This window comes from Pirellulales bacterium (genome assembly GCA_035546535.1).
Taxonomy (GTDB): Bacteria; Planctomycetota; Planctomycetia; order Pirellulales; family JACPPG01; genus JACPPG01.
Genome location: DASZWQ010000069.1, coordinates 57672 through 115342, shown reverse-complemented (window position 1 = coordinate 115342; position 57671 = coordinate 57672). Strand labels below are relative to the sequence as shown.

Sequence of the window (57671 nt, the reverse complement as noted above, 5' to 3'; positions counted from 1 at the left end):
GGCAGTGCTATACGCATCTAGGTGGTCGGTCGTGGCGCGAGTCCACAAAACAAGAGAATCCAGCGCTCGCGACGGCGTTTGCAGAAGACTGGTATCTCACTCTCAAGGGCAAAGATCGTGTCGGCGAGTTGAAGGGCGGGAAGACCTTCGAGTTCGTTGCCAAACAGTTTCTAACGGAATACCGAGCTCTTACTGTCGGAGAACGAAGCCCGAAGTGGGTTGAACATATTGAGCAAACACTCGCTAGACATCTAATCCCCTATTTTGGGAATGTCGTCGTATCGGCAATTACGCCCGGACTTGTGCAAGAGTACCGCATACACCGAGCCCAAAACGGCTATCGGGGCAAGCCACCAGCTCGTAATACCATCGCCATCGAGATGATTGCGCTACGTCAGACGCTTAAGACAGCAGTGCGGCACCAATGGCTAGAATATGTTCCTGATTTCTCGCATCCATTCAAGTCATCGCATAAAGTGTCGCATCGGGCGTGGTTCTCACCCAAGGAATATCGACAACTCTACGAGGCAACACGAGAGCGTGCTGCGCACCCCAAAAAGGAAATGTGGCGGTGGGAGTGCGAACAACTACATGACCTCGTGCTCTTAATGGCCAATACCGGCTTACGACCTGACGAAGTCAAGCGACTGGAGCATCGCGACGTACAAGTCGTTCAGGATGCCGATACCCAAGAGACGATTTTGGAGATCGAGGTTCGTGGAAAGACGGGGATCGGCTATTGCAAAAGCACGGCCGGAGCTGTTAGGCCTTATCTTCGGGTCAGGAAACGAAATGCACCACAATCCTCGGATCGTGTTTTTCCAAAGACACACCGTCAGCTTTTCAATAATATACTGAACGAACTTGGTCTCAAATATGATCGCGACGGTCGGCTACGGACGCTCTATAGCTTGCGTCACACCTACATCTGCCTGCGTCTGATGGAGCGCGCCGATATCTACCAGATTGCAAAAAACTGTCGCACGAGCGTCGAAATGATCCAAAAGCACTACGCCGCGCACATTAAGAACACGCTCGATGCAGGTGCAATCAACGTCCGGCGCCCGAGGCCGGAAAGACAAGTGCCCTCAACATCCCGGACGAATGCTCCAACCTTGGAACTCGACGACGTGACGGGTTAGTCAGATTTCCTTGTCAAAGGCTCGCCCGCCGCGCTATACCTTCCCTTCCGTGCGGGCGTGGCGGAACTGGTAGACGCGCAGCGCTTAGGACGCTGTTCCCCGAGGAGTGTCGGTTCAAGTCCGGCCGCCCGCACCAAGTTCGCTGCATCACTTCCTGACTCCGCAGCTCGAACTCCGATTGCGACACGAGTCTGCGGCGAGATACACTACCGCTGACCAGGGCCGTCAGGCAGAGATTGTGCGAATAGTCGTTTGATGCTAGGTCTTGGCTCGCCGTTTTGACAATGACCTATAGGAACGATCGTCATGGCAATGGAGTGGACCAATTCTTCTGTTCAAAGACTCTCAGCGAATGCTGATCCGATAGCTACGATCCAGAATTCCGCACGCCAACTGGTGCTCGACGCCATCGAGCAAGGATGGGTAGGTCCGCCATTTGATCCCTTTGATCTTGCACACATCTTAAATGTCCGTGTCGTGCCGTCGCAGGAGGTTCTCAACGCATCGTTGACGCCGGAGGGCCGTACGGGTTATCGCATCGATTACAACCCAAACCAGTCGCGACGACGCATACGTTTTTCCATTGCCCATGAGATTGCCCATACCCTTTTTCCTGATTGTCGGGATTTGGTCCGCAATCGAGTTTCTCGCGCTGAAATGCGAGAGGATGAATGGCAGCTCGAAATGCTTTGCAACATAGCAGCTGCCGAAATCCTAATGCCGGCCGAGAAACTACCGATCGATTCGTTGAGCCGAGTTTCTATCGATGATGTGGTACACCTTCAAGAGAAGTTCGACGTGTCTGTCGAAGCACTCTTGCTTCGCATTGTGAGGCTTGAACGTAAGCATTGTGCAGTATTCGTCGCTTCGCCGCATGAAGATCGCTATCACTTGGACTATGCGGTCGAGAGTCACGGGGCTGAGTTTAAACTCAAAAGCGGTCTTCTAATTCCAGAGACCACTCGGCTAGCCAACTGCGCAGCCCTAGGCTATACGGCCAAGGGCGACGAATCCTGGGTCAAGGAGCAGACTTTTCACGTCGAATCCGTCGCTATTCCGTCTTATCCCGGCCATCAGCATCCTCGCGTTGCCGGAATCTTGTATCGCAAAGGCGACCGTGGCGAAGCCGTTTCCAGTATGAGCTACGTCGTCGGCGATGCAACAAAGCCGCATGGCACAGGACAGAGGGTCGTTGCCCAAGTGGTTAATGATGGTGCCGCTCGCTGGGGCGGCGCAGGATTCGCAAGTGCGATTCGCCGGCAATGGCCAACCGTCCAATCAGACTTTCTCGATTGGGTGCAATCTGACCCGAAACGATTACGGCTTGGCAACACGCATAACGCACGAGTCGACGATTCAACCGTCGTTTTCAGTATCGTTGCTCAACACGGGTATGGTGCCTCGCGGCTTCCACGAATCCGCTATCAGCATCTAAAGAGCGGACTTGTCGAGCTACGCGATTTCGCTCTCTCGCTCAGTGCTTCTGTCCACATTCCTCGCATTGGCTGCGGCGAGGCGGGCGGCAATTGGCTGATTGTCGAGGACCTGATCCGCGAATGCCTCTCCGACTACGACGTTCACGTTACGGTGTACGATCTGCATCAACAGTCCAAGTCGCGCGCACCGGAACAGCAATCGCTTTTTATGAACTTCTGAGCGGTCAGGCCTCATGCCACAACTCTTCGTACTCCTCTCGGGATCGGTTGCCGCCGGCAAGAGCACCCTTGCCAAACACCTCGTCCAGGATTTTCAAGCGACACTCTTTAAAACTTGGGAGCTTCTCACGGCCATTCAGCCTGATGTGGGCCGCGATCGTGTGTCACTTCAAGCGCTTGGCGAAAAGCTCGACCGGGACACAGACGGTCGGTGGGTGTCGGAAGCCTTGGGCAAGAAAGCCACTGAACTCCCCAAAGATGCCCTTATCGTCGTGGATTCTGTCCGAATTCTGCCGCAAATCGACTGGATTCGTCGTGGCTTTGGCCCATCGGTCATACACGTACATCTTGAAGCGTCCGACAAGGATCTCCGCAAGCGATATGCCGGTCGAAAGCGGAAGGACATCAAGGAGCTTGCGAGTTACGACGAAGTGCTAGAGAACGAGACCGAAAAGGCCGTCCCACAGCTTCGCGACAAGGCTGATATTGTCATCAATTCGACGTGGTCAGATGAACGTGACGTGCTGATACGAGCCGCTAGCCGATTAGGTCTCTATGGTCGTGGCTGCCACAAAGTTGTCGACGTGCTTGTCGGTGGCCAATACGGCAGCGAAGGCAAGGGCCAGGTAGCGGCCTATCTTTCGAAAGAATATGACGTACTGATCCGCGTGGGTGGCCCGAATGCTGGACACAAGGTCTATAAATCAGAGGGCCCTGACACGTTCCACACCCTGCCATCCGGCAGTCGCGTGCGATCAGCCGAGCTCATCCTCGGGCCTGGCGCCGTCGTGGACATCGATACTCTCTTGCGAGAGATAAATAGCCTCCAGATCGAGCCCGACCGCCTCACAATCGATCCACAAGTACTCATCATCACCGCTGACGACAAGGAAAAAGAGAAGCGCCTGATTGAAGAAATCGGATCAACGGGACAAGGTGTCGGTGCCGCTACATCTCGCCGCATCCTTCAGCGCGACGACTCGGTGCAGCTCGCCAAACACATCAAACAATTAGAGCCGTATGTCCGGCCTTCGTGGATTCGCCTTGAACAACGAATGCGCGATCCGCGGACGCGGATTTTGTTGGAGGGGACTCAAGGCACTGCGTTGAGCCTTTACCACGGGCCGTATCCTCACGTTACGTCACGGGACACAACTGTCTCAGGCTGCCTAGCGGAGGCGGGCATCTCACCCGGACACGTGCGGCGCACGATCATGGTTACAAGAACCTTTCCGATAAGGGTTGAGAGCCCTAAAGGCAAGGGAAAAACTTCAGGACCGATGAAGCAAGAACTGACATTCAAGGAAATCGCCGAGCGATCCGGCATTGCTGAAACTATCGTCCGCAGCACGGAGAAAACCTCGACTACCAACAAAACTCGACGGATCGCCGAGTTCGATTGGGAACTCTTCAAAAAGGCGGCATTCTTGAATTCTCCCACGGATATTGCCTTGACGTTCGTCGACTATATCAACGTAGCGAATCAAGAGGCACGCCGATTCGACCAACTCACTCCGGACACTCTGAAATTCATTGAGGAGATCGAAACAGTTGCCGGAGCGCCGGTTTCCCTTATTTCAACTCGATTTCATTATCGCAGCATAATTGACCGGCGAAGCTGGTAAGTCTTAAAAGGAGTCGCCTTGGCTTTTTCTCTCACCCAGTTTGCATCTACCAGGCCATACCTATACCATCTGACCAGCGCGCGCAATGCCGACCAGGTCGTTCAAGCCCGCACCATCCACACCGCGAGGCATTTGTTTGAGTCGGCCAAGGCCCCTGCATGGATCGATCAAAAACGGACTGCCACTCTATCGCTGAGTGTCGACGGAGCATTGATCGACATTCGCGATCAACAGCCACTTTATGAAGGCAAAACCTCTTTGCAGGATGGGTGGACATTCGCCAGGCTCATACGTGAACTGAATTCGAGAATCTTCTTCTGGCCGGGCTGGGATCACGGTGTCATCGCCTACGGGATGCGCCATTTCGAGCGGTATCAGTCAGAGAAGCCAGCCATCCTGAGAGTCAGGACAGAGGACCTCTTCGCCATCAATCACAAGATTGTGCCTGAGTTCTGCAAGTACAACTCCGGCTCGCCCAGGACTACTCAGGGCAAGGGAAGCCCGCGAGGACGAGCGACTTTCCTCAAGCCTGAGCATGCCTCCTTCCCGCCCAGTGCTGTTATCGAAGTGACGTATTCCGAATCCGTTCAGCTCCCGCAAACCGTTGAACGGTCGAGCCGACCGGACGGTCGGTGGAACAAAGTATGATCAAACTCTCGCATTTTGAGTGCGGCGGTGAACTCAGCCGACCTGTCGATCACCTGTCGCGATCCTTTCATGACGAAGCGATCTGACGCGCAAAGAATCGGCTCCCGAGGTCAACGCCTCGTTGCGCACCTCGTAGAAGATGCAGGGGGCTGGATCGCACGCACAATGGATGAAGACTATGGCATTGACCTTGAACTCGAACTGGATACTCCGGAGGTCATCGGCCAGATTGTTAAAGTGCAAATCAAGGCAGCACAACAGGTCAAGCTAGTAAAGCGCGGAGTACAGCTCAAGGTGCCACGTGCCTTGGCGTCATATGCGGATACTTGCCGTGTGCCTGTTCTACTCGTCCAGGCAGACTTGGCTCGCAAAGAAGCGTGGTATCTGTGGGTGCAGCACTGGCTGCTGGAAAAGCGCCGCACCGGATTCGGCATCCACAGTTTGCCCCAAACCTCCACGGAATACGTTCCAGTTACCCAAACACTGGCATATGGCCTGTACGGCGAACTTCAAGATGTCGCACGTTGGTCAACGGAAACGCAACTCGTATTAACGCTTAATGACGCAATTCGGACGGCTGCAGCGGTCTATAAGCTCGAAATCCTTAATTCGCTGCTCGACCTCTTGGGAAAGTTGGACGTCATTTCCGACACTTTCCCGATCGACCTCGTTATTGATCAAGCCATCACCCTTGGCATGCGACTGTGGGCTACCGCCGAAGGGAATCAGGCCGCCAATGCAATGTTCGCGGTCTGCAGGAAGCTCGGCACTCGCTTTACTGTGGACCAGGTGCGGCGAATGGTCGCTCGCGAGGAAGAAGAATCATATTCACGCACGGGTGTCACCGGACTCGGCATTCTCTACGACGAGCATTCAGCGCATCTCAAAGAGCTTGAATTGCCCAAGCTATTTGATGGCTTACGCATCCCGCTTATTGCTTACTATTGCCGATTGAGAGAAGCTTATCCCGGGAAACGAATCCCGCAAATGCTCGGCACGCCTAACCTGTTCACTCTCGACGGCTGGGCGTTGCATCCCGATTCGCTCGATCGTCTGTTCGATAAGTGGGCCAATCGCGGCGACTCTGCGATTCTTGATTACCTTGTTCCCGTCGCTGATCTCCCGGCGGAATAGCCGAAGACAGTTCCTGTCGCTCACGCCACTTTGTCTGTTTTATTCCACGTCCTTCAGCAGATTTGGATACTTCTTAAGCCGGAACTCTTCGATCGCCTCTTTAGAAAGCTTCCACGGATCGCCACCGATACGTCGAATCAAATCGCCCCAGACGCGACCGAATGCAGCAATCGCATCATCCTCACTGAATCGAACATTTGTCGGCAGCAGTGGTGCAATGTCCTCTGTCAGGCTGTGGTTTAGCTTCTCCAGCATTCGCTGTTCGGCGTTTGCCCGAGAAATCGGCCGGCCTTCGAGCGCAAGGTAGTGATCGAACGATTCGATGATTTTCGTTGGATCAAGCCCAAGCTGTAAAAGGCCTTCGTTGAGGTCGAAAAGGTCTCGATTCTTGTGCCTTTGCAGCAATGCCCGCAGCTTCGTCCCGAATAATTCCTCGGGTTCGAAGGATATGATGTCAACCTTGGCCTGGTGCCAGCCGCTGTTGAGCTCAAACGGGTAAGACTTCAGTGGATACAGGTTCTCATGTTCCCGCGTATTGATCTCAACCATCAGCTTCAGTTCCATCCCGCCGTCTACTTCGGGAGTGAATTTGAAGGTCATGTGGTTGGAATGAGGCGCCTGCCTATAGTTGTATTTCCCTATCCAGGACAAAGCCTCATGAATTGCCTTGGCAGTCTCGCCGATTGGCTCAGCTGTGGTCTGCACGAGGTCGATGTCTTCCGAGTATCGAAGCGGCTGCTTGAACAGGAGCTTGTGGATTGCAGTCCCGCCTCGGAATGCTATTTTTCCAGCGAGCCGCTCACTGCCGAACAAGTCACAGAGCGCACGGCAGATGATAAGGTCCTGCTCCACTTGCGCTAGGTCCGGCCACGGCGCATGGGCGCTCCATTCTTGCAGGAAGGCCATCGGGATCATGTATCAATCTCCACCTGAGTGTTGATGACCAGCATCCACTTCACGTCCTTCTCTTTGCGTATTGGCAGTGCGGCTGCAATAGGCTTCACAGCCGGATCGAGCGGCTTCAGAGACTTGGCTTGCTCCGCAAATCGAACTAGCGACTTTGCTTGTCGGAGATGGCCAAACCGCTCCAGCAGGTAGCCAAGGCGCCGTACCGCTGCATTTTCAAAGGCGCACGCCGCCTCCTGAAGAATCTTCGGATTGGCACTTCTTCCGAGGTCGTGTACCACCTGCGCCGCACCGTTTATGCCCGCAGCCTTATGGAAGTAGCGGCAGACATCCAGCAAGGTCAGCTCGATGCCTGCGATCTTTGCGAAACCGGCATCGGTCTTTAACTGACCTAGCCAGTCCGGGCGGTTCACATTCTTGAAGGCCTCCGGTTCCTGAAAGAGGAACTGCACCCGCTGCCGGCCAATACGGATTTGAGGCAGTTGCTTGGGAACAATGACCTGAAACACCATCGCCGCTTGGTGCGCCGATCCATGAAAGGCCGCAGCCCGAAGGAGCGAGACTCGATAGTCCAGCTCCAGATACTTCATCAGCGGCTCTATCCACCGCGACGGATCGGGGGCGCCTAGGTATTGATCCTCCGGGCGAAGGATCAGGTAAAACCCACGCTTCGGGCAGACCAGCCTGCCTTTATGCCGGAGCCGTGCCGCAGCCATTTTGAAGGCATCTGGCGTCAGATGAAGTTCGCCGAGAGCCTCCTCTTTGGAGAAATAGGGGCGACCTCGAACGAGCTGCTTTTCTAGATACTCAGAAAGGTTCCTCATGCCCCATCTATACGTCAAAAGTAACGAAAAGCAATACTTTTCTGATATGATTGGGGCATGAGTCAAGCAGTAACTCGCTCATTTTCATTTACTTAAGACGCTTGCCAGAAAAATCGCTGCATCCGTACTCAACGGCCATGGGCACGAAAAACAGGTATAGAGCGGGGCAATCAAGGGTGAAGGTGTCATTTTGGCAGCCGGCACCCGGAAACCGGCAGCAAAAGTCCCCAAAATTGCCAGATTTGGCCGAAAACACGGCTGGCACGTGACATGCGTATACTCAGGGGAAGCGCCGCCCACCTTCACTCACCGCGCAAGGAAGTCGCCATGTCCAGAGCGCCTGCCGCAAAGCGAAGAAGCAAGCCGGCTTTCATCGACACCGAGCCTGATTCATTCTGGCAGAAGATCGGAATTCACCCTCCTGCGGCCGATCAGTTCAATCGAAGCCACGAAGGTCTCGCGGCAGCTCAAAACGCCCTGACCTCATTAGGACGGGGCAATCTACGTACGCTTTGCGAATCGAGTCTGCTGCCGTACGACGCTGCCGCCGACGAGTTGCGTCTGGCACAGACACTGATCGCAGCGGCCGATATCCCAACAGTCCTACACCTTCGCGAATTCCTTAAACGCAAGACTGAATGGGTTGAGCAGGCATACCAGGAAGTGTTCAGCGAGCGACAACGCCGCGGTCATGCCGCCAGCATCGAACAGCTTTCGAGATCATCGCGCGAAACTCTTAAGCCGCTCACTAAGCTGTTCTTGGTCTATCGCAAGCGGCCGCAAGCGCTGTTGGATGTCTATGTTTATGAAGCATGGCATAAGCGATCGACTTCATTCGAGTACTCCCTTGCAGCGTCTGACGCGAAGGGGATTGCGAAGCTCGTCACTCGCAATCTCTCTCAGCTGATTCGCCGCCTTGAGCTAGTTACTCGCCGAGGCATCACGTCTTTGGTCCATCATACCTTGCCCAGCGGACTGACCGTTTGGATGCTGCTTCGTGAGTATGGCTCAAAAGTCCGACGAGACTACGATTCACAATATCAAGTGGTGAACGACTGCGGTCTGATTGTCTTCGGCCACGACCCCGCCGAGCAGCGTTTGCAATTCCGCTGCGGCAACAAGCAACTCGCGGTCGCCCTGGAGCAGTTCTTCTCTGCGGACTTGTCCATCGATCTCGAATTACTGCACCAGCAAGTCTTTACGGAATACGACCCCGCCAAAGTCCGAGAATCTATTCTGGGTGGCTACACGCGGGAACACGGTATTGAGATTGTTGCCGCCAAACTTTCTCGTACGGCACTACCTGGACGCGGAAGCATCGCGCTCGAAGCAGGGTTTATGCAGCGTTCCATACGCGAGGACCTTGCGCTGCTGAACTCTCTGGATTACTCGCTTCTCGACATTCGCGGTCCAGTAGATGTCGAATCGCTTTCATTGTCCTTCAACGGTAAGACCGCAGTCGTACGTGCCCTGGCGGATAAGGGCGGTGCCGTCCGTTTGGTGTTCGACAATGCGGGCTGGGCTACCGACGACGTCCGGCAATTTGAAACCGCCTTCCATAAAACGTTCGGCCTGCCGATCAATCGGCAAATTGATCCGTCCATCGTTCCGCTCGGAAACGTAAGCCTGATCGCTTACTTGTTGAGCGTCGCCAGCATCGAGGATATCGAGGGCTATCATCAACAGGTATTCGACCTGCTGTGCGATAAGGGATACCTCGGTCGCATCGAGCATGCCGTAAGGGGTTGTCAAAACAATCTTTGCCGCGAGCGAGGCAAGCCTGTTGCCGACGAGGAAAGGGAAACCTGCAAGACGTGCGATCACACACTAGACGATTGGACCGTCACCGGAATCCAAAGGGTTGAGCAGGAAATACTCGACCTCGTCAAGACTGTCACAGGACGCGCCACGGGGCGAGTCCTAAACAAAGAGCCGAGCCAAATAGAGTCGACTCGGTATCACGCTCTCTCCATCCGGGAGGGCGACGGCGAAGAAGAGTCGATCAGCGTGCTATTTGCCGATCGGCCAACCGCTCAAGCGAGGCATGTATTCGAACGCGCATCTCGGCCAATCGTCATAGTTCAGACGCATACCGACAAGCGGGTCTATGTCGACTTCGACAATGTGGGGCACATCTCGCTGGCGTACCTGATCGCAGCGCAGGATAACGCAGATGAACAGGCCGAATGCGACCGGCGAATCCGTGACATGGCTCAGAGCCTATTGTTGACCCACAAGGAGCGAATTGAAAAAGCTGCGCGTCATTCCTACGCCATCCTAACCGAGCATCGCGACGGCTTGGACGGCGCCCGCTACGAAACAGAAATCTTCAATTTGCTTCGAGTCGTCTTTCCATATTCTTTCCGCCTTGGGCGTATCGGAAAGGAGGAACCGGACGGGTTCGCTACAATCCCGGACTATCGCAATATCGAAAGAATCGAGGATGCGAAAGGATGGCATTTCACGTACGACGCCAAGTATTCCAACGCGGTGTCCGGCTACGATTTCGGCGCGCAAGAACGACGCCAGATGCTTCAGTACATAACCAGATTTGCTCGAAGCAAGCAGGCTGTCAGCGGAAGAAACGGCTCCTACAAAGCCCACCTCATCATCTCCAATAACCTCGACGACGCGAAGATGGCCAAGGCGGTCAAGTTCCTTCGCGGCCAGGAAGGCCTGAAGGGCAAGGCGGCATCGACTCGAATTATTTTCATTACGGAAGAGTTCGTCTTGCGGCTGTTCGAATGGATGCAGGCGAACGCGATTGAGGCCGCGCAGCGTCGGCCGCATATTTACGAGGCCATCATCAATCTATTTGAGCGTGACTGCCCGCAAGGCTATTGCAAGATCGACGCCGGTGAGGCCGAGTCATTGCTGCAATCTGTGCGATCTGTTGAAGTGATAGAGACGCGGGTACGCCGGACACAGCTCACCTCCACGCTCGACGACGACGGCCTTTTGATCTGAGATCTGATCTTGTGCGCAGGAACCCACCACACCTGGGCCATACGGGCCGCCTCGATAAGCGACGATCGGATGATGACCCACCGCAGATCGGCGGGTGACATACTGTCGTCGATTATTCTTTTGAGCCGGCCACACGCTTTCTACGAGCGGACGCCGCCCGTCGTCGTGACTGGCCAACAAGCTGTTGCCATGCGTTGAGGTGCTTTTTAAGAAAGGAGCCAATTCGAATTACCCGAAAAGAGGATCCTTTTGTATCTCTCGACACGCGCGCCACCAGTGAGCCAGTCGCGGCCTTCTTCCTTGCCGTCTTCCTAGTCGGCAGCGGCTTCACTACACTCTGCTTCGCGCGAACCTCTTCGGGTACCTCAGCAACCGAGTACGTACCCTCAATACCGGCCTGCAGCAGTTTCAAATAGTTCTGATAAAACCTCGCCGCCCCTTTTTTGTCTCCCTGATGCATTGCTGTGTCGCCTAGGCGAAACAACGCGTCCGCTTTAAGTGTTGCCGTCCACTTGGCACTCTCCCAACAAGGATCATCTGCCGCTTGTTTTTTGGATTTTAGAATCCAGACAAACAATCGCTGCGCTTCATCGTACTGACCGAGGGCATCGAGCGTCCCGGCCAGGTTCCAGAGTGTAAGCGGGCAGTCATCCTTAAATTCAAGCGACGCTAGAAGCAACTTCAGTGCGTCGGCATAATTGTGTTCCTCGTAGAAGGTCACGGCCAATTGCGTCAAAATCCAATGGCTCTCAGGGCTCACTGTCCGGGCATCTTCGAGAAGCGTGCGCGCGGCCTTCCACTTCCCCTGGTCCATTAGGAGTTCCACTTTCCGATTCAGTTCGTCCTTTGCCATATCTTCTTCTCGCTTAAATGCGGCGACGACCGCGCTCTTCTCGCTCTCTCTTGCGACGTTGATCTGCTTCTCGGCGCGCTTGACCCTTTTCATGTTGGCCACGCGTGGACCGACGGGCGTTAGTGCGATGCTCTTTCATCCACTCTTAGCAATTCTACCTGAGGATCGAGGATCGCGACTGCCGGGACAGTTGACCGACATTTTATCAGAATCGTCGGCAAAGATGCACTCGGCAATCAACACCTCGCCTTCGGCGACCGCGTGCTCTCGGGCTGCGCTTTCGCTACGGTCGGCCGACGCTTGGCCCCTTCCGCCCGCATGGTGCGTCGGTCTTCGGCCTCTGATGGACACCTTGCGGTGACAGAGGAAGTGCTTCTCGCATGAACCGGATTTAGGGGGACACCCCCAGGCCGTCAAGGATCGGGGCCACGCGACCTCTCGCGGCTCCTCCCAATCTTCTCTCCGCTTCGCTGCGTTGCAGATCGGTGCCCTCCGCTCCGGTCGTCCTTGACTGCCTTCCCCCCGTGCTTTTGGTCCTTCGTCCCGGTTGCCCAAAAGCATGTGCTTTTTTGGCACCGGACTTTTTTCATTCTCAGACGGAGGAATTTCAGCATGGCTACCGCCACCGACAAGACCGCACGCCCTGACATCTATACCAGCGTCACCAACCGCATCGTTGAGCAACTTGAGGCGGGCACAAGGCCCTGGCTCAAGCCTTGGAATGCAACGCACGCTGCCGGGCGAATCTCGCGTCCACTTCGTCACAACGCCCAACCCTATTCAGGAATCAACGTCATTGTGTTGTGGATGCAAGCCGAGCTATCCGGCTACCTCTCGCCGTTTTGGCTCACTTTCAAGCAGGCACAGGAACTCGGCGGGCACGTGAAGAAAGGAGAACACGGCAGCCAGGTTGTTTACGCCTCGACTTTCAAGAAGAAGGACAAGGACGACGCCGGCGTGGAGATCGAGCAGGAGGTGCCGTTCCTCAAGCAGTATGTCTGCTTTAACGCTGACCAGTGCGAGGGACTGCCACAGCACTTCTACCAGCTCGCCGAGCTGCCCAAGGAGAAGATCGAACGCATCGAAGCCGTCGAGCAATTTGTCGCAGCCACGAACGCAGAGGTTCGCTACGGCGGGAACCAGGCGTATTACTCGGTTCGCGATGACCGAATCCAATTGCCGCCCTTCGAGACGTTCCGCGATGCGGAGAGCCATGCCGCAACGGTGATTCACGAGCTGACTCATTGGACGCGGCATCCGTCGCGGCTGAACCGAGACGACTTCGGCCGCAAACGCCGGGGCGATGAAGGCTACGCGATGGAAGAGTTAGTAGCCGAGCTTGGCTCCGCTTTTCTTTGTGCCGATCTGTGCCTCACACCGGAGGTGCGGGCAGACCATGCGAGCTACATCGAGCACTGGCTCAAGGTGCTGAAAGACGACAAGCGGGCGATCTTTACCGCCGCTTCGCACGCGAGCAAGGCAGCGGACTACCTGCACGGATTGCAGCCGCATTCCATTGCCTGAACCAGCACTCGCTTATTGATTTTTTCTTTCCCCAAACCAAAGGAATCTGTGATGTGTTTGAACGCTTCCGACAATGTCCCCTTCTCGCTGGTTTGCTCCGAATGCGATGCAGGAATGCATCTCGATTCAAAAGAAGAAGCATTGGCGGACGGCTGGACGGAGATCGAATTCGCCCCTGACCTTCCGATGGCCAACTTCATTGGGCTCTGCCCCGTCTGTCGTCGCGAGGAAGAAGAGCGAACGGAGTCACGCTGCCCATAGCGTGTCCACTGCGACTGACGCACCGTTGCCATACAAAACGCACGCGGTTGCTACACGACTCAACAAGCACCGTTTGGCAAGAAAGTATTCTCCGTACCTTTTGAAAGAACGAACACCTGCATCGGCTGACACTGGGCAATGGCTGGACGCGAGCCACAACTTGCACCCGACGATGAAAGCCGCCCTGGCGTATTCAGCTTGGGAGAGTGGCGGCGGATCGTCCTTGAGTTGATGCTCTCGCCACGAATGGCTCAAGTGACCGGACTCGTCGTGCAGGGCATGAGCGACTCGGAGATCGTTTCGATTCTGAGCAAGGAGAAGAAGATCAGCCCATACACTGTTCGCGATCATCTTGAAGAGATTAGGCGACGACTCGGCGTGGCCACACGAGGACAAATTCCCTGCCGAGTGTTCGAGACGTTTCGCCGCCTCTATTTTCCGACCCCTCAAAAATGAGGACCTCAACAATGAGGATGCCGCTGCGTTTGGCCATGGACTATCCTCGCATCTCTGCATGGAAGCTTCGCCAGCCGCGGGCATGGAAGCTCGCCCGGACAATCGGAATCCACGCAGTAAACGCGATTCCGGAAGTCCGGTCAGCAAGAGGCCGCCGTGGACGATGGGGGATGTTTACCGCCGCTGTTCAGCCAGGACGAATGGGATGCAATCGTTCATGCGCTGCGGCTGTCACCACGTCAGGCCGAGATTGTCGGACTGGTCCTGCAATGCCGTACCGACAAGGAGATCGCTGCCGCACTAAACATCGAGCACTGCACGGTGCGGACGCACATGGAGGAATGCAAGTCCAGGCTTGCAGCGAAGGGACGCATCAGCATCGTCTGCCAAACCTTCTGGGTATTTCGGCATATATGCGACCCCGAACGATTTCCTTGGGACCACAACGACTCAAAGTGAATCTCCACGAGTGCTAATGAGCCAAACCGAGTTGCCTTAACGCTCAAGTTCGGCAACCCGCAGCCGAACCTTCACTCATCAGCTCCGGCTGAATTACTCGTTGGAAGCCGGGCTCATTCCTTCATCTCGCACCTGGAGACAGCTATGATTTCGCGCGCCGTGCCGGTTCTGATTCTCATTTTGTCCTTGCCTGCAATCGTCTATGCCGGACCAATCCAAATGAGTTCTTCGGTAACTCTTATCAGTCCGCCGGCCGACGTTTCCGAAGGAAAACTGGAGAGCGACACAGTCATCTGGGCATTTCCGGAAAAACAAAACACTGTTTTGACGCAGGCTTTGACCATCGACATTTCCACCCCTGGCACCTCGCCATTTAACGGCGTTCAGAATCTCTCTGCCGGGAGCGTTTCTGCGGGCACGCGTGTCAGCAGCTACTTCGTCCATTTCGACGCTGTCGGTGCACCGACGAATCCCGTCACAGCGTCGGGTTCGATCACCTTTGATCAAAGCATTTTGGGATTGATCGTGTTGTCACAATCCCTAGAGGACTCCAATGCGATCCTCGGATTTTCCGGAACGACCTACGACAATTCCGTCACCGGGCAGCAGGTCGAAGGATTAGAGATCGTAGGCGGAGGGGTAGGAAAGGACTCCAACGACCAAATCACGCTTAGCGCCGACCGCCACACGGTGACGTTCGGCTTTCGTGATACTGGCGCCCCCGACGATTTTCGCGTTGTGACAGCAGTGCCCGAACCGGAGTCGGTTATGCTCGCGGTCACTGGTTTAATTGGGGCAGCAGCTCTATGGGCGGGTCGGAGGCGGCTTGGTCCGACGGTCGTCGCGTTACTCCTTGCCGCCGCTATTAACGCACCATTCGCCCGTGCAGCCACGACCTACGTCATAACCGATTTAGGCTTTCTTCCCGGGGGCACCTACAGTGCTGCAACTGGAATTAGCAGCAGCGGGGAAGTCGTTGGTTATGCCGGAACGTCATCAGGCACCCAGCACGCATTTCTCTACAGTAATGGCGCAATGCAGGACCTCGGCACGCTCGGAGGAACACAAAGTTATTCCGCCGGGATCAATGCCAATGGCCAGATCGTGGGCTATGCGAGTACCGCGGCTGGTTCCACGCACGCTTTTCTCTACAGCGGCGGCACGTTGCAAGACCTTGGCACGCTGCCGAACGACTCTTTTGGTACCTTCAGTAGTGCCAGGGCAATCAATGACGCCGGCCAAATTGTAGGGTCGTCCGGCTATTCCGGTCCGGGCTTCGCCTTTTCATCGGCAGTCGTCTACAGCGGAGGGTCAATAAAGGACCTGGGCTTGTTGCCAGAAGATAACCAGGGCGGCGCACTGGCCATCAACTCCATTGGCCAGATCGTGGGCAGTTCCGAGGGCTCTGTGTCTTCCGGCGGCGGACGTGCATTCCTTTACAGCAATGGAACCCTGCATGACCTTGGTACGCTCGGAGGATCGTTGAGCGTCGCAGATGGTATTAACAGCCACGGACAGATCGTCGGTTATTCCTACATAGCAGACATCGGCCCGGAGCATGCATTTCTCATTTCCAATGGCGCGATGATCGATCTTGGCTCATTAGGAGGAGCCAGCAGTGCAAGCGCAGCCTTCGCGATCAATGAGAGCGGCCAAGTGGTAGGCGGTTCAGATCTCGCTGGAGGCGGTGGCCATGCCTTCGTCTATAACGATGGTACAATGTTTGACCTGAACTCGTTGGTGCCACAAAAGTCAGGTTGGGTTCTTGAGCAAGCAACTGGAATCAACGACTCGGGCCAGATTGTTGGCGAGGGCATTCTCAATGGCAGGACAACGGCGTTCTTGCTGACGCCTGTGAACGTGCCAGAACCATCGACTGGCTTGGCAGCCGTCACTGCATTACTTCTCGCCGTATCAACGAGAGCGTTGAAATTGTCAAAACGCAGGCGATTCGATGCCATCTGGAAAACGAGCGCAAGATGCGACGGCGTATTACGCCAACCGATACGAGGTGGTCGTTGACTATCCATTCGTGACAAAACGCCTGACGTGGATCATTGACCACGATCCATCCGATCCCGCTGGACAGCGGTGCCGCTTTTGCGGCCGAGCGAAATCTGAGGATGTAATATTCAAAAAGAAGAAGGCGCACGCCATTCCAGAATGCCTTGGCAACAAGACTATCCGCACGAAAAACGAGTGCATCGACTGCAACTCGCGTTTCGGCGAAGGAATTGAGAATCATCTAGGCAATCGGCTGGACTTTCTGAGATCGGTCACCCAGGTGAAGGGTAAAGACGGAGCGCCAAGCTATAAGACTCCCAGTGGCACAATGGGCATCGAGCACCCGAAGGGAAAGCAGCACTTCGTCCTCACCAACAAAGAACTTTTCGAAAAGGCAGCAGCCGCAGGCGGTGCATCCTTTTCCTTTGAGTTGCCAACGGACGCTTTGTCGGCAAAGCACATTCCGCTTGAAGCGTTCAAGGCCCTCGTCAAGATTGCGTGTTCGATTTGTCCTCGTACCCAGTTGTCGGAATGTCGTCCGGCCATTCAATGGATCATGACTGGGGAAAGCCCTTACCCCCCCGCCGCACTGGTACTGAAGTCCTTTCGGAGCGGTCCTAGCGACGCGTTCAAAAGTAGAGTCGTTCTATTGCGAAGGAAGCAGCCCAACATTGAGCCATATCTTTGGTGCATGCTCCAAGTCCTGAACCACGGCTTTCAGTTCTTTGTGCCGTTTTGTCCCGCCGACACGCAAATCCTTAAGGGAAGAGTTACCATTCCGGCGATGCCCTATTGTCCCATGAGCACCCCGATCGATCCCCCGCACGACAAGTTCGAATGGCGGCAAGAGGATTGGTCAAGTAGCAAGACTGGGCAGATATCGTATAAGGCTGGCTTTCACGTTCAGAAAGCTTGGGTTGTGAAAGGAGCGAACGAATCCGGCTGAGAGTACCGCATACCCTTAACGTACCCTGAATCCGTTTCGCCTAATCAATCTGTTCGACTTACGACAAATTCGTCCAACCCTTTGATCCGCCGAAAGTCTTTGCTACGATACGGTTTTGACAACTAACCGCAGACTGCCCGAGTCCTTCGCAATGCAGAGGTCGAGGGTTCGACTCCCTTCCGCTCCACTCTTGCAGCCCGTTGACATGAGTTGTCAGCGGGCTGTTTTTGTTGACAGGCTCGACACTTACGACAATGCACTGGCGCGACCGTGAAATCACATAAAGCACGCTGCCCCCGTTCGCAGGCAGCCATCGACGTGCCTCGTTTAGAAGGATGCGATTAACAGCGATCGCGTTTCCGGTAAGCCGAGAATCGTGCTGCGGAAAGCAGCGCGACCGCGACAAAAACAATGCTCGGCGGCTCGGGGATGGTCGCGAACCAGGCTTCGCTCAGGCCCGCCGGGCTGACGCCGGTTCCTGCGATTGTGTGACCATCGGCGGAGATGGCCGCCCCCACGGTCAACTGCCATCCGGCGACCTGGCTCACGCCGTGCGCCAACAGCAGACTTTTTACATCCTGCATGCCGGTGTCAGGTGTCCACAAAATCGCCGTGTGACCCGAATCGCCAATGATCGTTCGACCGTCGGCCGAGACGCCGCGGGCGTAGCTACTCGAGTCGCCCGCGTGCAAATATCCCAGCGGAATCATCCCGCCCGCGGCTGTCCAGCGGAATGCCTCGGTACCGGCAGTGGAAGTGCCATCTCCAACGATGACCGAACCATCGGCGGAAACTCCCAAGGCAGTGCTATTCAAAACCGTGTTTTGAAAATCGCCGAGTCCTACCATGCCGCCGGCTTGAGTCCAACGGAAAGCTTGGGTTCCGGCGGCCGAACTTGTTCCTCCGACGATGACCGAACCATCGGCGGAGATGGCGAGGGCCTCGCTATTGAACGTGCCACCGGGCAAGGCGCCCAGCCCCACCATGCCCGTGGCCGCTGTCCAGCGGAACGCTTCGGTGCCTTGCGATGAAGTACCGATACCGACGATCGTCGTGCCGTCTGCCGAAATGCCCTCGGCGGCGTTCGGCATGCTGCCGCCCGGAAGATTGCCGAGGTTCGAGATTCCTCCGCCCGCGGTCCAGCGAAAGGCATCCGGCGGGAATGAACCGTCTTCTCCGACCACAATGGATCCGTCGGCGGACACGGCGTTGGCGCCCGCGCCAAACGGAGCGCCCGGCAAATGGCCAAGGCCGACCATTCCGCCGGCCTTAGTCCAGAAGAATCCCTGACCAGGAATTCCGCCGCCAGCAATTCTGCCAACGACGACAGAGCCGTCCGCCGACAGGGCCGTGGCATTACTGTTGTAGTTCGTTGCGCCGTTCAAGCTGCCGAGCGCCTGGAAGGTGTACGTGGCGGGTCGGCCGATAGCCGGTCTTAGGACTGCCACACAGAGTAATGCACCCGGAATGAGTCTACGAAGCTTCCACATGGCGACTGACGACTACGAGGCACCTGTCACGGCGCACCATGCGCCGAAACGACTGCAAAGTTGGCTACTGAATCACCGGATGCGATTGCTTCGACCACGGATCAGGGGAGGCAATCCGGCGTTACAGAAGAGATTCGTCAGTAGCTTTTGCCGAAGAATGCGCGAGCCAAATGCCACTAGAGAGGCAATAACAAAGTAATCGGCGACACGAGGCGGGACAAGCATTTAGCCAAGCGTCGTCAGCCGAGCGTACGTTCGCGGCTGCCAAGTTACCTGCCGGATCGTTCCCGAGTCCCTCGCTCGTCTTCTCATCACGCCCCTGCCTTCGAGTTCGTGCTGGAGCCTGCAGTTCGAATGCTTGACCCCTAAAGTTGCAACTGCTGCCAGATCCATACGGCGCTCGCCTCGGCGGCGCCGGCCGGCGTAGTATGCCCGCGGGGCTCGGGCAGGACGTGCAGTTCGACCTGCGACGGCTTGTGCTGCGCGCAGGCGGCGGTCGTCAAGTTGCGGGCCAGGGCGATGGCACGATCCGTACCGACGCGTGCATCCTGATCACCGATGACGATCCAGATGCGCCGGCCAGCCAACCGCGGCGCCAAGGCTATGAGCGACTGGGCCTGTAGCGCTTCCGGTTTCTCAGGAGCGTGAAATTCGACCAAAGTCTCGAATTCAATAAGCGGTGCAATGAGCGCAGCGCATTGCACGCGCGGATCGGCGGCCATCAGATGGGCAGCGGCGAACGCCCCTCGCGACGTGCCCACCAGCGCAATCTTCTGCGGGTCCGCGATACGTTCATTGATGAGATGATCAAGGACCAACTTCGCGCGGTTGACGAAGCGGCCGATAAAATCTTCTCCCTTGTCAAATCGCTGTCGCCAGCCGTCCATGCCCTCCGGCTCGCCCGCGTGGCGCTCCTGCCCATGGCACGGTAAATCAAGCGAGGCGCAGACAAAACCTTGCTGGGCCAGTTGATTTCCACACTGGCGGAAATACGGATCGCCCAGCGTGCCTTCGATGGAATTGGCGAGCACAAGCAGGAGGGGGGCGGGACGGGCGACCTCGAGGCTCCAGGTTCCGAAGCGTACGCCATCCTTGGTTTGATTTATTTGGACCGTGGTCATGCATTTTCCTCAGTCGGCGGTGACTGGCGTTAGGGCGGCATCACTCCGCAGGTCAGTTCCGGCAAGCCGCACAAGAGATAAGAGCATCGCACAAACGACCAGCAGTAACCCGACGAACAGGAAAATCGACGTCAAGCCCACGTCTCGATCGCGCAGCGCCCCGCCGGCGTAAACGCCGACGCCGCCGACCAGGCTCGAGACCAGGTTAAGAATGCCGTAACCGGTGGCACGATAGCGTTCGTCGGAAACCAGGCACAGGATGGGCATCATGTTGGCGTCCGCGAACGTGCGCGTGAACCCATAAATGGTCAATCCGAGAATAGCGCCGTACAGCCAGGTGGAACTGGCCGCCAGCAAGATCCCGGGCGCTGCCAGGCAAAGGCCCAGCGCTGGCACGAGAATGGGTCCGCGGCGATTCGTGCGGCTCCAGCGATCTGCCCAAGCGCCGCCGAAAAGCACGCCCACGAGTGCGGCTGCCTGCAAGTAACCGGTGGCCGAGATACCGGCCGCGCCCTGGCTCAAATGAAATTCTTCGTTCAAATAAGTCGGCATCCAGGCACCGATCACCCACCCCGCGACGCCCAACAGTCCCCAGTAAACAGCCAACACCCAGAATGAGCCACGACTGAGCAGACTCTGCAACGCTTCGCCGAAAGCGATCGATGACGCGCCGTGTTCCGAGGTAGCAGTATCGGGCGGCGACACTCTGCGGAAAGCGAACGCCAACAAAACTGCATAGAACATCCCGAACGCGCCAAAGTAAGTGAAGGGAGTGCTCCAACCATAACGCTCGGCGAGTATCCCGCCGAGACCACCTAAAGCCGATCCGACGAAGATGCCCGTCATATGGATTCCGGTCGCCAGGGAACGAGTGGCGCTACCGTGCGCGTCGGCAATCAATGCGAGCGCCGCAGGAATGTAGCAAGCCTCGCTCACGCCCATCAGGGCTCGGGCCGCCAACAACTGCTCGAAGGTCTCGGCACGTCCGGTCAGCCAGGTGACGGCTGACCAGACGAACAGACTGAGCACGATCACCCGACTTCGTCCAACTCGGTCGGCCAGATAGCCCGCCAGCGGGCTGAGGGCGCCGTACACCCACAAGAACGCGCTGGTGAGCAGCCCGAATTGCGCGTCCGTCATGGGTACCGCCTCGATCAATGACACACGCATGGTGGTGATCATCATGCGGTCGAGATAGTTCAGGCAGGCCACGATCCAAAGTAGCGCGACGATCAACCAGACGTTGGAAGTCAAGGAGCTTCTGTTCATGGTGACCTAAGCGCGCCGGCGGCTATCGAACCGGCGGAGCCAAGCTGCATGTGTTGTCAGGCATCATACGGGCTGGGGTAGTTCGACGCGGCTAGGAATTCGATCGAGTGGTTTTGCCAGCAACGCAGTCGGCAAATCCGTATTCAGCAATGAGATCCTGCACCGCATCCCGTTTCTGGCTGAGCGACAGATCGGTGCGCACGAGCATGCGGTGAGCTTCCTGCTCGAAGGCTCGCATGCGCGTGGCACCTTCGTTCAAAGAAAGTAGACACGATTGCGGGATGCGAATCACTCCTTCTTCATTAGCGTGAATCACGTCGCCCGGGCGAATCATCAGGCCGCCGATTTCGACGGGCCGGTTCACCGCCGTGAACCGCAAGGCACAATGATGAATGGCCCTGCCACGACAATAGGCGGCAAAAGGCACCTGCAATAGCCCCTGCACGTCGCGCACATAACCGTCCGAGACCAAAGCGCCACAGCCGACGGAGTGCAGCGTCTTGGCCATGCCATCGCCAAGGACACACTCATGCTCGGGCCGCGATCCCACCGCCTTCACGACCCACACGATGGGCAGCGAGCACTTGGACATTTCCTCCATCTGCTCCCAATACCGATCGACATCCGCCACATTGCCGGGAGTACTACTGTCTAATTCGCAGGTGAAGGCGATCCCAACGCTGGGAGGCAGCGAGGGCGTGACGCATTTAATCGCGGCGCTCACGTAGAGTTCGGCGGCGGGCGTGTCGTCGATGTACCCGATGGTGTTTGCCAGCAATGCCGTATCGAAACTTGCTAACTGCTCAAGAACGTGTCGCTCGATCATGGTCATCTCTGTTCCTGTTAGGCAATACTTTGGCGCGCTTTCTGCGCTACGCCTTCAATCCGAGTTCCTTACGTTGTTGGCGCGCCGCGGCTCGGTACCGCCCATAGGCAGCTTCATCGCGCTGACACGACACACCCTTGAAGACCATCGCGAACGAGCGGCGCTGGCGCGTCAGGGACAGATTCGCATCCGCGCGGTGGATCGTCATGCCGCTGTGAACCACCGCGTCTCCGGCACGCACAGGGGCGGCAACCTCTTGCACAAAATCTGCGGCCGCATAGTCGTTGATTCCTTGCGAAAATCCCAAGATCGCCGACGTGCAATGCGCGCGATAGCCGCGCCGATGCGATCCCGCGACAAAGCGCAGACATCCGTTCTCGGCGTCGACGTCATCGAGCGCCAGCCAAATCGTCAGCACACTAGGCGGCGTCAGACAGAAGTAATAATTGTCCTGATGCGGCGGCGTAACGTGGTTCGTGCGAGGGGGCTTGTTGAACCATTCCGGCGGCTCCGCGTTCGCTGGTTCACCCAGTAACGTTTCCGCCAATGCGACCCAGCGAGGGTGGAAGCGATAATCGGCAAAGTACGGATCGCCACTCATGCGCTGCAATTGCTTGAGAGTTTCGGGCTGCTCACGGCATTCGTAGAAAGCATCGCCGTCGGAAAGGCCAGGGACGACTTCGCGAATGTAGCGATCCAAGTTGTGACGTAATTCAGCAAAGTCTTCTGCCGCCAGAAAACCAGGTATCACGACGAATCCGTTGCGATCGAAATCCGCCTTGAAATGCTCATCGACACCGGCAGTTGCCATGAAAACGCTCCCCCAACATCCATCAGAGCATTGTCTTAATGATCATCGCAATACACCGTGCTTTGGCGATCGCGTATGTGCACCCACAGTCGCACTCTCGGGCTACGATTCCGGGCGCCAATCCATCCAGTACACGGCTCCCTCGACCTTGGTGATCTGTTTCGGCTCGCCGCCAGCCGCGCTGATGATAAATAACTGCGGACGCGTCGGCTCGAAGGAGACAAAGGCCAAGCGCCGTCCATCTGGGCTCCAGCGCACGCGCCCGCAGGGGGAGTTTCGATGCGTAATCTGCCGCTGCTCGGTACCGTCGAGATTCATCATGCACACCTGCGGCACGCCATCGCGCCTGGCGATATACGCCACCCGTTTTCCATCGGGCGAAAGGTGCGGGCCGTCGGTCGACCCGTGCAAATCTTTTGGCGATAGATGGAACTCGACATAGTCGTTGCCCTGCGTCAAGCGGCGAACTTTGGTGCTGGCGATATCGACAGAATAGAGATCTCCGTCCTTTCGCAGAAACAAGAGCGACTCCCCGTCGCGCGTGAATTGCGGGACGTAGGAATCGGGATGATCGGGCGTCAGCAGCCGGGCCTCGGCGAACGGTCGCTCGCTGATCGAGAGTCGATACTCACGCGCTGGCCCCGAGAAAGCAATCCGGGCCCCGGTGGCATCCGGTGAGGCCATATAGATGTAACCCAGATCGGGTGCCACCCACGCAGCGCTTTGCCCATCGGCCTGACACGCGACAATGCGCGGCGTGGGACTGCCCCCTTGCACGGAATAAACCAGCCGCTCACCGTTGGCCGACAGCGCGCAGCCAAAGGCCGTGCTCCACTCCGGCCCCAGGCCGCGCGAAGCCGACAGATTCACAACCTCGGTGCCGTCCGCTCGGCAGCGATAGACCTGCGATTGGCCGCTCGCGTTGGATTGAAAGTACAGCCAATCACCTTGGGGGCTGTAGCGCGGGTACGTCGTCACTCCGCCGACGTCTGCCAAGGGCTGCAATCCAGAGCCGTCTTCCCGGATCGAATAGATCGCGCCGGTCGCCGGCGCGGTTGCCTTGCCGTTGTACAGATCGCTGCCGTACTCTCCCTCGAATCTCAACTCGGCAAACGCCAGAGAACCCAACGAATCCGCGGCGTTCGCCGGTGCGGAGGGAATTATCAGGCCTATCAGCCAGACGATGGATAGTATTCGTCGTTGCATTTCATTGTCCCCATGGGGGATGTGCGATTATGTTAACGCTTCTTAGGCTTCTCTGAGATCAACTCAAAATCCTGCGTGACTTTCGAAGCGTCGGGCGGAACGAAAGTCGAAAGCTCCGATTGATGATTGTATCGGGGTGGAATCTTATCCTTGGCAACCTCCCAGTCTTGGAGACCGGTGCGATCGATTGAGGAAATCGTCACTCGATAGTTGACACCCCGCTTGGGTCCCTTTTCACGGGCGATCGAGTACTCGCCATTTTCAATCGCGGCGCCGGTCGAGGTGCCCCTTGACGGATCGTCCGGCTCCAGAGTCAGCACACCCACCTTCAACGGTTGACCATCCAGCGTAACGCGGCCCGACATCGGCACGGTATCGACGCGGCTACAGCCGGACAGTATCGCCAGTACTGTGCAGCCGAGCCAGGGACTTATTGATGGCCGCTTGCGCCCACGATCGGAAACAAGAGACGCGGCCTGCGACCGGAGGTAAGCAAACGTTTGACATCGCTGGCCTGCCATTTCAGACCCCTTTTCATCCGACCATGCCATGCCGAGCTGTGGCGCGCTCACGTTTCCGCCACCGACCGACAGCGATCAACGCCACAATCGTCGTTGCCAAAGAACTCGGTTCGGGCACCGCAAAGGACGCGCCACTGCCATTCGCCGCCAGGTAATCATCTTTGAACAATGCGAAATCTTCGATACCGACCGTACCATCGCCGCTGAGGTCTCCGCCACTGGGCCCGACACCAGATTGCTGCCAGTGACTCATCAAAATCGAATAGTCGGCCGCGTTGACCATACCATCATGATTGAAGTCGCCAGGCAGCGTCGTTGGCTCCCATTGCACCCAGTAGACACCGCCGCCGGGAACGTTCGTCAGTTGCAAAGGAGTACCGCCGGTCGAGGGCATATCAAATAATTGCGGATAACCGTTAATGAACGTGACAAATGCCAGCTCCTTGCCGTCGGGACTCCACACGACGCGCCCGCTGTCGGTGCTGCCGAAGGTCAGTTGCCGCTGATTCGTACCGTCGAGATTCATCGTGAATACTTGCGCCACGCCGTTCACCAGGCCGATATAGGCAATGTGCTGGCCGTCGGGAGAAATCGAGGGACCATCGGATGAACCATGCTGGTCCGTCGCATTCCAATGCAACTCCACATAGCCGTTGTTCTGAGTCAATTGATGGACCTGCAGCGTCGCGAGGTCTTCGGAGTAGATGTTTCCGTCGATGCGCAGAAACACGACGGTTTTGCCGTCAGGAGTGAATTGCGGCACGTACGATTGCGGCAGATCCGGTGTGAGAATAGACGGCTGACCGTTGGGCACGCTGGCCGTGAGCAATTCATAGTTCTCGGCTGGTCCTGAAAACACAACCTGGTTGCCCGATTGGTTAAGGCTGGCCATATACGTGAAACCCAACTGCGGCGCGACGAGCTGCGCGTCGCTCCCGTCGGCGTTCGCGTAAACGGCCTTGGCCTCGATCCCGTCGAAGATGGTGTAGACCATCTTGCTGGAATCGCCCGAGAGTGAGTAGCCATAGGATCGGAAGTATTGCGCGCCGAATGCGGCGGGATCGCCGACTTGCGTGACCTGGCTCCCATCAGGCAGGCTGCGATACACCTCGTATTGACCAGAAAAGTCGGATTGGAAATAGAGCCACTGACCATCGGCGCTGAAATGCGGATAGGTCGTATCGCCCCCCAGATTCAAAAGCATTGAATCGCCGTAGCCGGTGTCGCTGATCGTGCGAATCGTGGATTCACGTTCTGTATTCGGATCACCATTCCAAACCTGTGTGGAATAGACCAACTCGTCACCCGAGGCAGGGACGATCAACAAACAAAGTGTATTGAGCGCGAATTGCACCAGGCAGCCCCTTGCCCACCACAAGAGGCCCCTGGTGCACTCCGTTGAAAACGGATTCGTCCGCGAGCGCAGAGTCACTGCTCGAATCGGACGATCTCGCTGTAGGCCAAACAAGGCAATCGTCATGTTCTCTCGGCACGGTTCCGTCGCATGCGCCGAACGACCAGGCCGAGACCGGCCACGAACAATAGCGCCAACGAACTTGGTTCAGGGACGGCGCTGCCCGTAACGACGACATTGTCAAAGACCGTGTTCCCGTTCGGCGAAGTCTGACTGACAAGTCCAACGGCAGCGCCTGCGTTGAACGCCGCTGCCGAAAAACTATTGTAAAACTGGTTGCCCGGAGTCGTGCTTGTCGTATTGCTAGTTAGGTCGTGTATCGAGAGGTCGAAGGTGCCAGCCGTGAAATTGAATGTCTCGGTGACCTGCAGCACATCGTTTGCCGAATAGCTGGCTCCGGCCGACACCAAGGTATGGCCATTGTAAACCGACGTGGCGCCATTTTGGAAAATCGCGTAGCTGACCGTTTGAATCGTGCTCGAGTCGCCAGGAGTTGTGCAAACGCCCAACTGCACGATTGACTCGTCGGAGGAATTCGCCGTGCTGGGCTGCAACAAAACCGAATAGGTGGCACCGTCCACATAGCCGAGGCCGGACGCGTCGTGGACGCCGTACGAGTTGCCGGTCATGTAGAGTGATTGTGTCCCCGCGATCACGTTCGTAGTCGACACTTGCAGATTTGGGTCGAAGCGGCTGTCCCAACCGCCTTCGCCATTGAAGCTATTGGTTATGCCGCTGGCGATAAATGTGCCCCCGGTGTACGTCGGCGGCTCGAAATCGATATCCAGAACCCCTGCCTGGATCACGCTTCCGACAAAAACAAAACAGATCCCCAGGGTGGCGGCCATACATGTCGCCGCGTTGTGGTATGGGTTGACGAACGATCGCATTGGCTGCATCTCCAAAAGAAGTATTGTGTTGATTTGGCCCGCAGAATCGACCACGCTTTCGAGATCATTAGCCGTACCTCCGAAGGTTAGAGATCTTGTCCTTTGACCAAGTTGCCCTCCCCGATAGAGAACAAACCCGACCCTCTCATCTCTGAACGACATTTCCGCACTGCTTCGTCGATTCCCTCGCATCACGTCCTAGGGAACGGTGGAAGGCTCGCTGCCCGCGATGCTGGCGAAGGCTTGCCAGGTTGCCAGGTCGATCGAGTTCGACACGAACTGCGCCGATCCGTCCGCTCGCAACACCTGAACGCCACCGGGATGTTTGCTGCGCGCCGCGCAGTCGATCGTGCTTTGACATGAACCGTTTCCCGTGCATGGCGCGTCGGTCGTCGAAACACAATACGAATTACCGCCACCCAACACATCAAGAGCCGCCGAGTTCGGGCCGCGATGGTGTTCGTACTGCATCCCCCACGGATACCACCACATGCCACGAATATCGCCTTGCTGCCCGGCGATCGTCTCTGACACCATCGCAGTGTTCGATAGTCCGTCAATGCATTCGGCGAACCGGCGCGACAAGTTGACGTTGAACAGCGCCCGCTGCGTAGCAGGGTTCAGAAACGACAGATTGTTGCAGCTGTCGATTTTCCAGTTAGGGTTGCCAGGCTCGACCATGACGCCGTCAGGACTAAAGCAAGCCACGTAGTTCGAGCGGGTCGCCCAAACCGTGGTTCCGACAAACGTGTCTGGAGAATCCGACGGACAAAGATAGACGCTGATCCACGTCTGCATTGCTGTTTGGTTCGACGCAAGATAATTCGGAGAGGAATACCCGCAACTAAAATTCCATGACAGTCCTTGTTGCTCGATGTACGGGAAAAGCCGCTCCATCCAGGTGTTGTAAGGCCCGGCGCCGCTTGCTTGCCAATAAGACGGTATCGAGGGGGGCTGCGAGAGGCCGATTGGCAGCGCTTGCAAGGCGTCGACGTACTCGTGTATGGCCAGGCCGATCTGCTTGAGATTATTGCTACACTGCGACCGACGGGCCGCCTCGCGTGCCGCCTGTACCGCTGGGAGCAATAACGAGATGAGGATCCCGATAATGGCGATAACCACCAATAATTCGACGAGCGTGAAGCCGCGGTTCTCACTGCGGAGCGGCATGTGGTGAGATCGGTTCATGATCTTTCCTTGCAGCCAACTGTGCTTCGTTGGGCTCCGTCGTTTCTGCTAACACCGATCAGCGCACTCTCGACGGCGCCAAAGAAGTCACGGAATCCGTCGACTGTCATTCTTTCAACGTGCTATAACTGGTCTTCGACACCCCCTGGGAAACGTGCGATAGCTGTGGTACTACCGCGCCACTTCTCTGGTTCCGAATAGCCGCTCTCTCTGCTCTGCTCTGAAATCCCAGCCAGTCCCCTCGGCGAAGCCGTCACTGCCTCGCCGAGGGGCACTGACCGGTGGTGCTGGCTCGATCAACTCGCCTTCTTCGATATGTGCTCGCGTTTCTCTTTGCGCCGGTAACGCAGCAACCCAACCGTCGATAGACCCCCGGCCAACAGAATCAGACTGCTGGGCTCGGGCACCGGCGCCGATTGGGCTCCGCTTGCCATGCCGCTGCCGGGGCTCCGGCTTTGCAACCAATTCGACGAAATAAGGGCAATGTCCTGACTGTTGACGATCCCATCAAAGTTGACGTCGCCCGGAAGCGAATTCGAGGCCAGCCAGTTCGACGAAATGAGGGCAATGTCCTGCGAATTGACAATGCCATCCCCGTTGGCGTCGCCGGCGAGCATCGTTTGGTAGACGACCGTGCCGTTCAAGGCCGCCGTGCTTGTTCCCGTGAGATGGAATTGCAGCGACAGGTCCTGAGGTCCGCCGGCCGTGAATGCCGAGCCTAGAATCAGGTCCTGATGCGGCGCCAATGTTGACGAGCTCGTCAGATTCAGCTCGGAAAGCGCGTTGGCCGATGGCGCCACCGACTGCCAGCCCGGTGTGTTGCGGCTGGCGTAGCCAGTAAAGTTGGCAGGGTTCAGCGCGCCCCCTGCCGACTGGATGACGTAGGCATCGACATTGAAGGACGGCGATGTCTCTTGATTCAAGAGAATCAAGTGCGTGGCCTGGACGGCGTTTGTCGAAGACACGACGGTGATGGCCTGAACTTGCAAACCGCCCGCGTACACCACAGGCGCTGGGTTGACTGAAGTTTCCGTGTTGGTGCCGGTCGGCGAGGAGTAGCCCCAGTGGACGTCCTCGGTGCCGTTTGCCTTGAACGGGTCACCCAGCGTCACGCTACCGCTAGCCGGAACGGCCGTGTAAGACGTCAGGTTCAGCTCGCTCAGAGCGTTGGCCGTTGTAGGAGCGATCGTTTGCCATCCGGTCAAGCCGCGATGGGTCAGACTGTTCCAGCCCGTCGTGCTGAGCTGGCCCGATGCCGAAGTAATCTGGTAACCGTCCAGATTAACGGGCGCACCGGCGGGATTGGTGATCGAGGCCGCGCCGGAATAAGGATCGACCGTAAGCGTTAGATTCTGGGCCCGCACTTCGCCGAGCGAAGTGATCAGCGTCACACAAGCGACGCTGCAGGCCGCTATCGTTCTGTTGGTTAGCCGTAACATCAGTATCTCCTGAACGTAATCGCGTGGCGAACCGAGCAGGCGGAGATCATCGTTTAGCTCTTCGTCTTCATCGGTCGCTTCATTGGTGTTAGTCTCGCGTTCACGAAGCGGTCGCAATGTCGGGCCACTGTGCACTCATGCGCATGAGGCTCGACCAACTCTTTCACTTCTTGCGACGACCAAGCGCGAAAAGCGCCGGTAGTGCCGCTACGATTAACACCAATGTGCCCGGCTCAGGCACCGCCGTCAGGGCGTTTGCGCCCGCGCCGTTGGCGGCGATATAGTCTTGCTTGAACAAACTGAAGTCGGTGATATTCACGGTGCCGTCACCGTTAAGATCTCCATTGGCGCCCGACACGCCAGTCTGCAGCCAGTGACTCGTCAAAATCGAGTAATCGGTCAGGTTGACCTTGCCATCCTGATTGAAGTCTCCCGGCAGAATGTTGATGCCCTTGACCGAGTCGTAGTACACAGAACCGCCTGGGGTATCATTGCCGTTGGAAAACTGCGTGCCGCCAACGCTTCCAACTTTCAGCGAGTTCAGCCCGCTGACAGTCTGCCCACCCACGGTGACGCTAAAAGTTGTAGAGCCGATCGTGTAGGTAAGATCCCACTCTTGCCAGACGTTCGTCTGATATTGGAGCCCTGTCTCGATCGCGACTTGGCTCCCTCCGTTGCCATCGCCGATCACCGCCTTGACGCCGCCAGAACCATCGCTGTAGACAAACGCCGGCGATGTGAGGTAGTCAGTGCCGCTGCCGGTTGTCGTTCCCAGCATCATGAACTCCGCTCGGGCCAGGGTGTCCGTCGCGGCGGGTATATAAACCATCACGCGTTCTTCCACCGTCTGGCCCGTTGTCGTTATTGGGGCAGAGACCTTGCCGATCACGCTGCCACCTTCGTTGCTGGTATCGCGATAGAGACGCAAATAATTCGCGCCGGCGAAGCCGCCGGGATCAGGAGCGGTCGTCGAATTCGTTACCTGAGAGCTCTCGATAGTCGAATCGAGGTTCGTGATCCACGATCCAATGATGGCAGCGGGACCAGGTTTGTACGAACCGGTTGTGTCGGGCGCTGGCACGGTACTGACGGACGACACTCCCGAATAGTTGTCGTAAAAGACATACTGACCCGTCGTCAGATTCTGAATGGACTGAGCTTGGGCGGTGGCGTATATCGCCAGTAGGGCAACAAAAACAAACGAACCAACGGCTCTGTGCAAAATCACGATGTTCACCTCTTGCGATTGAATAGAAGTGACTTGACGGCCGAGCACCTCGCTCACCGAATATGCCGAATCACCGCATAAGTCAGCTTTTGGCCAGATACGAACAGGCTTGGAGCAATTCGACCGCTCGGTCATGGCGTTCTATTTCGCGCAAAAAAGGACCTCGCGACACTTGCCCAAGACAGACGCGCACCACGCTCCTCTACATGGCGCGGATGCATTCGCGCCATACCTGTTCGGCGGCGCCTGACTGGCACCGACGAAGCCGTTCCGCGTTATGTAGCCTTGAACAAGGCCACAGACCCTACTCTTCTGCGGGATGCATTCGGACGAGATATCTGCCTGTATGGGCCGAAGCACGCACTTGTCTTCGTCCAGACTTGGACTTGGCAGTTCTTCCCGCGTCGAACCAATCCCAAAAGCTACAATAATGCTATAGAGCTTCATTGTCAACGATTTGCTTGCAAAAAAGCGATAATTGCGAAAAGCAACGGAATTTCCCGGAGATTGGACATTAAGCGGCCAACCTAGCCCCGACTGTGAATTAGGCCGTTTACCCGGATGAATGACCGCGAAATGTCAGTAGAAATTGTTTTCTCTCGAGAGTTGCACGTATATATTTATCTTGTACGATACTACTCTATAGGTGTTGTTCACTAGCGTTCAGCTCTTGGCCGTTTTTTAACGGATCGCCAAACTGTTAAACGCTAGGAGCGATTCGAGACCAACCAAGGAAGGCGGCGCCATGGAAAAGTGGCTCAACACTCTTGATCTTCAGAGTGCAGAGCCTTTGGGCCGGGCCAAGCACGAACGGCTCAAAGACCATCTGATCAACGAAATGCGCGCCGGCGGTCTGATGCCAGGCCAGCTTCTCCCTTCAGAACGCCAAATGGTCGAGGCGCTTGGCGTCGCGCACATGACAATTCGTCAAGCGATGGCGTGTTTGGAGCGCGAGGGTCTCATTCGTCGAGTGCAAGGAAAAGGGACGTTCGTCGATTCTGACGTGCGAAGAAAGCTGCTGCGCGGCCAGGATATCTTCGCGCTAATCTCACCCGAGATGCGCACGGGTTTTTATCCATCGCTGATTCAAGGCTTTGAAAGCGCGGCGAGCGATGTCCGACATCAAACGATGATCTGCATCACTGGCGACGATGTAACTCGACAAAGCGACATCGTGTTGCAACTTCTGGATAAAGAAGTCGGTGGCGTCGCCATCGTGCCCACGGTCGGCCAGCCGACCCCCGCCTATCAGATACGGCAGTTGCAGAGTCGCGGAATTCCTGTTGTGTTTTGCCATCGTCGCGCCGAAGGCGTACCTGGCCCCTTGGTGTCGCTTTCCATTCCCGATATCGGACGAATGGGCGGACAGGCGCTCGTGGAACACGGCCATCGACGTGTCGCCTTTGTGTGTACGTCGAGTGCAGGGACGACGGGCCAGAAATTCAAAAACGGGCTATGTGAAGCTCTGGCTGCCGTTGGCAGTGGCATCCCTGATGAACTGATCTGTGAACCACCGCAATTAGCCGTTCAAGAAGGAATTCAGGGTACGTGGTTGCAACGTCGCGAACAGGACGTCTGGCCATCTTTGCAACGTTGGTTCTCTCGCCCCAATCCACCGACGGCCATATTTGCCTCGTTCGACCCGTGGGCTGAAATGTTGTACATGCTGCTGCCTAGGCTGGGCCTGCGCGTGCCGGAAGATGTGTCGATCATCGGATTCGGTGGAGCACTTCGTGAGGGAGCGCTCACGCAACGAATCACGTCAGTCGTCGTGGATGAGGTGGAAACGGGACGCCAAGCGGTCGCCTTCTTGAATGAGATGCGCCGCGGTGATCGCGCGATCGACGATAACACCGAGCGCGTCATGGAACTTAGTTTGAGCAACGGCGAAACGCTTGGTCCGGCCAAAGGCACCTCAGGCATTCGCAACGGAAATCATTAAGTCGGCAGTCAGTTTGATACGTCGCCACTTTAGAACGGCGATTCGGGATCGACGTTTTTCGCGAACCAATCCGTCTTGGGCAGTGGCCCTCGCCTTTCTTGTCCTGAGCGCCCTAGCGTCCACGCAGCTATGACGGTCAATCGAGGATTACGACAAGGACTTATGAAAGAGAACCCCGTCTCTGAAGTCGCGGATCGGGCGACGAATGGCCCCAGTGAACTACAAGCACGCGCACTGGAGGTGCTCCAGAATTCGCTCGCCAATCCCTCTCCCTACGTTCGCTTGCACGCGGCGGAGTCGCTCATCCTTTTTGGCTTCACCGACACGGTGCTGCCGATCTACGAACGAGCGCTTGAGCGGGACGGTGACATTCCTGGGCAGCGGATTTGCATCTGGCGCGTACTGGCCAGAGCGAAACCAACCGCTGCCGGACGAGCCCAGCACGTCGATCGGCTCTGTGCGATATGCCTTAGCCCTCACAGCCCCGATGCGGCAAGTGCAGCTGAGTCTCTCGCCAAACTGAAGTATCGCGTCGACGCTGCACATCGCTCGCAATACGAGGGCGCTATGGAACGTCTGCCTACCGCCGCGAGGCCGCACGGGCGTTGGCTGCTCGCGATGTCCGGCGACCGGCAGGATCTCGAGCGGTTGGCCGATCTCCTCGATAATCCTGATCCGAATATCCGCGGCGTTGCCGCCTATGCCCTGCGCCACCTGCGCGAAGACCTTCCGCCGAGAATCATAAAGAGAATTGCCGCTGCGGCGATTGCTGAAGCCAGCCCATCAAGCCGAAAGTACCTCGTCAGCGCCGCGTTTGTCACCGGTTCCGCGCGTGAGAATGTTTCGGCCTTCAAATCGGCCCTTCTGGATTATCTGCGCAGTGGCAGAAACGACGAGAAATACGAGTCGGCGACGGCCCTGGGAATTAATGGCACCGCCGCTGACTTGGACACGCTTGTCCAACTCTTGCACGACGCGGATGCCGACGTTCAGGTTGCGGCCTCGACGGCGGTCTTGCATATTTTGATCAGGACCGGGCAGTCCGCATTACCGGTTGCACGTCATGCCGTCGCCTGAGTTCGATGGCTCCCTCGCTCCGATTTGCAGAGGCAACGTCATTGATGAGAACGAGCAAGATCAAAGCCAAGTTGGCGCGCAATGAGCCGGCGTTGTGTACGCAATTGCACCTGACGGATCCTTCGGTGTTCGAGCTGGCGAGCCTGATGGGTTTCGACGGCCTGTGGATGGACCTGGAGCATCATGGCTACAGCGTGGAAACGGCTGGACAGCTAATGCGAGCGGCGCGTGTCGGTACATCTGACATCGTGGCACGGCCGGCCAAGGGGGAGTTTATGCGGATGGGGCGGCTTCTAGAGATGGGCGCCCAGGCGATCATGTATCCACGCTGTGACGACGCCCGAGAAGCCGCTGAAGTCGTACGCTGGTCGAAGTTCGCGCCGCTTGGCACGCGCGGCTTCGACGGCGGCAGTGCGGATGCTCTGTACACCGCCGCGGCGATGCGGGAATACCTGGAACACGCCAATCGTGAATCGTTTATCCTGATCCAATTAGAGGACCAGCGCGCCATCGAACACGCCGAGGAAATCTTGGCCACGCCCGGCGTCGATGCCTTGTTGCTCGGTCCGGCCGATTTTTCGATCCTGGGCGGCTTTCCGCTCGAGTTCGATCATCCGCAAATCAGCAAGGCGCTGGAAAAGATCGCCGCCGCCGCGCGCAACACCGGCAAGCACTGGGCCCGCACCGTCGGCACCCCCGAGCAGGCCGGACAGGCTCTCGAAATGGGGGCGCGGCTCTTGTTTCACAATGCTGACATCGTGACGATCAAACGAGGCTTGGAGAATATCCAGGCCCAATTCGCTCCGCTGGGTTTCCGCTTCGAGAATCGCCTGAAACCGGGCTCGTCGTAAACGCCCCTATCCAAGTCACGAGGCCTGGCTTGAACACGCCGCGATTGCTCATCATTGGTCTCGGATCGATTGGCGAACGACATTTACGTTGCGCGCAGCGCCTCGGGCGATTCGCAGTCACCTGCTTCGATATCAACACCACGCTGCGCGATGCGGTCGCCGTACGGTACGGCATCGCAGAGACATACGACAGTCTCGAGCAGGCGATCGCCGCGGCGCCTGCGGCGGCCGTCATTTGCGTTCCCGCGCACCTGCACGTCGCCATCGCCACGCAACTCGCAGACCGCGGAATTCATCTGCTGATCGAAAAGCCGCTAAGTACCAGCCAGGCCGGTATTGGCCAGTTGCAATCACTCGTCCAGCAGCGCCGCATTGTGGCAGGCGTTGGATATGTGATTCGCGCGAATCCCACTCTTACCGCCATGCGCGAGGTCATTCTTGAAGGAAGATTCGGCCGGCCGGTGGAGCTCGTCGCCATGGCCGGTCAGGATTTCCCCTTTTATCGGCCTGCCTACCGTGACACCTACTATCGCGATCGGGCGACCGGCGGGGGCGCGATTCAAGATGCTCTCACGCACCTGGTCAATGCGGGCGAATGGCTTGTGGGGCCGATCGATCGAGTGGCGGCCGATGCACGGCACGCGGTCGTCCCCGGCGTCGACGTCGAGGATACGGTACACGTGCTTGCGCGCCACGGCGAAATCACGGCTTGCTATAGTCTGAATCAGTACCAGGCGCCCAACGAGTTTACGATCACCGTGGTCTGCCAGCGCGGCACGCTGCGCTTCGAGTTGCACGAGAACCGCTGGCGGTGGATGGTCGAGCCCGGCAACACCTGGCACGACGAGGCCGGCGCGCCGATCGAACGCGACGACTTATTTGCCACACAACTGCATACCTTCTGCGACGCGATCGAGCGGCGCAGTCCGCTCCTTTGCACCTTGGACGAGGGAGCGCAGACGTTGCGAGTTAACCTGGCCATCCTCAAATCCCTGGAAACCGCCGGTTGGGTATCCACCGCGGCGAGTTGATCGCGAGGCCCGATGACTGCTGAGCCAAGTATTCAATCGCTGTTCGACTTGACAGGCCGCACGGCCCTCGTCACTGGCGGAACGGGACACTTAGGCGGAGCGCTGACCCGCGCGCTGGCCGAAGCCGGCGCGAGCGTCGTCGTCACCAGCCGCGAAGCGGATCGCGCGGCAGCCGCCGCTGGCCAATTGCCGTTCCGCGGCGGGGCACGGCATCACGGCATGCCGCTCGATCATCAAGCGGTCGACCGCCTGGCCGACGATTTTGCAGCGATCGCCGCCCGGTGTGGCCCTATCGATGTGTTAGTAAACAACGGGCATGAGCCCGTTAAGGCGGATTTGACGACCTGCACAGGCGAAGAGTTCACTCGGCAACTGGCGAATGCGACTGGCTATTTCCTGTTGGCCCGCATGGTGCGCGATCAGGCGGTTGCGCGTGGCGCGCCGGCCAGCGTCATCATGCTCGGCTCGATGTATGGATTGGTCGCCTCTTACCCCGACGCTTATGCACCCGGCGCAGCAAGTCCGGTCGCGTATCACGCGCTCAAAGGGGGCATTTTGCAAATGACCCGGCACCTGGCTGTCTACTGGGCACGTGACCGAGTACGCGTAAATGCGCTTAGCCCCGGTCCTTTTCCAGCTCCTGCCGTACCGCAGGAACTCAAAGCACGGCTCGCCGAAAAATCACCCATGCGACGCATGGGTGAGGCACACGAACTCAAGGGAGCCGTGGTGTTTCTCGCCACCGACGCCAGCAGCTACGTCACGGGGCACAACCTCATCATCGATGGCGGCTGGACCGCCTGGTGAGAGTGTGAATCAACCGGCAGCCAGTGCACACGATGGGTTGATCATCTCCTTGCCGGATCATACCTCCTTGCCGAACCGGCCGGCAACCCGCATAACGGTGGTTCAGTTTTCCACCACACGCGCCTTGCTCGGGCCAACCGCACTGGCACCCGCAATGACTTCCTTCATTTCCTCGTTTCCAGAGATCCAGTGGCTTGCGCTACCGAATCCACAATCGGCCGGACTCTTGGCGATGGAGCGCGGCCGTGCCGCGGGTCTCATCGAGCGCCGCCGGCTGTCGAACGCCGAGTATCATTTCATCCTCCCGGACATCGTGGATGGCGAGGCCGCGAGAAGCTGTCGCTGCGTGCGATTGCAGTCGGCTCGACGGCATGAAGCGGAGAACGATCCAGGGCAAGCCCTGGACGGCCGGCACGGTGTACAAGGTGATGCGGCGCGCCGAGGCGTAGCCCTTAACGCTTATCGGCTCTGACCGACCGCATTGGGGACGGCCACGGGTTTGGAGTCATCAGGCAAAGAAGAAATCGACGAAGCTTCCAAACGAACTCGATGCGGAGTTTGCTCAACATGCCCAACTATGTCTTCCGACATGGCGATGAGTGAGACAGGCTGAGCAGCCGGAATGTCTAGAAAGACCTCCCACTCCGCGAAAGCACCTCGCGTCGAACGTGCAGGGCGGTCATTCACGGTCACCCGTTTGATGTCACTGGTGTCAGCTACCGAACCTCTAACCTGTACGAGATTCCCGTCGCGCACGGCGCTTGTAATGATCGTCACTGGTGGCATTTCATCGCGAAAACTGGATACGCCTCCCATGCGATTCGCTCGCCGTGGCGTGGGGCCTTCCGTCGCGTTGTCGTTGGTGTACTCGTTCTCGTCAGGAAAGCCCATACTGAGGGGATTGTGAATGTCGTTGACTCGCATCTCTTTGGAAGTCAAACGGCGAAATCCGGACCGATCCATGATCGAACGCCAAATGGCGACGTCCGAACGGAACGTATCGAGGCCATCGACAAAAACACCTGTCGTTCCCAGATGCAGTGACCAGTTAGCTTCCCAGCATTTGAAGTCGCGTATCCAGAACGGCTTACCTGGTTCGGGCATTGCCTCGGCCGCTTCTCGTGCAAGCGTCTGGTTCTGATTCGGGAAATCTAGGCCGCCGCCCACCGGCCGCGTGACGCCTCGCAGGTTCATGCAGAAGAACTTCATAGTGTGCGCTTCATTGTCCTCGAAGCGAACGAACGGCAGAATCCGAGTATCTTGATCCTTGACGGTCCCGTCGGGCTGGCGAATGGGACGAATCGGATCGTAAGTGTCCGTCTTCTTGCAATCGAATCGGTAACCGTATTCGGCACATTCGACAGCCACATTCCGAGTGATCTGGTTCTGGCAATTCGACCACCAGAAACCTGCTCCACGATTAAGATCGAATGGTGCCACTTGGTCCCTCTGCGTTTTTCCGGGCAGCACCAACGCGGCGAGGTTATGGTCGAGGATGTTGTTGACCTCGGTTCCATCTTCGAGGAAGTAGCCGTGGCCGACACTCTTAAAACCGACACAGTCGCGGACCACCAACGAATCCGTTCCGTGAATCGTGATCCAACGGTTGTGACTATTCCAAATTGACGCACCAATTACCGAACTACCACGCATCGTATCGCCGCACAGATGGAAGTGGATGCTGTAGCGGCCCAACTCGTCGCGTTTGCCCAGGTGACGAAATTCTGCGTACGAGATTGATCCCGCCGATCCCCGATGGTACATCGTATGCCCGCGAACCCCATCAGGATCGGCGGATTCGATTACGACATTGCGAGTCAGGTTCGCCACTTCGGCTTGATGCTCGTCATCGGCGAAATGAGCGTACGTTAGCGGTCGATCGAGGGAAATCGCATAGCCTCCCGTGAAATCGCGCCCCGATGACGCAGGTCGGAATGCACCATTCCCGCGATTTCCCCCTTCGCCTCGTCCACGTCCACCATTTCGCTCGCCGCCAGCGGCGATAGTCCTCAATTCGGTTTCGGCACCGGCCAGGAAGTCGGCCCCTTGGCGGTCGCGCTGCCGATGCGTGCTTGTCACAATGATATTATCTCCCTCTTTCCAACCCTCAACGCTCTCGGCCAAAGCCAAGGTAGTGGCTCCAGGCTCTACCCCTCGCTTCAATTTGACCCAGGTCCGAGGCATAGGCGTGCCGTGCAACTCCATCCGCCCACCACAACACACAAGCGCAGGGCAAGAAACTTTGTCCATTCCCTCGAGATACCGCAAACGAATCACCGCCGTGAATTGCGCGGGGTGGGGTGCCCCTGGTCGGCCGATAAATAGCGCCGGCCGAGATTTACCTTCGGAAATCTCTTCCATCACTGCGTGGCAATCGAACCCTTCCTCCGTGGGTTCTTCGCTAGCCGTGATCGTGATCAATCCCGCGTCTAGTACAGTATTCCGATCGCGCGCGAACTCCAACTCGCCAGCAATTTGCACGACGCGAATGGTTTCGCGAGGCTCATTGACGTCGTAGGTAACATGATGACCTGCGCGAATGACAACTACGTCTCCACTCATTGGCGCGCGACCGATTTCCCATGTTTCCTTGTCGGACCATGTACCCGACTGCTTCGAGCGGACAACAGGTGGCTCAGCCGCCTTGGCGGTAGCGAAACTGATCGCGAGTAAAGCCGAGATAATCAGTATGCGACGAACGGGACTTAGTGGCATCGAAATCTGTCTCCCACAAGGATTATCAGCGTTTCAAATTGCTTGGGCGGGGATGGCGTTCTCGCCCTCATGGATCGCGACTCGCGGTACGGGCGTTTTCGGCACGGAATTGCTATTTTGAAAGCAGTAGTCAGGCTGATTTTTGCCATTCAAGGTATTTTGATTGGTTCCAGAATGTTGTCCTGTTCATGGATCCGCACTCGCCAGTTGGACTTTGCCGCGACGGCATACCGCCCCTGAAGCCGGTCCTTTACGACAATACTTTCGTCGTCATCTGCTTTTTTCGCCACTGGCCATTCGAGAGTCAGGACATATTCACCGGCCGGCGCGCCATCACCCGCTGAGTATGTGCTCACTTTGAAGCCTCCATTCTCATCAGTAATGGCCGACGGTAGAAATTTCGGGCTCGCCACGTCGGGAAAGGGATTTAGAACAATACGCACTCCCGATGCAGGCTTTCCCTTCACGACTACCTGACCGCGCGTGGGGAACGCCTCTGGACCAATGGGAGCCGCTGCCCGCTGGCAACCGGCCAACATTAGCGCAAGCAGCCCTAATACGAGGGGTCGCCATGATAAAATCTGCGGTACACTCATGCGACTAATTGCCCAGCGCAGACTGCTCGCCGTCGTCTCGCAAGCAGATCTGGCCAAAAACACGGCCACTCAGTGAGGTATTGATGAATCTCACCGAACCATCGCAAAAGAGCATGTTCGCTCCCGATGGATGAAACGCGTAGATTCCCTGGTTGTTATCGCAATTTATCGTGCAGGTGAGCGCATCACCGGCAGTCTTATTGGTGTTTGAATTCAATGTTGCGTCGGCGCTGTAAATATACCAGGCGCAGGAAGTCTGGCCCGCCCACATTCCGCGTGAACCGGACGACTGATCCGTCGCTTGCAGTGAGCCGAGGATGTAGTGTTGAGGGCGCCCCGCTTGTTCCGCCAGCAGCATGGTGTTGGAAGTTCCGTCGCTGATTTTCGAGAGGGGAGAGTTTGAATTGTCGACGGTTGGATTATGTTGGTTCGCGTTATCGGGCGCAACGTATAGGTTGCTTGCGAAGCCCACCCCATATCCGGTCGTGGGCATAAAGAAGCCATTCGATTGTTCGTAGTCCGACACCGCTCCACTGACCGTGTAGGTTATCCCACCGTCGGTCCCGTATCGCAAGGATGGCTGAGTTGCTGCGCTGGACAGAGGAATGACCCGCTCTGTTGTCGGAGTCGAGGGACAGATGAAGACCGGCAGGTTTGTCGCGACAAGAGTCGCATTTATCGGATCGAAGCAGTCATACCGCAGATCGTAGCTTGCTGAAATATTCGACTGCTCCAAGTATGGCAGCAAAAATGTTCCCCATCCACCATGCGGGCGCGCCGGTCCCATGAGGTCTGAAATGCCGGTGTTTGTCGCATTGTGGTTGTAGATTGTTCTGCGTGGAGAAAGCCCACCCTGCGCGTTCTCAAAACCCAGGGAGGCAAGTCCCAGTTGCTTGAGGTTGTTCAGGCACTGAGCACGGCGCGCGGCTTCACGTGCCGCCTGCACCGCCGGCAATAAAAGTGCGATCAAGATTCCAATGATCGCAATCACGACAAGAAGTTCCACCAAGGTAAATCCAAGCGCGTGGCCATTGCTGCGACCACTGTCACCTAAGCGGATTCGGATCCCCTTCGCGTTCCTCGAAACCCGGGCTTCTGGATGCTGCCTGGTCAGCATAATGGCTCCTGCATTTCGATGCTTTTGTAGGCCGGTGAAACCCAGCAAATTGAATGCCGATAGACCTGGCTAGCGCGGACTATTGGACATCACGAGCGATGAAGTGCAATGCGCCCGATGGAACGGCTAAAGATTCGCCACGCATGGCGATGAACTGCCCAGGCTTTGACCGATTAGCGTCGTTCGCGAAGCTTCGGTGTCTCCGGTACAACCGCCGGGACATCACCGGCAATGCGGCTGAGGAGCCCGCTGTTCCCCGATGCGGGTCGTCGACGATAGCCGCGACCAGCTCGCCTATCCCGGCACGGCCGCCTGATACGTGCGATAGCGGTCGCCGAGATAGAAAAGGAGCCGGGCGTCCTTCAGACAGCTACCAATAAAGACGTAGGTAGTCCACACACCCGTTAAGACGGCATGATCGGCCGTCATCGTGGGCGTGAACCAGATCAGGCCCAGGAAACTCAAATAGACGGGATGGCGCAACCACAGGTAGGCGCCGCGCGGCTCAAAGGCTCGTGGCGGCTGCGGGCGGCCGCGCAGCCAATGCCACCATGGCGTCCAGCCCGTTTGATAGCCAAGCCCCGTCAAGTGCAGACTGTAAAACAGCGCCACCCAGGAACCTAAGAACGCCGCTGTCACGAGACCTTGGCCGAGCCCCGTCGCGCGCCAAAGAACGGTCGAGTGCGGCTGCCACGCGACAAAAATCAGCCATAAGCTTGCGCACGTCACTACGCAGTAAAAGCAACCATAAAACGGCGCGGGAATCGCGCGGGTCAGCCGTCGCCGCACCGCGGGGAGCAATAAGACGCTGTGCGGGAGCGCAAATTGAAGCGCCAGGAAACCGTCGATCCCCAGGCTGCCGCGCGCCGGAGCAACTTCGGCGTCCCCCTTCAGAAAAAAATATAAATACCACACGGTTGCCGCGAATAAACCGTGCGTGGCCAGGCCGAAAAATATCCCTGCTGCTCGTCGCATCCATGCGATCTCGTCGTTTAGGGCCGCTCGGCGATGAAGCATCCGTACTGCATCGCGCCGGTCTGATAAGCCTGTAGAATCGCTTCGAACCGATCCAGAAACATCACCTGGTTCCGATCAACGGCCCGCGCCAGCCAACGGACGCCCGTTCTTCGTACACGATCCCGACAGATTTCCCAGGTGCGCGTCACGGCCGAGGTCCAGTCGAGGAAGCGGCAGTGGGTCAGGCCGGCTGCGGTGAACCAGCGCTGATAATCTTCTACTGTTCCCAGCGAGGGACAGAAGAATCCTTCGCACACGCGATGCACGCGCAGTGCCGCCTCGCGGTTCTCGGTGTTGGCGGCCAGCCATGCGCAGATGGCCACGCGTCCGCCGGGCCGCAGCCATGTCGAGGCGCGACGGAAGAAGCGAGACTTATTGAATAAGTGCTCGGTGCATTCGATGCTCCACACCACATCGAACGAACTCGGCGGAAACGCAACTTGCTCGGCATCGTCGCACAAAAACCGGGCCTGACGCGCCACGCCATGCCAGCCCGCGGCGCATTGCGCCCAGCGCCTTTGCACGGCACTAATCGTGACCCCCGTTACCTGGCAGTCGAGTTTCGAAGCCAGATGGATCGACGACGAGCCCATCCCGCAGCCGACGTCCAAAACGCGCTCGCCGTCACGAATCCCAGCCTCGCGGGCCAGCGTCTCAGTCAATTGCTGCTGAGCGACAGACGCCGATTCGTCGCCGGACCACAGGCCATGGTGAATGTGACGGCCCCACAGGAGGCGATAGAACAGCGTGGAAAGATTGTAGTGCGTGCGAATGTCTCGCTGGCGGACGGTCGGGCAAACAATCATGGGGCGAAATCCTTTCTCGAACGAAATTCCTTAGCGAAGAAGAGCCGCCTCGATCGCCAACCCCGGCCCAAACGCCAGAACCACACATGGCTGCGGCGCATCGCGGCGCTGCATACGATCGAGAATGAAAAGTATCGTCGGCGACGACATGTTGCCGAACTCGGAGAGCACGGCACGTGAATCGGCCAAGGCATCTTCGGCGATTCCAATGGCGCTTGCGCAGGCTTCCAAGATGCGCGGGCCGCCGGGGTGGATCGCCCAGGAGCCGATTTTGTCGATCGACAGATCGTGCTCCGCCAGCCACGCCGTGAGCCAGGGGCGCAGCCGCTTGTCGAGCGTTTGCGGCACTTGCGCCGAGAGAGTCATTTGAAAACCATGGTCGCCGATCCGCCAGCTCATCAGCTCGGCAGTTCCTGGAATCACGGCCGAGCGCTGATCAACCACCTGCCACGCGCCGTCGTTGGTGGCACCGCGACGTACGACCACCGCCGCCGCGCCGTCGGCGAACAGGGCATTGGCCACGATCTGCTCGGGGTCCCAATCGTATTGGTGGTGCAGGCTGCACAACTCCAGAGCACACACCAAGGCGCAGGCCTCGGCATCGGCCTGGGCAAAAGCGCGGGCAACGCGCAACCCATTCAGCGCCCCATGGCAACCCATGAAACCGACGTGCGTGCGCGTCGTGTCGGCGGGCAGGGGCAGGCTATCGAACAATGACAAGTCGAAACCGGGCGCGAAAAAGCCGCTGCACGAAACGGTCACCAGATGCGTAATTTCAGCTGCTGCAACATCAGCGCTCTCGAGGGCCGCACGAGCCGCATCGGCGGCCAGCGGCGCCGCGTGAACCTGATACGCAACCATGCGCTCGGCGGTGGTCGGTCCCAGAGCCGTATGCTTGTAGAAGCTCTGTTCGGCCGGGCGACCATTGGTGTCAGATTCGAGCACGACGCTGTGACGCGTGTGTACGCCGGCGCGACGATAGAGCGCCTTCACAAGCCGCTGCTGCACCTGCGTTTGACAGCAGATTCGAGCCGCCTGCTCGGCGGCGTCTTCCTGTTCGATCTGATGCTCCGGCACGGCGGTGCCCAGCCCGGTAATCATGACACTCATAAGGCACCTGTTTCCCACGAGACATCTGCCCCATGAATGCGCCGCACGATCGGACGGGCCGCTGCAGGTACTTTCTGCAAGGCCGCGAGCGCCAAATGCACCAGGCGTGGCCGCCGTAACACTTCGGAAACGATGCGGCATGCGACTTGACCACGGGCCATTTCCCATCGCTGGCCGCGCTCCCAGGCCTGCACGCGTGGTGCTTCCCAACTGTTCAGCAACTGCATGGCAATCGGCGCCAAGGCCGCGGCTGACCGCATGGCCCAGCCCATCCCTTCGCCCGTGAATGGCTCGACGTATCCAGCCGCATCGCCGAGCAAAATGACGCGTTCGTGCGCCAGCCGTCGGCTGTGACGCGTCAACGGCAACGTGCCGCGACACATGGCCCCCCCCGCATCCCAGAGAGGCGGCAGGCAAGAGTTGCGCAGAATATGATTCACAAAATGGGCCGGGCTGGCAGCGGCTCGCAACGCGGCCGAATCGACGGCCGCGGCGACATTCAAGCGGCCATCGGCCGTTCGCACCAGGCCGACGTAGCCCCCTTCGGCCACGGCCATGTGAATGGTGCCCACGCCGTACACGTCGCGCGGCCCCTCCATCGATAATGCCAAGCCGAGGCGCGCGGCTTCCTTTGTACAATTCTGGAAAGCATCCATGTGCCGGACGCTGGGATGCCCTAACCCATCGGCGGCAATGACCAATCGGGCGTGCGCGCGATGCATCTCGCGATCGCGCTGCGTGAGCGCGACCGTACGGCAGGCGGCCCCCGGCGGATCACCAGCTGCGACCGTGGCAGTCGTCTCGGGCAAAAAAGCAGCGCCAGCCTCAATGGCGGCGCGCGCCAAGGCCGCATCGAACGGCGCCCGCTGGATGGCCACGCCGCCCGGCAGCTCCAGGGTTACTGATCGTTGCCGCGAATGGATCATGAGCTGTCTGGTCGGCGCAGCTTGCGCAGCGCCAAGCACCTGTTCCAGTTGCAAAGATTTCAACGCGGCCAAAGCCAGACCGTTAAGGCACCCACCGCAGACTTTGGCACGTGGGAACGCCTGCCGCTCGACCAACAGCGTAGCGGCTCCCCGCCGCGCCAACTCTCGGGCAACGATCGAACCCGCCGGACCGGCGCCGATGACGATCGCTTCCCAGCTCTGTGCGGCAGCACCGGTCGCAGAGATAGTCGCGGCGACGTTCAACGCTTCCTCCACGCGAGCAGCCAACGCTGCGGCCAATGGTGCGAGATCAGCGCACCGGTTAAACCGCTTCGCGCGGCCAGCGCCCCAATTTCGTCGATGGCAAAGGCCGCTTCGACGGAGCGGGGACCATCGACGTGGACGATCGGCGAGCGACTCAACAGCCGGCAACCGACCCATGCCAGGCCGTAGCCCAGCCAGCTGCGATGCAAATCGCAGACCAACACCGCACGGCCGGCAGCCGCGGCCATGCGGCGCAATAAGTCGCAGGCCTGCTGCTCCTGGAGATGGTGCAGGAATAAGGATGTCGTAATCACGTCGTAGCCGGCGGGGAGTGGATCGACGAGTACATTCAAAGGAAAGAAGCGCGACTGGTTCGCGCCTGATTGATCGACGCGCCGACGGGCCACTTCAAGGGCGCACTCGCTGACATCGCAACCGTCGACGTGTACTTCACGGCCGGCCCGGACAGCGTGGCGGACAAGCGAAGCGGCGTTATCCCCGCCACCGCAGGCAATATCGAGAACTCGCAATGGCCGCGGCGCTACTTCCCTAGCCAACTGCTCGATTTCGGGCCATAAGATCGCTGCACTGCGGCTGACCAGGTTGATCCGACGTAAACCGTCGAGCGCAGCAACGTGCATCAACGGGTCCAGGTCCGGCTGATCCATCAGCTCGGGCTGTACGCGGCGCTCGGTGATCATCGCGAGGTCCCCGCAGCACTTGCCATCCACAGATCGCCCCAAATCGTCAAGCTGTCGGCAACGCCAATCGCGCCGAAGGCCTTGCTGTATGGCGTGATGCCGTAATCCGACTGCAAGATGCTAAAGCTGCCATGCAGGCGGACGTGTCCCGATGGGGCAGAGGATTCGGCCAGAATGCGAACCGGGCGCGTCGTTCCGTGCAGCGTGAAATCACCGTCCAGCTGATACTTCGGCGATCCTCCGGGACGGTCGGCCGGGAGCTGTTGAATCGTATTGACGCGAAAGGTGGCCGTGGGAAAACGGCGCGCATCGAGTACGTCCGGCCCCAACATATTGGCATTCACTTGCCGTTGCGTGTCGGCGTCCGTGGCACCAGCAAGGCCGACGTATTGCCGGGCCGCAGGCGTATCGGCTTGAAACGAGGCAATATCGAAGATGATCTGTCCTGCGTTGGTTGTTGCCCCCAGGTTCAAGAATCCCGATTTGAGACGACCTTCTACGCCGTGCTCATGGCCGAGCCCGGTTTTGCCCACCTTAATAAATACGCGGCAGGCGCTGGTATCGATTTGTCCAGGGCTAAAGGTCTGCTGAACGCGCGCCGCGCTTTGTTGAGCGTTCAAAGGAAGTACACCGCCGCTGAGCAACACCAAGGCCACCGCCGCTAGCGGCACATGCCACGAGCGTAAAGCCATTGCGTATCCTCCTTGACAAAGGCCGACCACGCTCTCCGTCGGGGCATAAGCTGGGGAGCGGAATCTTACGAACTATATCCGTAGTAATAAACCCCGATTTCTGGGCTCGATGGAGAACGCGCATTCTCCCGCGGGGATTCTCATCAGAACCGGTGCGCACGCTGGCGCCCCCGGCCGCTCAGCTAGCAGGTCGTCACAACCGTCGAATGTGTATTTCAAATCCAATGTGAACCGCGTGGCGGGTAAGCAATGCGGCGTTGTCCCCGCCACCGCAGGCAACATCCAACACACGCAAATCAGCGCGGCGAGACTTCCTTCGCCAAGCCCTTCGCTACCGATTGGTCAGGGAACTCGTAGCCGGTCAAATTGTTGACGTGCTCACACATCGCCGAGTGCTCAAAATAAGGCGAGAATCGCCGCAAAAGAGCCAGTCACCATATCCCGGCCATGCGGCCGCCGTGCAGCCGGAAATGTTGACTTCGCCACAGACCTCATTGATACTGCGATGCACGCCCTTCGGCAGGCCATTTCGGATCGCTCCCACGGCCGGTCTGTTTCGCCATCGCCTCGACATCGCCCACTCGGATAGAAGAATCGATGGCCCCGGAATCATCCGTCGCGGACGCCATCGCGACCGTGTCGCGGCGCACGACGCGCGACAAGTTATGGGCAGTTGCCTATATCGTGCTGGGAGCGACCGCGGTCTTGTTCGCGATCTCTCAATTGTTTCTGCTGCCGGTATCTCACGACGAGTTGCATTACTGTCACACGGCTTGGCTCGCCCATCACGGAGAAAGGCCGTTCACCGATTTCTTGTTCCACAACTCGCCCGGGACACTGTATCTACTGCGATTGTACGGGTTGTGGAACGCGGACTTCAGCGCCGAAATCATGGTGTTCGGCCGGGTCGTCTGCACCGTGTCGTTGCTCGCGACCGCCGCCATGCTGGTTCTCTTGGGCGAAAGATTGTACGGTTGGCGGATCGGCGTTCTGGCCGGGGGGCTGGCGTTTCCGCTGATGGTCGTTCCCTACAATGCCGAGACATTTCGCAAGCAGCATTGGTCGCTGCGCCCTGAAATCGTCGGTATGCCGCTCGCGTTCGTCTCGCTTTATCTGACGCTTCGTATTACTTCCGCAAGTCATCTCAAAAGGCCCTTCCTCTCTGGTTTTCTGGCGGCCGCTTGCGCGGCGGTGGCGATCTTCTTTTCGCCCCGGTTCTCGTTCCTGTGCATCGGCTTGGCCTTGGTAGTGCTGGTGAATCTGCGCGGCATCCCGCGCGCGACGATAGCGGGCATGATTGTCGGAGCGTGCATCGCGCCAGGGCTTTATCTGGCGACTGTTGGAATCGCCGACACGCAAACCTGGATCATCAAGTACACGGCGGTCGTTCGCGATCCGTCGCAAGGCCGCTTCGATTGGCTTCGCATGCACATCGGGAAGTTCATTCTAGTCGCATCGTCGATCCAGGCCGCGTTCTATCTGTGGAGGGCGCCCAACAAGAGTTTCCGTGACCTGGCGATCGTGCAGCTGGCATTAATGTCAGCGGCCGTGCTCGAGCCAAAGCCGAGCTTCGCGAGCTGGCAGATGGGCTTGCTGACCGGATCGCTCCTCGTTTCGTACCTGCTCGTCGTGCTGCTGGAATTGCAGACCCTCGCGGCAACGGCGGCTTTTGTCGTCCTTTTCGCCGCGTTGTGGCTCTACCCTGCGCGCGCGCTACGGAACAATGTGCGCCTCTTCCAACACCCTGAATTGATGCTCAGCGAGCAGGTCGCAGCGAGCAATGCCTTCGGCCGCGCGCTGGGAGATGAAAAGGGAGTTTTCAATCCGCAGAACCATCCCGTCGTGGCTCACGACGCGTCGTACTTCTGGACGCAGTTTCCATTGTTACGACGGGCCTTGGCTCAGGCGGAAATTGACACACCGCCGCTGCAATTGATCGAAGAGTGCCTGCGCGATCCTCCGGCAGTCATTAGCAAGGACGACCTGGAGGTCACCGCGGCATCAGAGGACGAACGGCGCGCTATCGACGACTTGCTCAAAGCGCGCTATAGGCAAACGGATAGCGGCTATTTCGTCCGCAACGATATGCTCGAGCGGCTGGCCCTCGTGATGTTGCCGTGCACTCGCTGACACTCTTCAGCACGTCACATAGGATCGATCGTCCGGCAAGCTCGGGTGTTGTTATCGCCACCGCGCCAGTAGCGCGACAATCGCCACGGCGGCCAAGAGCACCGTCGACGGTTCGGGCACGGGAACCGAGGCCGTTCCGCCGCTGAAGCTTGACGCCGAATGGCTCGTTGACACCCCCAGTCCATCTGTTGGCCTGATCAGGCAACGATTGCGGCTGGTCCAGTCCCGCCCGCGATATTAAACTGAAGCTGTTCGAACAACGCCTGCGATATGATCGCGACCACCTCGGGAGAACGACCGCCAATGTTAGGCGCCAAGCTGGAAGTCGGACCGTACATCGATCGCCTGCACAAGGAGATCGATCGCGTCGATCATGCCGAGATTCGCCAGATGGCGGACCTGATTTTCGATGCCTGGCACAACGAGAAGTTCGTCTTCATCTTCGGAAACGGCGGGTCCGGCACCACCGCCTCGCACTTTGCCGAGGATCTGGGCAAAAGCAGCCTCCACGAAAAGGACCTCAAGGACGAATCCAAGAAGCGGCTCAAGGTCCTCAGCCTGACCGATAACCTCGGCTGGATCATGGCCGTGGGCAATGACGTCGGTTACGACCAGATCTTCGTGCAGCAGTTGATGAACTATGGGAGCAAGGGGGACCTGGTCCTGGCGATCAGCGGATCGGGCAACAGCCCCAACGTTCTGGCCGCGGTCGATTGGGCCAATCGCCACGGTTTAAAGACGTTCGGCCTCACCGGATTCGCCGGCGGCAAGCTCCGCAGCATGGCCCAAGCCGGCCTGCACGTCCCCCTGGACGACATGGGCATGGTCGAGAGCATCCACCTGTGCGTCTTCCACTGGGTGCTCAACGACGTCTTCGCCCGCATCAATAATGAGGGGCGTCATTCCAAGAACGGCGCGCCGGCGGCGAGCAGCAAGTAGTTGTTCAAAGCGTTGTCGCATCCGAGAGGTGGCAGCGTGTTCCGACCGGGCGTCCTTGCATGGCTTCTGTGCGCAGTCGTCGCCATCGAACGGCACGTCCTTGCCGATGAAGTCGCAAGCAAAGCGGCAGCCCCGCCATCTGCAAATGTCGATAGCGACGGCGACCCGCTACCGGGCGGCGTGATCGGTCGGCTCGGCACAAAGCGCTTTCGGCCGACGCATGAGGCCAAAGCGATCGCCTTCCTGCCAGGAACGCACGTGCTTTCGTATCTGACTGCTGACGGTCGGCTCGAGCGTTGGGACACCGACACGGGAACGCTCGAGCGATCGCTGCGCTTGTACGATCCCGAAAGGGAATACTTCACGTGCGCCGCCGCGACCGCCGACGGACGATTCTTCGCGGCACCAGGATTGACATGGCGACCCGATGAACCGCCCTCCTCGACCTGGCTAGCGCTGATCGAATCCGACACCGGTCGAGTGCGCTGGCGGCAGGATATCGAGGGATTTCTTGGCAAGAACATAGCCGTCTCACCAGACGGACGCACGATCGCAGCTTCCACATTCGCCGACGGCGAACGTCGCCTATCCGTCTCCGACGTCGCGACGCAATCGATCATTGCGCATCGAATCATCGACAAAACGAACATCGAGGCGCTCGTGTTTTCGCCTGACGGCGAGACAATCGCGATTGGTACGACGTTCGGCAAGGCACAATTATGGAAGTGGCAAACGAAGATGGAACCGCGCGAATTCTATGTCTCGAAAAGACCGCCGCGGGGTCGTCAAATCCTTTCCTTGGCCTTCTCGCCAGATGGCCAATCGCTGGCAACCGGCGGCGATGTAGCAGGTATCCGGCCGGGCGTGTCGATCGTCGACATCGCCAACGTCGACAAGATTCTCGATTTGGGCGTCGAAGGAGTCGGCCGTTGGTACCCAAAATCGGTCGCTTTTTCACGCGATGGGCAATTCCTGGCCGCGCCGATTTACACTCTGGAGGTTCGTGCCGGGGTGGCCGTATGGGATACCGACAGCGGTAAAGTGATACACCGGTTCCACGTTCCCTGGGCCGCGTTCACGCACGTGCAGTTTTCGCGCGACGGCAAGCGGCTTGCTGCCACAAGCGACTCGCACCCGAACATGATCGTCTGGGATCTGCCAGGCGGGGAGCGGTTGGGCCGTCGGCTGCCGGGACATGAACTCAATCCGCGATATCTGAAGTTCTCGCCTGCCGACGATCTGCTCATCACGGCCAGCGAGGATGCTTCGATTCGCGTGTGGGATGTGACGACCGCCCGCGAGCTGCGCGTTATGCGCCACGATGATGGTCAGACGGGTGCGCGGTGGATACGCGCGATGGACGTTTCGCGTGATGGCTGCATCATTGCCTCCTCAGGCCTCGACAACACCGTGCGTCTTTGGCAAACCGACACGGGCAAGGAGCTTTGGCGATCGACTGGACACGGCCGCACGGGAGGGCACCGATCTCTGGCCTTCTCACCGGATGGAACGACGTTATTGTCCTGGGGCGATGATTTGAAGCTGCGTCGCCTTGATGTCGCCGATGGCAAGGAATTGATGGCTACTCGCCTGATTCCAGACGGCGCCCCTCTGCCCGCGGACCCGGAGAAGATTGCCGCCGGCAACGAGCCGCATTTATTCGACGGAATGTTTTCGCCCGATGCGACCAGGTTCTATATGGCGCTGGGCGATTTCACCTATGAATTCGACACCACGACAGGCCAAGAACAGGGTGGGCACTTTGGCGTCAGCATTCGGAGAGAACGCGTCGATGTATCGCCCGACAATCGGTGGGAATTATCGCAATCGTATGGCCAACAGGGGACGAATGAGCATCCGGTTGTGCTGTTAGACACACAGGATCGAAATCGGATAAGGCAGGCCGCTTTGCCGGGTCGCCACGCCGGACCGGTCGCGATCTCGCCCGATGGGCGTTTCGGCGCCGCGGGTTACGGCGGCGATAATCCGGGCGTGCGGATATTATCATTGCCAGGGCTACAAACAGTCGCGGAACTGCCGGACTTGGATGCCGAGCCAAAATCGCTGGTGTTCTCGCATTCTGGTAAGCTCCTGGCCATCGCTACGGCCGATACCAGCGTGCTCATCTGGCGATGCGACGCGAAGTAACGCAACCGGCACGAAGTGTGCCCCCTTCTGCGACGGCCTTGCGCGCCGGGACCAACTAAGGTAACTTGCTCCGTATCTGCGAGGTAGATTTCGCGAGCGCAATCGTAGGATTCCATTTATCTCCCGAAGCCACCATGTTCCTCGGCATTGAAATTGGCGGTACGAAGCTGCAACTGGGCGTGGGGAAGCGAAGCGGGCCGCCGCTCGTGAAGCTTGTTCGGCACGACGTACGTATCGAAGACGGCGCCCAGGGCATTCTCAAACAAATCCGCGCCGCGGCTCGCCCGCTTGTGGCGGCGCACGATGTCGAACGAATCGGCGTCGGCTTTGGCGGGCCATTGGCGGCCGACGGACGCCGCACGGTGAAGAGTCACCAGGTAGCCGGCTGGGACAATTTCCCCCTCGCCGACTGGTGCGAAAAGGAATTAGGCGCGCCGACCGTACTGGGGAACGACGCCGATCTGGCGGGCCTGGCCGAAGCTCACTTTGGCGCCGGTCGCGGTCATGATCCTATCTTTTACATCACGGTCGGCACCGGCATCGGTGGCGGATTCATTGTCGACCGGCGCATCTATCGCGGCAGCGGGCACGGCGCGGCCGAAATCGGTCATTTGCGACCAGGACTAGACGCCGTCGACTCGCAGGCAACGCTCGAATCGCGCGCCGCGGGGCCGGGCATCGTGGCCACCGTGCGACGGCTCATTCCCACGGCCGCAACGTCCGACGTCGCCGACCTGAGCGCGCGCACGGACGACGATCTGGAACTACTGACGGCAAAGACGATCGGCGAAGCTGCGGCGGCCGGTAACCAGTTGGCCCTGGACGGCCTCGGCGAATCGCGCCGCGCGCTGGCCTGGGCCATCGCACAAGTGATCACGCTACTATCGCCCCCCGCAGTGGTGATCGGCGGCGGCGTATCATTGTTGGGCGAGAAGCTATTCTTCGCGCCGCTGCGTGCCGAGGTCGAGCGCTACGTCTTTCCACCATTTCGCGGCACGTACCAGATTCTGCCCGCACAATTGGGCGAAGAGATGGTCGTATACGGAGCGCTGGCACTTGCTGCGGAAGCAGATTCACCACGGAGGCACGGAGACACGGAGAAAAACTGATAAGTGGGGAACGAAGAGACTCCAGCCCACTCATCATTCATCAATTTGCATTCTGCATTTCCTCGCTTCACTGCTCGTCCGTGTAGACGCGCGTGCTTTCTTCCTTCGTGACCGGCGTGCGGATTTCGTCGGTGATGATTTGCACCCGCACCCGCACGTCGCCGGGACCGCGTCCTTCGGCCTTCACGCGATAGGTCGTGTCAGCCTTCGGAGCGAGTTGCGCCAGCGGCTCGAACAGCACCCGCTGGCCGTCGATCGTGAAGCGCGCCGGCCCTTCGGCCGACGTCGGTTTCAACTCCTCGGGCAGAAGCGCGACGACCTGTACGTTCGAGGCGGTCTTTGTGCCTTGATTGACGACACGGATTTCATAGCCGGTCTCGCCGCCCACTTCGACCGGATCGGCCAGATCGACGACTTCGAAGTTGATCGCGGCCACGCCTTCGACCAGGATCGTCTTTTCGTCCTGAGCCGCCAGACCGCGCTCGGCCGAGCTTTCGATGCGCACCACCTGCTCGCCGACCTCGACCGGAACGGTCGTCAGCGTGACGGTTCCCGTCTCGTTGGCTGGCAGCTCTTCGAGCGACCATTGCACGCTGCGCGTGCGCGGATCGTATTGGCCCGCGTTGTTGGCCTCGACGAATTTCAAGCCGGTCGGCAAATAGGTGACCAGCGAAACGTCTTTGGCGGTGGCCGTACCCGGGTTTGACATCGTCACTGTATACGTAGCCTGGCGATCGAGATAGCGACGCGTCGGACCTTCCATCTTCACGGCCAGCGACGGCGCCACGGCTTCGAACTCGGCAACCTGGTCGACACGCAAGCTCCCTTCGCCGATGGCCGACAACGTGTTCTGCACCCGGCCCGCCTTGACGGCGCGCATCTTCAGGTCCAGTTGCCGGCTCTCACCCGGCTTGAGCGTGCCGACTTCGTATTCCAATTCAGGGCCGGCCGGATGCTGAAGCGTGTCGGGCACGACCTCGCGCACGACGACGCCCGTGGCTGCGCCACTACCTGTATTTTTGAGCGCGATCGACAAGATGATTTCCTCGCCCACGAGGACTTCGCGCGCATTCTTCACGTCCATCGTCAGGACCGGTTTCGTGACTAGCGTGCGCACCGACGATTCAGCCGCGAAATGCACAGTCGCCACGCTGCCGATCTCGCCTTCGGTGACGGGCATCAGTTCCAGTTGTACCGTGGTTTCCTCGGCCGGCTTGAGCGAGCCGAGCGTCCACACCACTTCGCCGTCCGCCGCTTCGGCAGCGTGCGGCGTGGTGCTCAGAAGTTGCGTTCCCTTGGGAATCGTGTCGTGGATTTCGACGCGCGTCGCCGGGACGGCGCCGGTATTGCGCACTTTAATCGTGAACACGGCCGGCTTGCCGACTTGCACATCGGTCGGGGCAACTTTCTCGATCGTCAGGTGCGGCACCTGTGGTCCTTCGAGATGGCGTCCACCTGGGCGGCCTTGACCTTCGCCGGCGCTTGCGCTGCCGGCGGATCGCGGACTGTTGGCCGGCGGGGCAAAGTTGCCCGCATCCGTGGCTGGCGCAAAAGCCTGCCGGTCGTTGTCCGAACCCTCGGGCAAGAGGGCTGGTTCGAGGGACTGTTGCGCGGCGCGGCTATAACGCGACGCCGCAGCGGCTGGCGCAGGTTCTGCTTCGGGCTGGCCGGGCAACGCAGCCGGTTCTTCGGGCAACGCATTATCGAACGAAGCCTCCGGCGGCGCGTTGGCTGGCGCCTCGGGTACTGCGGCAAACGGATTGCCGGGGCGCGGCGGAGCCAGCGTCGGCTGTGGTTCGTCAGCCGCGGAGCCACGCGCTTCGCCAACGTCATCTGGCGATTGCGCGGCTGTCGCACCTTCGTCATAGGTCAACGGGCGAATGTCGCCGCGGCCACCGCGGCCGGTCCGACCCGCGGCCTGCTGCGCGTCGTAGCGGCGCATGGCTTCGGGAGCCGGCGGAATGGCTTGCGGATCTTCGGGCTCGGGCGTCCATTGGGCGCCGCGGTCGGCCGGCGCGGCCGCTTCGGGCGGATAGTGCGAATTCCAGCGAGAACCGGTGAACGGATCGCCGGCCGGCGGTGCGGCACCACCAGTTTGCGCGGCTCCGCCGGCCGGCGTTGGCGACTCCTCCGCGGCCGTCTCGAGCACCGTCGGCTGCGGCATCGGCTTGACCGTGCGCTCATCGACGATGAAAGGAGCGGGCTCGCCCGTCGTGGCATCACTATCCGCCGTTGCCGCGGCGTCGGCTTGCGCGGTGCGATGACTGCGCTGCGCTTCGACTACGGCATAAGTGCCCAGCGACATGACCGCGGTCAATGCCGACAAACGGAGAAGCATCCGCTTCATGGCTCGTCTCCAACGAAATTCGAGAAGTGAGCCGAACGCTCGTCTTTCCCACGTCGTGCGGTCAAGAAGTGATGACAGGCCGCACGTGCGAGCTACCTCGGGCGCACAAACTCGCGCAGCCGTAAACGGCGCAAGCGCAAAAATGAGCACACGAGAATTGGGAAAGGAGATTCGACGGCGGTGTAGTACCAAAAGCGGCAGAGCGCGGAAAGAGCAATTGTGCTAGCGGATTGAAGAGCCGGAACGAGCAGCACCGACGGCGGCAGGGTCGAATCCATTACGCCCGTGCTGCGCGACAAAGCTAACGACGCCGTAACCTCATGCGATTCACGAATTTGTAATTATGAACTACGACCTTTGCGTGGTACGTATTAACGCCAGCGAAGCGTCGCCGTCGCATCGAAGTGACCGCGTGCTTGTGCGGCCTGGCGAAGATGAACCGGCGATAGCAAGACGAGGAGCAGCGGTGTCGCAACGAAGATCTTAGCCAGCCCCGGGGGCTGGGGAGGCAGTGATGCGGCCAGCGCAGGGATCGGCGTGTGGTACGGGCAAGTCGCGGCCAATGATCGCGACCGCTATTTGCTTTCTTGCCTCGGCCGGCTTCGGATGCAGCGTATCTCCCTGCGATGCTGGCGAAGCGACCAAATCCGATATCACGCCTGCGAAACTCGTGCGCCTGGCCCTCGAAGCTGAAGCGGCGGGCGATCTCGTAGGGCGATCGCGCTATCTGGCCCGGGCCCTGGCGGCCGATCCCGATTACGCCCCCGCCCATTGGCAGTTGGGCGAAATCCGCCGTGGCGACCAATGGGTCGAGCCGATCCAGCTTGCTCGCGACGAGCAGCAGGTAGCGAAGATGAGCGAATATCGCAGGCTGCGCGACCGCTCGAAGGAATCTCCCCAAGATCAAAGACGGCTCGCAGAATTCGCGGCGCAGGCCAACCTGCCCGAGCAGGAGCGTCTGCACGTCGAAAACGTTTATCGCCTGTCGCCAGACAAATCCCGAGTTAGCGCCCCGCTGCAATTGGTGCCCTATGGGGAGCGCTTCGTCACGGTCGCCGAAAGCTCCGCGCTGGCCGCGAAAGCCGCCCAAGCTCGATCCGCAACAGCGATTTGGGTGCCGCGGCTGGTCGCTATGCGGAACGACATCATGAACGGCAGTGTGACCGCCTGCGAGAAGGCGCTCAAAGAATTAAAGGCGATCCGCGACCCCGGCGCGATTCCTGCGCTCGAGGCGGCGACGGGCCTGAGTTCGGCCGCGGTAGGTCGTGCCGTGGTCGCAAGCCTGGCCGAGATACGGGCGCAGCCGGCAACCGTCTCGCTCGTTCGCCATGCCGTACTGGCCCAAGATCCCCAAACCCGCAGCGAGGCATTAAACGCGCTCAAGTCGCGATCCGTCTATGCTTACGCGCCGATGCTTCTGTCGTACATGCAATTGCCGATCGAAACGCGCTTCGACACGTTCTTCCTGGACGACGGTCGCCCGGCGCATCGGCTGTCGCTTTTCCAAGAAGGACAGTCTCAAAGCTTGTCATTCGTGTCCGAAGGCGCGCTGGTGCAGCGCATCAGCGTTCGCGAAAACGGCCTATTGCCGCGCCCCCTCGGCGCAGTTGACGAAAGCCTTAATGCCGACCGGCAACTGGCGCAAAACACGGCCCAGTTCAACCTGCTACAGGAACAAGTGAACAAAAGGGCTGGCGCCGCGCTGCAATCGCTCACCGAAGAATCACTGCCCCCGCAACCGCGTCTGTGGTGGGAGTGGTGGGCACAATACAACGAGATGTACTCGCCGACGAACAAGCCGGTCAGCTACATGACGCGCACCTCCGGGACGGCGCCCGTCCAGTACCAGATCCGCTACCACTCGTGCTTCGTGCCCGGCACCGAGGTGTGGACCATGAGCGGACCTCTACCGATCGAGGATATCAAGGTCGGCGAATTTGTCCTTTCCCAAGATGTCGACTCCGGCGAGTTGGCGTATAAGCCAGTAACCGCCACCACCGTGGGGCCCCAAGTCCGCAAGCTCGTCGAGATCGCTGTCGATGGCGAGTTGATTCGCTGCACCTACGGCCATTTGTTCTGGGTCTCGGGCGTTGGTTGGAAAATGGCTAAAGAGCTCAAACCCGGCGACTTGCTGCATACCACGAGCGGACCGCTGCCGATCGACAGCATCGAGATGCACGGAAAGGCCGTGTGCCACAACCTGATCGTGGCCGACTTCAATACCTACTTCGTCACCGACCAGGCGTTCCTGGTACACGACATCAACGTGCGTGGGCCGACGACCGCTACGGTGCCAGGCCTGGTCGATGAAGAGGAATATCGTGAGGCGCCGGCGCAGCCTTAGGGCAGGGGTTGCGCCGGTTTTATACGTCACGCTTCGTTTGCGTACGATATGCTCCGGCGCCTGCGTCGCCATGCGGTACAAGCCCGAAGCGCCAGCGAGGGGCAGAGTCGGACGACTGTCGAGAGGTTGCGCACGTCCTTCACCGGGGGAGCGACGTGCGAGCGCTGTGGACGTAGCCACCGGTGAGATAAGGTT

General features: G+C 58.7%; 48 protein-coding genes and 1 tRNA gene (1 of these 49 only partly in view). 23 read left to right on the top strand and 26 right to left on the bottom strand.

Annotated elements, in window-relative coordinates:
• The 6 genes from VHD36_09720 to VHD36_09695 all read left to right on the top strand — a co-directional run.
• A protein-coding gene (locus VHD36_09720; GenBank protein HVU87589.1) for a phage integrase SAM-like domain-containing protein crosses the window boundary here: on the top strand, positions 1-1142 show its 3' portion. The gene continues 64 nt to the left of window position 1, outside the view; only the last 1142 of its 1206 coding nucleotides appear in the window; its start codon lies beyond the left edge, outside the window; the stop codon is at positions 1140-1142.
• Between the two features lie 51 nt (positions 1143-1193).
• Positions 1194-1278: transfer RNA gene (locus VHD36_09715), tRNA-Leu, on the top strand.
• A gap of 170 nt (positions 1279-1448) precedes the next feature.
• Positions 1449-2798, top strand: coding sequence for an ImmA/IrrE family metallo-endopeptidase (locus VHD36_09710; protein HVU87588.1), 1350 nt, complete (start codon positions 1449-1451; stop codon positions 2796-2798).
• Between the two features lie 13 nt (positions 2799-2811).
• Complete coding sequence (locus VHD36_09705; GenBank protein HVU87587.1) at positions 2812-4422, top strand: adenylosuccinate synthetase; 1611 nt, start codon at positions 2812-2814, stop codon at positions 4420-4422.
• 18 nt (positions 4423-4440) lie between these two features.
• Entirely contained in the window at positions 4441-5070 is a 630-nt protein-coding gene (locus VHD36_09700; protein ID HVU87586.1) for a hypothetical protein, read from the top strand.
• 69 nt (positions 5071-5139) lie between these two features.
• Positions 5140-6204, top strand: coding sequence for a DUF4365 domain-containing protein (locus VHD36_09695; GenBank protein HVU87585.1), 1065 nt, complete (start codon positions 5140-5142; stop codon positions 6202-6204).
• 39 nt (positions 6205-6243) lie between these two features.
• On the opposite strand, the gene VHD36_09690 is transcribed toward VHD36_09695, so the two are convergent.
• Both VHD36_09690 and VHD36_09685 read right to left on the bottom strand, forming a co-directional pair.
• Positions 6244-7119: a nucleotidyl transferase AbiEii/AbiGii toxin family protein gene (locus VHD36_09690; protein HVU87584.1), complete on the bottom strand. Its 876-nt coding sequence runs from the start codon at positions 7117-7119 to the stop codon at positions 6244-6246.
• A complete protein-coding gene (locus VHD36_09685) occupies positions 7116-7934 on the bottom strand; it encodes a type IV toxin-antitoxin system AbiEi family antitoxin (GenBank protein ID HVU87583.1) in 819 nt (272 codons plus the stop codon). Before VHD36_09685 ends, VHD36_09690 begins: the two co-directional genes overlap by 4 nt.
• A gap of 327 nt (positions 7935-8261) precedes the next feature.
• On the opposite strand from VHD36_09685, the gene VHD36_09680 reads away from it, so the two are divergent.
• Positions 8262-10901 (top strand): hypothetical protein, encoded by a 2640-nt coding sequence (locus tag VHD36_09680; GenBank protein ID HVU87582.1) that lies wholly within the window; start codon positions 8262-8264, stop codon positions 10899-10901.
• A gap of 112 nt (positions 10902-11013) precedes the next feature.
• Here VHD36_09680 and VHD36_09675 read toward each other — a convergent pair whose 3' ends face one another.
• Positions 11014-11847, bottom strand: a complete 834-nt coding sequence (locus VHD36_09675; GenBank protein ID HVU87581.1) for a tetratricopeptide repeat protein — start codon at positions 11845-11847, stop codon at positions 11014-11016.
• A gap of 519 nt (positions 11848-12366) precedes the next feature.
• Here VHD36_09675 and VHD36_09670 point away from each other — a divergent pair.
• The 5 genes from VHD36_09670 to VHD36_09650 all read left to right on the top strand — a co-directional run bounded on the left by VHD36_09670 (position 12367) and on the right by VHD36_09650 (position 17404).
• Complete coding sequence (locus VHD36_09670; GenBank protein ID HVU87580.1) at positions 12367-13278, top strand: zincin-like metallopeptidase domain-containing protein; 912 nt, start codon at positions 12367-12369, stop codon at positions 13276-13278.
• A gap of 399 nt (positions 13279-13677) precedes the next feature.
• Complete coding sequence (locus VHD36_09665) at positions 13678-13995, top strand: helix-turn-helix transcriptional regulator (protein HVU87579.1); 318 nt, start codon at positions 13678-13680, stop codon at positions 13993-13995.
• A gap of 156 nt (positions 13996-14151) precedes the next feature.
• Positions 14152-14454 (top strand): helix-turn-helix transcriptional regulator, encoded by a 303-nt coding sequence (locus tag VHD36_09660; protein ID HVU87578.1) that lies wholly within the window; start codon positions 14152-14154, stop codon positions 14452-14454.
• Positions 14455-14598: 144 nt separating this feature from the next.
• Entirely contained in the window at positions 14599-16476 is a 1878-nt protein-coding gene (locus VHD36_09655; protein ID HVU87577.1) for a hypothetical protein, read from the top strand.
• A complete protein-coding gene (locus tag VHD36_09650) occupies positions 16466-17404 on the top strand; it encodes a hypothetical protein (GenBank protein ID HVU87576.1) in 939 nt (312 codons plus the stop codon). The genes VHD36_09655 and VHD36_09650 overlap by 11 nt, the downstream gene beginning before the upstream one ends.
• A 341-nt stretch (positions 17405-17745) precedes the next feature.
• Here VHD36_09650 and VHD36_09645 read toward each other — a convergent pair whose 3' ends face one another.
• The 12 genes from VHD36_09645 to VHD36_09590 all read right to left on the bottom strand — a co-directional run bounded on the left by VHD36_09645 (position 17746) and on the right by VHD36_09590 (position 30942).
• On the bottom strand, positions 17746-18852 hold the full coding sequence (locus VHD36_09645; GenBank protein HVU87575.1) for a hypothetical protein: 1107 nt from the start codon (positions 18850-18852) through the stop codon (positions 17746-17748).
• A gap of 407 nt (positions 18853-19259) precedes the next feature.
• On the bottom strand, positions 19260-20015 hold the full coding sequence (locus VHD36_09640; protein HVU87574.1) for an alpha/beta fold hydrolase: 756 nt from the start codon (positions 20013-20015) through the stop codon (positions 19260-19262).
• Between the two features lie 9 nt (positions 20016-20024).
• Entirely contained in the window at positions 20025-21284 is a 1260-nt protein-coding gene (locus VHD36_09635) for an MFS transporter (protein ID HVU87573.1), read from the bottom strand.
• Positions 21285-21375: 91 nt separating this feature from the next.
• Positions 21376-22110 carry an RraA family protein gene (locus VHD36_09630; GenBank protein ID HVU87572.1) on the bottom strand — a complete coding sequence of 245 codons (735 nt, stop codon included), beginning with the start codon at positions 22108-22110 and terminating at the stop codon, positions 21376-21378.
• A 46-nt stretch (positions 22111-22156) separates the two neighbouring features.
• Positions 22157-22921: a phytanoyl-CoA dioxygenase family protein gene (locus VHD36_09625; GenBank protein HVU87571.1), complete on the bottom strand. Its 765-nt coding sequence runs from the start codon at positions 22919-22921 to the stop codon at positions 22157-22159.
• A gap of 102 nt (positions 22922-23023) precedes the next feature.
• Complete coding sequence (locus VHD36_09620; protein HVU87570.1) at positions 23024-24127, bottom strand: DPP IV N-terminal domain-containing protein; 1104 nt, start codon at positions 24125-24127, stop codon at positions 23024-23026.
• Positions 24128-24159: 32 nt separating this feature from the next.
• Positions 24160-24699, bottom strand: a complete 540-nt coding sequence (locus VHD36_09615) for a hypothetical protein (protein HVU87569.1) — start codon at positions 24697-24699, stop codon at positions 24160-24162.
• Entirely contained in the window at positions 24662-26002 is a 1341-nt protein-coding gene (locus VHD36_09610) for a dockerin type I domain-containing protein (protein HVU87568.1), read from the bottom strand. The genes VHD36_09615 and VHD36_09610 overlap by 38 nt, the downstream gene beginning before the upstream one ends.
• A 122-nt stretch (positions 26003-26124) precedes the next feature.
• Complete coding sequence (locus tag VHD36_09605) at positions 26125-26910, bottom strand: PEP-CTERM sorting domain-containing protein (protein HVU87567.1); 786 nt, start codon at positions 26908-26910, stop codon at positions 26125-26127.
• 240 nt (positions 26911-27150) lie between these two features.
• The gene (locus VHD36_09600; protein ID HVU87566.1) at positions 27151-28140 is read right to left on the bottom strand and encodes a DUF1559 domain-containing protein; all 990 of its coding nucleotides are present in this window, start codon (positions 28138-28140) and stop codon (positions 27151-27153) included.
• Positions 28141-28436: 296 nt separating this feature from the next.
• Positions 28437-29531, bottom strand: a complete 1095-nt coding sequence (locus tag VHD36_09595) for a dockerin type I domain-containing protein (protein ID HVU87565.1) — start codon at positions 29529-29531, stop codon at positions 28437-28439.
• Between the two features lie 211 nt (positions 29532-29742).
• Entirely contained in the window at positions 29743-30942 is a 1200-nt protein-coding gene (locus VHD36_09590) for a dockerin type I repeat-containing protein (protein HVU87564.1), read from the bottom strand.
• Positions 30943-31552: 610 nt separating this feature from the next.
• On the opposite strand from VHD36_09590, the gene VHD36_09585 reads away from it, so the two are divergent.
• From VHD36_09585 to VHD36_09560, 6 genes are all read left to right on the top strand, one after another.
• Positions 31553-32749 carry a GntR family transcriptional regulator gene (locus tag VHD36_09585; protein ID HVU87563.1) on the top strand — a complete coding sequence of 399 codons (1197 nt, stop codon included), beginning with the start codon at positions 31553-31555 and terminating at the stop codon, positions 32747-32749.
• A 162-nt stretch (positions 32750-32911) separates the two neighbouring features.
• On the top strand, positions 32912-33826 hold the full coding sequence (locus VHD36_09580; GenBank protein ID HVU87562.1) for a hypothetical protein: 915 nt from the start codon (positions 32912-32914) through the stop codon (positions 33824-33826).
• 44 nt (positions 33827-33870) lie between these two features.
• The gene (locus tag VHD36_09575; GenBank protein HVU87561.1) at positions 33871-34677 is read left to right on the top strand and encodes an aldolase/citrate lyase family protein; all 807 of its coding nucleotides are present in this window, start codon (positions 33871-33873) and stop codon (positions 34675-34677) included.
• Positions 34678-34706: 29 nt separating this feature from the next.
• Positions 34707-35708, top strand: coding sequence for a Gfo/Idh/MocA family oxidoreductase (locus VHD36_09570; protein ID HVU87560.1), 1002 nt, complete (start codon positions 34707-34709; stop codon positions 35706-35708).
• A gap of 12 nt (positions 35709-35720) precedes the next feature.
• A complete protein-coding gene (locus VHD36_09565; protein HVU87559.1) occupies positions 35721-36515 on the top strand; it encodes an SDR family oxidoreductase in 795 nt (264 codons plus the stop codon).
• 317 nt (positions 36516-36832) lie between these two features.
• Positions 36833-36964: a hypothetical protein gene (locus VHD36_09560; protein HVU87558.1), complete on the top strand. Its 132-nt coding sequence runs from the start codon at positions 36833-36835 to the stop codon at positions 36962-36964.
• A gap of 10 nt (positions 36965-36974) precedes the next feature.
• Here VHD36_09560 and VHD36_09555 read toward each other — a convergent pair whose 3' ends face one another.
• The 9 genes from VHD36_09555 to VHD36_09515 form a co-directional block, all read right to left on the bottom strand.
• Positions 36975-39230 (bottom strand): G8 domain-containing protein, encoded by a 2256-nt coding sequence (locus tag VHD36_09555; GenBank protein ID HVU87557.1) that lies wholly within the window; start codon positions 39228-39230, stop codon positions 36975-36977.
• 149 nt (positions 39231-39379) lie between these two features.
• Positions 39380-39826 (bottom strand): hypothetical protein, encoded by a 447-nt coding sequence (locus VHD36_09550; protein HVU87556.1) that lies wholly within the window; start codon positions 39824-39826, stop codon positions 39380-39382.
• A gap of 4 nt (positions 39827-39830) precedes the next feature.
• Positions 39831-40943, bottom strand: coding sequence for a DUF1559 domain-containing protein (locus VHD36_09545; GenBank protein HVU87555.1), 1113 nt, complete (start codon positions 40941-40943; stop codon positions 39831-39833).
• Positions 40944-41237: 294 nt separating this feature from the next.
• Positions 41238-41918, bottom strand: a complete 681-nt coding sequence (locus VHD36_09540; GenBank protein HVU87554.1) for a hypothetical protein — start codon at positions 41916-41918, stop codon at positions 41238-41240.
• Positions 41919-41935: 17 nt separating this feature from the next.
• Positions 41936-42766 carry a class I SAM-dependent methyltransferase gene (locus VHD36_09535; protein HVU87553.1) on the bottom strand — a complete coding sequence of 277 codons (831 nt, stop codon included), beginning with the start codon at positions 42764-42766 and terminating at the stop codon, positions 41936-41938.
• Positions 42767-42796: 30 nt separating this feature from the next.
• On the bottom strand, positions 42797-43876 hold the full coding sequence (locus tag VHD36_09530; protein ID HVU87552.1) for a type III polyketide synthase: 1080 nt from the start codon (positions 43874-43876) through the stop codon (positions 42797-42799).
• Positions 43873-45066, bottom strand: a complete 1194-nt coding sequence (locus VHD36_09525; protein HVU87551.1) for an NAD(P)/FAD-dependent oxidoreductase — start codon at positions 45064-45066, stop codon at positions 43873-43875. The genes VHD36_09530 and VHD36_09525 overlap by 4 nt, the downstream gene beginning before the upstream one ends.
• Positions 45063-45767 (bottom strand): methyltransferase domain-containing protein, encoded by a 705-nt coding sequence (locus VHD36_09520; GenBank protein ID HVU87550.1) that lies wholly within the window; start codon positions 45765-45767, stop codon positions 45063-45065. The genes VHD36_09525 and VHD36_09520 overlap by 4 nt, the downstream gene beginning before the upstream one ends.
• Positions 45764-46459: a YceI family protein gene (locus VHD36_09515; GenBank protein HVU87549.1), complete on the bottom strand. Its 696-nt coding sequence runs from the start codon at positions 46457-46459 to the stop codon at positions 45764-45766. Before VHD36_09515 ends, VHD36_09520 begins: the two co-directional genes overlap by 4 nt.
• 597 nt (positions 46460-47056) lie before the next feature.
• Between VHD36_09515 and VHD36_09510 the strand changes: the two genes are divergently transcribed.
• Positions 47057-48589, top strand: a complete 1533-nt coding sequence (locus VHD36_09510; protein HVU87548.1) for a hypothetical protein — start codon at positions 47057-47059, stop codon at positions 48587-48589.
• 51 nt (positions 48590-48640) lie between these two features.
• Here VHD36_09510 and VHD36_09505 read toward each other — a convergent pair whose 3' ends face one another.
• Complete coding sequence (locus tag VHD36_09505) at positions 48641-48763, bottom strand: PEP-CTERM sorting domain-containing protein (protein HVU87547.1); 123 nt, start codon at positions 48761-48763, stop codon at positions 48641-48643.
• Between the two features lie 129 nt (positions 48764-48892).
• Here VHD36_09505 and VHD36_09500 point away from each other — a divergent pair, with 129 nt between their 5' ends.
• The 3 genes from VHD36_09500 (at position 48893) to VHD36_09490 (ending at position 52785) form a co-directional block, all read left to right on the top strand.
• A complete protein-coding gene (locus VHD36_09500; protein HVU87546.1) occupies positions 48893-49528 on the top strand; it encodes an SIS domain-containing protein in 636 nt (211 codons plus the stop codon).
• 258 nt (positions 49529-49786) lie between these two features.
• Positions 49787-51676, top strand: a complete 1890-nt coding sequence (locus tag VHD36_09495; GenBank protein ID HVU87545.1) for a WD40 repeat domain-containing protein — start codon at positions 49787-49789, stop codon at positions 51674-51676.
• A 134-nt stretch (positions 51677-51810) separates the two neighbouring features.
• Entirely contained in the window at positions 51811-52785 is a 975-nt protein-coding gene (locus VHD36_09490) for an ROK family protein (protein HVU87544.1), read from the top strand.
• 67 nt (positions 52786-52852) lie between these two features.
• Here VHD36_09490 and VHD36_09485 read toward each other — a convergent pair whose 3' ends face one another.
• Entirely contained in the window at positions 52853-55132 is a 2280-nt protein-coding gene (locus tag VHD36_09485) for a hypothetical protein (GenBank protein ID HVU87543.1), read from the bottom strand.
• A 562-nt stretch (positions 55133-55694) separates the two neighbouring features.
• On the opposite strand from VHD36_09485, the gene VHD36_09480 reads away from it, so the two are divergent.
• On the top strand, positions 55695-57476 hold the full coding sequence (locus VHD36_09480; GenBank protein HVU87542.1) for a polymorphic toxin-type HINT domain-containing protein: 1782 nt from the start codon (positions 55695-55697) through the stop codon (positions 57474-57476).
• Positions 57477-57671 lie beyond the last annotated feature (195 nt).

Coding starts and splice junctions, on each gene's coding strand:
- VHD36_09510 (HVU87548.1), top strand. CDS start 47,057: ATGGCCCCGGAATCATCCGTCGCGGACGCCATCGCGACCGTGTCGCGG.
- VHD36_09605 (HVU87567.1), bottom strand. CDS start 26,910: ATGGCCGCCACCCTGGGGATCTGTTTTGTTTTTGTCGGAAGCGTGATC.
- VHD36_09530 (HVU87552.1), bottom strand. CDS start 43,876: ATGAGTGTCATGATTACCGGGCTGGGCACCGCCGTGCCGGAGCATCAG.
- VHD36_09550 (HVU87556.1), bottom strand. CDS start 39,826: ATGAGTGTACCGCAGATTTTATCATGGCGACCCCTCGTATTAGGGCTG.
- VHD36_09670 (HVU87580.1), top strand. CDS start 12,367: ATGGCTACCGCCACCGACAAGACCGCACGCCCTGACATCTATACCAGC.
- VHD36_09580 (HVU87562.1), top strand. CDS start 32,912: ATGAAAGAGAACCCCGTCTCTGAAGTCGCGGATCGGGCGACGAATGGC.
- VHD36_09545 (HVU87555.1), bottom strand. CDS start 40,943: ATGCTGACCAGGCAGCATCCAGAAGCCCGGGTTTCGAGGAACGCGAAG.
- VHD36_09585 (HVU87563.1), top strand. CDS start 31,553: ATGGAAAAGTGGCTCAACACTCTTGATCTTCAGAGTGCAGAGCCTTTG.
- VHD36_09675 (HVU87581.1), bottom strand. CDS start 11,847: ATGAAAAGGGTCAAGCGCGCCGAGAAGCAGATCAACGTCGCAAGAGAG.
- VHD36_09590 (HVU87564.1), bottom strand. CDS start 30,942: ATGACCGAGCGGTCGAATTGCTCCAAGCCTGTTCGTATCTGGCCAAAA.
- VHD36_09630 (HVU87572.1), bottom strand. CDS start 22,110: ATGATCGAGCGACACGTTCTTGAGCAGTTAGCAAGTTTCGATACGGCA.
- VHD36_09535 (HVU87553.1), bottom strand. CDS start 42,766: ATGATTGTTTGCCCGACCGTCCGCCAGCGAGACATTCGCACGCACTAC.
- VHD36_09575 (HVU87561.1), top strand. CDS start 33,871: ATGAGAACGAGCAAGATCAAAGCCAAGTTGGCGCGCAATGAGCCGGCG.
- VHD36_09625 (HVU87571.1), bottom strand. CDS start 22,921: ATGGCAACTGCCGGTGTCGATGAGCATTTCAAGGCGGATTTCGATCGC.
- VHD36_09690 (HVU87584.1), bottom strand. CDS start 7,119: ATGATCCCGATGGCCTTCCTGCAAGAATGGAGCGCCCATGCGCCGTGG.
- VHD36_09555 (HVU87557.1), bottom strand. CDS start 39,230: ATGCCACTAAGTCCCGTTCGTCGCATACTGATTATCTCGGCTTTACTC.
- VHD36_09635 (HVU87573.1), bottom strand. CDS start 21,284: ATGAACAGAAGCTCCTTGACTTCCAACGTCTGGTTGATCGTCGCGCTA.
- VHD36_09680 (HVU87582.1), top strand. CDS start 8,262: ATGTCCAGAGCGCCTGCCGCAAAGCGAAGAAGCAAGCCGGCTTTCATC.
- VHD36_09500 (HVU87546.1), top strand. CDS start 48,893: ATGTTAGGCGCCAAGCTGGAAGTCGGACCGTACATCGATCGCCTGCAC.
- VHD36_09695 (HVU87585.1), top strand. CDS start 5,140: ATGACGAAGCGATCTGACGCGCAAAGAATCGGCTCCCGAGGTCAACGC.
- VHD36_09600 (HVU87566.1), bottom strand. CDS start 28,140: ATGAACCGATCTCACCACATGCCGCTCCGCAGTGAGAACCGCGGCTTC.
- VHD36_09540 (HVU87554.1), bottom strand. CDS start 41,918: ATGCGACGAGCAGCAGGGATATTTTTCGGCCTGGCCACGCACGGTTTA.
- VHD36_09665 (HVU87579.1), top strand. CDS start 13,678: ATGGCTGGACGCGAGCCACAACTTGCACCCGACGATGAAAGCCGCCCT.
- VHD36_09515 (HVU87549.1), bottom strand. CDS start 46,459: ATGGCTTTACGCTCGTGGCATGTGCCGCTAGCGGCGGTGGCCTTGGTG.
- VHD36_09705 (HVU87587.1), top strand. CDS start 2,812: ATGCCACAACTCTTCGTACTCCTCTCGGGATCGGTTGCCGCCGGCAAG.
- VHD36_09640 (HVU87574.1), bottom strand. CDS start 20,015: ATGACCACGGTCCAAATAAATCAAACCAAGGATGGCGTACGCTTCGGA.
- VHD36_09480 (HVU87542.1), top strand. CDS start 55,695: ATGATCGCGACCGCTATTTGCTTTCTTGCCTCGGCCGGCTTCGGATGC.
- VHD36_09710 (HVU87588.1), top strand. CDS start 1,449: ATGGCAATGGAGTGGACCAATTCTTCTGTTCAAAGACTCTCAGCGAAT.
- VHD36_09620 (HVU87570.1), bottom strand. CDS start 24,127: ATGCAACGACGAATACTATCCATCGTCTGGCTGATAGGCCTGATAATT.
- VHD36_09655 (HVU87577.1), top strand. CDS start 14,599: ATGATTTCGCGCGCCGTGCCGGTTCTGATTCTCATTTTGTCCTTGCCT.
- VHD36_09565 (HVU87559.1), top strand. CDS start 35,721: ATGACTGCTGAGCCAAGTATTCAATCGCTGTTCGACTTGACAGGCCGC.
- VHD36_09490 (HVU87544.1), top strand. CDS start 51,811: ATGTTCCTCGGCATTGAAATTGGCGGTACGAAGCTGCAACTGGGCGTG.
- VHD36_09520 (HVU87550.1), bottom strand. CDS start 45,767: ATGATCACCGAGCGCCGCGTACAGCCCGAGCTGATGGATCAGCCGGAC.
- VHD36_09685 (HVU87583.1), bottom strand. CDS start 7,934: ATGAGGAACCTTTCTGAGTATCTAGAAAAGCAGCTCGTTCGAGGTCGC.
- VHD36_09560 (HVU87558.1), top strand. CDS start 36,833: ATGGCGAGGCCGCGAGAAGCTGTCGCTGCGTGCGATTGCAGTCGGCTC.
- VHD36_09485 (HVU87543.1), bottom strand. CDS start 55,132: ATGAAGCGGATGCTTCTCCGTTTGTCGGCATTGACCGCGGTCATGTCG.